Origin of the sequence: Trinickia sp. (assembly GCF_036503415.1) — a bacterium.
GTDB lineage: Bacteria > Pseudomonadota > Gammaproteobacteria > Burkholderiales > Burkholderiaceae > Trinickia.
Window position 1 is genome coordinate 1 of record NZ_DASXWY010000026.1, and the last position, 56,911, is coordinate 56,911.

Here is a 56,911-nt window from a genome sequence, read left to right on the forward strand (position 1 = left end):
GCTGCTCTCGCGCATCAGCGCGGATGGCCTGAGCGCGGTTCAGCGCTCGATTTTGCAATGCGTGACAGAAGGAATGAGCGATCGCGAGATCGCTGCGAGCATCGGGCTGCAGCCCCATCGCGTCGCGCAGCATGTGCGTCAACTGCTGACGTTTTTCCGGGCGCACAACCGCGTGCAGCTCGCGTATATCGCGGGAACGGTCAGCGAACTCGCGGGTATGGAATAAGCGGTGCAGCAGTTACGACTGCGCTGCACCGCTAATATTCACTGGGATGTGAGGGAAGGCTGAGCGTCGACGCGGCCTAGCAACTGCCGCATTGCCTCGCGCACGAAGGGATCCGGATCGTCCACCCTTTCCTCGGCATAGCGATGCCACATTGGATCGCCGAGTGCGTAAAGGCAAAGCGCCTTGAGTTCATCGCAGCGCCCGTCGGGCAGACTATTGATGTGTTGCAGCGCTTCCAGCGCGCGCCCGCGCCGGATCGCAATCACCGTTGGAAAAGCCAACGCCTCGCGGGCATCCGGATTGACGTCGTACAACTGCGCCAGCAGCGCATCGGCATCGTCGAGACGATTGGACTCAATCGCTTCGACGAGCGCCTTCACGAGTGGTGCGGTTGCGGACTGGCGGGTCGTATCCGTCGACATGGGACCGGTCGCGTCCGTCAGAATTGCCCGCTGGAATCGGAGCCGGACAGTGCGTTCAAGGAGCTCGGGTTCAGCCCCATGCCGCCACCACCAGTGAGCGAATTGGAATCACGGCTCATCAGCGCCGACTGCGCCATATCGAAAGGGGTCTTGACGACGTCCGCAACACCCTCTCCCACCTTGCCTGGGTTCAGTGTCAAAACACCGCCCACGATGTTCCCCAAACCGTCTAGTAAGCCCATGTGACTCTCCTCTTGCGAAATGAAAGAAGGCGCTCGATTCAAAAGGCCGGCAGGTTCCATAGCCTTCGGCACGCGTACCGCCCAATGTAATTCGCGGATCGGTACTCACGCCGCCGAGTGCGAAGCCATGTACGAAGATGCGAATCGCGCCCTGCCCAGCGATGCAACACAACATCTACTTCTAGAGGTACTCTGCCCCGACTTTCCGAGCGATATGCTCCGCGAGCGGCTCCTCGGTAACTTCAAGAAACTTGCTCGCGATCGTGAGACCGGTGATATCGCTGCTCTTCACGACATCCGCCACGCAGCGGCGCCAAGCCTCGTCGCCCAGCACGTGCAAACACCATCCTTCCAGTGCCGAAACCACGGGCGAGCCGTGCCCCTGCGCTTCGATCTGCCTCAGCAGGCGCAAGGCATCGACCCAGCGTTGCGCATTGACGAGCAGCCGGACCTCGCACAGGTCGACAACGAGCTGCTTCGGATGGACGACGCGCAACGCGAGCAGCAGTTCCTCCGCCTCCGCATGAGCCTGCGTGCGCAACGCGCCTGCGAAAATCGTCAGCAGGAAATTCAACACCGCAGGAGTGCATTGAGTGTTCGACATGGCTCAGCCCCGATGGGTACCCGGCCGACAGGTTCGCAGCCGGCAGCAGCCTCTCCTATCCGGCCCCTGTTGCGCTGCATTCTCTCGCTGACATCAACGCGCGCCGTTGGGTGACGCGAAGCCGTCGCCGCTCACGCGAAGTTCGAAGGCTTTGCAAGCCTACCTGTTCGAGTAGATAGGACGAACTCGGTGCCCCAACTCGTATCGGCTCTCTCATGCACGATGCGAAAAACTTCGGATGCCGGCACTTCGCTTCGCATCGGTTCGCGTACGCGAATCCGTCTCCCCTACCCTATCGCCTGAAGTCATCCAATTTGCGGTTCTGGACGTTCCTCGAACAGATGGATCAATTCGATCAATTGTGAGACAGCCATGACAACTTCAGCCCCATCCATTACGGCCCCGAACTCCACAACGGCCCACTTCCTGAACAACACGAGCCCTTATGGTACGAGCGCCAGGATGGATACCGGGGCGACCAACGGTGGCGACATCGAAAGCTATCTTGCTTCGCTCGATGTGTTTGGCGGAGGTATGCCACAAGGAGGTTATCCGAGCGTTTCCGATGAAGCCGAACGCTATCTTGCCTCGTTGGAGGGCGGCCAGTCAGGGGGCTATCCGAGCGTTGCCGACGGAGCCGAACGCTACCTTGCCTCGTTGGAGGGCGGCCAGTCAGGAGGCTATTCGAGCGTTGCCGACGGAGCCGAACGCTATCTTGCCTCGCTGGAGGGCGGCCAGTCGGGCGTGCCTCAGGCCGGCCAGCCCGACGCCGCGGGCTTGCGCAACGTGAAGCTCACGACCGCAAAGGGCAAGGAGCTGAATTTACAGGAGGACGGCCAAGGCGACCTCTACGATCATGGCAAAGAAGTCGGCACGCTCGATCAGCAAAGCGGCAAGATCACGATGAATTCATCGGAGCAGGGGCGAAAGGACGCCGACTTGTTGAGAAAGGGCACCAGCCACGGATTCTTGGATTTTTTCCACCATCTGCCCGACAGCAATGGCAACACCACGTTCGGTTCCGAGGTCACCGTCAACGCGGGCGATCTCACGCCGGCCCAGCAAGCCTACGAGAACGCATCGAATGCCGGCCAACCGTTGCCGGGGGGCACACCGGCTGGATATCCCGTTCCTCAAGTCGGCCAGCCCGATGCCTTGGGCTTGCGCAACGTGAAGCTCACGACGGCAAACGGTAAGGAGCTGGATTTGCAGGAGGACGGCCAAGGCAACCTCTACGATCACGGCACAGAAGTCGGCACGCTCGATCAGCAAAGCGGCAAGATCACGATGAATTCGTCGCAGCAAGGGCGAAAGGACGCCGGTGTCTTGATAGCGGGCACCAGCCACGGATTGTTGGACTATATGCACCATCTGCCCGACGGCAATGGCAATGTCACGTTCGGTTCCGAGGTTACCGTCAACGCAGGCGATCTCACGCCGGCCCAGCAAGCCTACGAGCAATCCGCCAGCGCTATCCCCGCACCCCGTAGCCCGAGCTTCTTCCCACTGCAGATGCAGCCGAACATCCAGCCGATTCCGCTGGCCGACGCCTCACAGTCGGACGTCGAGTCCGCCTGACTGCCTGACCAGTAATAGCTACGACGGGATGATTCCGGCTGCAGCCGGGCCATTCCGTCGAGCGATCGTCGGTTCTGCTTCCCCTTCCCCTACTTCCTCGCCCGGCTGAATTGGCTCGTTCGCGCCAAGGGACGCCCTACGTGTCCGCGTGCGTTGCCCGTCCTTAGGTCAAGCCGAGTCTATTTCAGTTTCAGCGGCTGTTACTCTCGTATCTATTCCCGAGCCCACCCGAAAAGACGAGCAAAGGCCCGGACCTCAGCGAAGTCCAGGCCTTCGTCGCAGACCTGCGGCGGGACCGTCTTAATAGGTGCTCAAGGCGGACTCAGGAACACGACATTACCCCTGTTACCGGTATAGGTGTCGTTGGAAACCACCTGCGGTCCGCTACCGCCTTGCGTGTTGTTCGAGCCAATCAGCGTAATGGAGCCGTTGTTGTTTTTCGCGACGAGTTCGACGTGCTCCGGCGTACCGCTGCTATCGAGAACGAAACATACATCGCCCGGCTTGGCCTGTGAGCGACTGACGGTGTGCCAGCCCTTGCCCTGGAGCGTACTCTTCAAGCGCGGCGCGCTGTCGGTGTGCTCCGACGACGAAAGGAGTCCAGCCTTTTGAAGGCATGCCGAAACGAAATTCGCGCAGCATACGTCTGTCGGGACGCCTTGATGCATCGGCAAGCGCTGGCTCGACATCAGTTGGGCCGCGGATTGCCCCTTCACGCTTTCCGCGATGCCCGCGGGATTGCTCCCGCTGATAGGACCCACATTGGCATCGCCGGTCCCACCCGTGCCTCCGGCTTGAGCGTTAGCCAGCGCCGCCTGGATGAAAAGCGGCATCAATATGCCGGTTGCGCTCATCGGCACAGGTACATCGTCGCCACCCTCGTCATCGTCGCCACCGACCGAGGTAAGCTTCGACATCGCCGGTTCCATGATCATGTCCATCATCAAAGCGATGAACATCGCGAGCTCCGAGTTGGGCTCGGTAGCCGCACCGGCATCGCCGCCACTCAATTGAGGGTTGCCATAGGCAGCCGGCGAATTGGCGTTCGCATTTCTGGGGCGAGGTACAACCGGGTGGTAGGTCGGCCATACAGCGGGCACGGGGCTCGTCAACGTAGCTGCGCTCATACGGATACTCCGTCCGTGAAGCCATTACATCCAAAAAATGCACACCGATGCGCCATCCGCGCGCGGCGTCTCCTCACATGACTCTACGGAAGGCGGAAGCAGCCGCACATCGCTACGCGCAGCGATGTGCGGCAAAACGAAGCGGCACGCAATCGGGTACGAATTTACGCACCGTGTGCGCTTCGCTCATGTTTCGCATCGATATCGCTACGCGTTGCCGTACATGTTTTCGCGTCGGAGGTACACCGTGCCGAGGTTGTTGCAGGTATGCTCGGCCATACCTTCCGCATACGGTTCGTCGATGATTCGCAAACCCCGTAGCAATGGCGCCTTGTTCATTGACCGCTCGACGCGCATGAGCCACATGACGCCGCCGTTGCGGCTGGCCGCGTTGGCAGCCATGCTGGCCGGCGCGCTCGCCGGATGCGCCACGCGCGACATCCCACCTGCGAACACCGCACTCCCCGAATCGCTACGCACCCCGCCACAGGAAGTGCTCGAGGATGTCCTAACGGCCGTCGGCGAGACGTTCTATAACTGCCGCCGTGACGGCGCTCAGCTGTCGTGGGTTCGCAAGGGCTCCGAGGCTACGCTGGTCGACCAGGCGCGGCGCAACGTCGGCACCATCGTCCCCGGCCCGCGGTTCCTTGCTTATGACGGCAGTTATGTGTCCGGTCGCGTCGCGGCGCAGGAAATCGTCGCGACCGACGCGCTTCCGTGGGAACTGATCGTTGCACGGCGCACGAGCGGCACCGAGAAAGACACCGGCCGCTTCGCCAAAGTCACATCGCTTCAGCAGGTGCGCACCCGCGGCGGACTGCCGCCGCAGACGCATTGCACCCAGCAAGGCATCTCCCTTCTGGTGCCATTCTCCGCAACGTATCTGGTCTATCGGCCCGCCACGGGTCAACCTCCTACGACGCCGGCTCCCGAGAGCGCGACGGCGCCGGTGCCGACAACGACACCGGTGGCAACGCCACTTTCGTCGGCCGCCGGCGCACGAACGGCAGCACCTGCGTCGACGCCTTCGGCGCCTGCGGCATCGTCTCCCAACGCGGCCGCTTCCAGCCCCATCGCCGCAGCGCCGATAGCAGCGCCCGCAGCCGTTTCGGCATCTTCGCCCGCCCCGATTTTGACCATTGCTTCAGTGTCGGAACCATCGGTAGCCGGCATGCCAACGTTCTTCGACTCCCTCTACATCAGGCCGTAACCGATAGGACGCCGTGTGCGTCCCGAACGCGATGCTTCGTCAAGTCACGAGCCTGCCGGCGTCCTCGCCGAGCGCGCCGGCAACGCGCTCTTTACGACTGGCCGGCTCGATGCGCGCCGCATCGGCGATTTGCGTTTGCGCTTCAGCGGCGATCAGCCTTTCGAGGATGCGCCGCGCGCGGACCGCGCCGGCGTCGATGGGCAGCATAACGGGCCGCAGCGACCAGAAATCTCGATCGCCGATCACTTGCTGTTGCGCTTCAAGCATCGGCAGATCTTCGTCGCGAAACGGCGTCATCAATGCCTCGACGCCATCGCGCAGCTCCGCCGCGCCCTCCAGGCCGGCCTGATGAGGCACCCCGAAAACATAGAAGTAATGTGTGCTCCGCTCCGTCTCGGGTGACAGCCAGTGCGCCGAATGGCTCACACGTGCGAACTCGTCGGAAAGCGTCGTTTCGCAAATACGCATGCTGACCGTGTGCAACGCGGGCGGCTGCCACCGAACGTCGAGCTGCCGATTGACCAGGGCCCCATCGGCCACTTTAAACGCTCGTGCGACGAAAGGCGCGAGCGCCTCTTCAGCAATCCTGCGCGTCACCGAGACGGAGTCCCCATCGACGAGACACTCGACTTGCGCCGCGGCGATGTGCTCGCTGCCGAGCGTATTCGGATGCAGAAATTGAAGATGACTGAGATCGAGCACATTGTCGGAACTCAATTGATAGTTCGCGCGCGTGAGCAGATAACCGGTGCTCGTGAAATTCCGGCGGGGATCGACGAACTCGAAATCGGGCAACGGGGTGCTTTCGGCCCGTGATGCTTCACCCGGCCAGAACCAGATCGCGCCATATCGCTCCCGCGTGGGATAGCAACGCACGGTCGCACCTTCCGGCAGTCGGCCATTCCCGTGCGGATTCATGACGCAAGCACCCGAGGAGCCGAAGCGCAAGCCGTGGTAGGGGCACTCGATCGCGCCGTCGACAACCCGTCCGCGCGATAACGGAGCGAACCGATGAGGGCACCGATCGTCCAACGCAACGATCTTGCGGGCGTCATCGCGGTACAACACAACGGGCAAGCCGACGAGCGTACGCGCAAGCACCTTGCCGACCTTGATTTCATCGCTGAACGCCGCGACGTACCATGCGTTCATCAAAAAAGCCACACTCGCCTCCCGACGACATCCCTTTTTGTGAAAATGCGGCGGACAACCGGTTTCATCGACATGCCCCCCTTATTCCACGCATTAACGGTACGCGAAAAACAGGCAAACGCTTTTTACGGACCCGTAAGCGACAAATCGGCAATTAGCTCAATACTACGAACTCGCGGATTGACTTCCTCGGCTCCTTCCCTTTTATCGCCGCCTCCTCCCCCCCTTGCCTTCCTTTCGACCTTGAAAGACTTGCCCTTGAAGAACAGGGGCTCGGCCGCTCGGGTCGCTTCCCCGCGCATGCTTTTCAGTTCATCTCCCATGGCACATGCGATCTCGGAGTCTGGCGACCGGGTACGCACCGAATCTACGGATTTTCGAACTCATTTCTTTCAAGGTTCGTGAATTATCATTGAGCCAGCTTATGCGTCAATTCGAATGAAACAAAACGTTACATCCTAAGGACGTCTAAACGTTTACTGTCCGGCTATTCGGAGTCTTTTCTAGCCGGAATGCAGTTTCCCTTCGTGCGAGCACATCGTGCGACCGGAACCACTGGAGGGAAGATGAAACTTGCAGTCATGACCAGAAGCACAGCGCTCTTCCAGTTGATCTGTCAGTGCTTCGAGCCGGACGGCGCGCAATGCACCCGGTTCTCGGACGAGGTGGTGTTCGCGCGCGCCATCTACCGCGATGACTACACTGCCATCCTGATCGACGCCGAGACCGGCATGAATCCTATGCGCCCGGTGCTGGCGAGACGCTCGTGTTACGCGGATCGGCGCGCGCCGCTCATCGTCGTGGGCGCCCATCAAAATCGCGAGAACATCGTCGAGCTGTTCGACGCCGGCGCCGACGATATCGTGCTGTGCCCGATCAACTCGGCCGAGCTCGTATTGCGCGTGCATCTCGCGGTACGCCGTTTTCAACCGCTTCAAACGGCCGAAACGGCCGATCGCCTGGAATGCGGCTCCTATCTGCTGGACCGCCGCACCTGTACGGTCTGGGTCGACGACGAGCCGGTCCGGCTGACGTCCCGCGAGTTCGCCATCGCATGGCTCGTATTCGCGTGTCCCGGCGAATACGTGAGCCGCCGCCAGATCGCCGGCGCGGTATGGAGCAGCTCCGAGGATATCGTCGGACGCACGCTGGAACAGCATATCTACAAGCTGCGCAAGAAGCTCAGCTTGAACGGGTCGCACGGCGTGCGCCTGCGCACGATGTACGCACACGGCTACCGCGTCGAGATCGAGCTTCCCAAGGAAGTGGGCGATACGCGCGTTGCCTCGGAGGAATCGGCACCGGGGATCGCTCAAACGCCCGACGTTCTCTCGGCAATTGCATCGATGCTGCAGGTCGAGGCGCTGGCCCCGACTCCGGCGGACAGCTTTGCCTTGCTCGGCTCGTCCCGCGCCGAGTTGCATCCGGCCGACAGCGAAATGGCACGCAGCGCCCGCGCGTGGTCCGCAGAAGACTGCAGCGATGTGCTGAGTGCATGCGCCTCGAGTAACCCGTCGCGCGCCATTACCTTCGGCACGAGTGAACCGGTGCGTGGCCGCGACGGCCACTGACGGCAGACCCTTCTTCCGCGCGCCGCCAACGAGACGGCGCGCTTCGGTGCGCGCCGCATCGGCGTGTCTCGCGTCAGAAATCCAGGATGCGAGGCGAGAGCAGGAAGAGCCGCTCCATATGGCTATTTTCATGCGAACGATACCGGAACAAGGCACCCAGGAACGGAATCTTCGACAGCAATGGAATGCCCGTCTCGCCGTTGGTCGAGCTGTCGACGCGATATCCGGCGATCAACAGGCTCTCGCCCTGGTTGACGAACGATTCGGTGTTGATCGTGCTCGTGGTGATGATCGGGATGTTGTCGACCTGCTGTGAGGTAACCGTCCCATCTTCAATGTTGACCTTGAGCTTGATTTGCTGCTGGCCGTTTTCCTCGACAACCATCGGCAGAACCCGCAACGACACCCCGGTCGAAATGCTATAGAGATCCGCTGCCGTGTAGCCCGACACGCGCACGAAAAAGCGCGTCTTGTGATCCATGACAGCCTCGACGTTATCGAGCGTCGCGACCTTCGGACTCGCATCGATCTTCGCGAGGTTGCTTTCCTGCAATGCGTTGACGCGTGCGAGCAGATAGCGACCCGCGTTACCCAGCACCGCTGTGAGCGATGCGCCGACCGGCGACGTGTTGATGACTGTAGTGCCGTCTTGCAGTGTCTGCGTGCCGAAGACTGGATTGATGTTGCCGTTGTATCCGTTTTGCTGCGTCGTGCCATTGCCGGTCTGAAAATCGATGTGGCTGTTATGGGCACGCCAGTCGACTCCGATCTGCTTGAGCGCCGTATCGTCGATCTCGATGATGTGCGCTTCGATTTCGATGAGCTTCGGCTTGACGTCGAGCCGATCGATGAGATCCTGATATTGTGAAAGCCGCTGCGGGACATCGCGAATCAGCACCGAGTTCGTGCGCGGATCGGGTTCGATGACGGGAAGCGACTTGCTGCCGACGATCCCGTTCGAACTATCGGCATCGCCCATCGGTCCGTTATTCGACGCGAGCGTGTAGTTCTGCAGCGAAGGCATCGTCGATGGCGCGCCGCCCGCCGCCATACCGTTGAGCAGGCCGGCCAAGCCTGGCTGCGGTGCATTCACACCGTTCATCGACTGCGGCAGAGGCGGATTGATGCCGCCTTCGAATCCACCGCCCGTGGTTGAACCCGTCACGTCCTGCATCGGTTGCATGCGTTGCATCGTCGGGGCTTTTGCCGGACGGCCGCCGTCGAGACCGGTCGAGCCGTTGAGCGTGTCGCTGCTGCCTTGTGGGTGATACATGCGCGAAAGCACGGTTGCCACACCGGGCACCGTGATGGCCTTGCCGTCGATCTGCACCTGGTGATCGTCGGCCCATGCGTGATGAAGCGAATAAACGCGAACCGAGGAACCGAGACGTTCGCCCGCGCGATCGTCGAGGCGGTGTGCAATTTCGGCAACGAGCTGAACATACGGCTGGGGACCGCTTACGAGCGCGGTGCCCTGGGTCGCGTCATAGGTGATCGGAAAGCGCGGATTGCTGATCCGCAACTGCTCCAGCGCACCTTTCAAGTCTTCGGTACTCGCATGGTCGAGTTTGACGACCTGCCGGGTCACACTGTTCGCGTCGCTGATCGACAGTACGTTGCCGTCGTAGAACCAGACGAAACCAAACGTCGAGGCGAGTGTGTCGAGAAACCGCTGCGGCGACATATCGAAGCGACCCGTCACCGTGCCGTGCACATCGTTCGAAATCGTTGCGGGCACACCTTGTCCGGCGGTGAAGTCGCGCAATACGTCCTTCAGTTCCTTGCCTTCGACAGATAAATGCACCATCGAGCCGTGCCAGCGGATGGGCGCCGCGTACGCATGCGAAGCAGCGAGAGAACATGAGAGATATGCCGCCACGCAGGCAGCGCGAACGAGCCGTTTTATTTTCATGGCATCCGATCATCGAAGGTTGACATCCCCGTACCGTGCGCGCGGGCAGATGACCGTCTCGTGAAAGACGGGCGGCCCGCCTCATGAGAGGATGGCCGCTGCTCGCGTGAGATCAATGTAGCGGAGGTGAACTGCGCACATCTTCAACAAATCTGAGTTCGCGCCCCGATTTGAGAAGGATTGAGATTCATGCGTTCAAGTGCGGCAGCGCACGGCATCATTTGCCCGCGGCCATTGACGTAGCGATAGCGCGCAACTGTTCCGCCAGCCCTTTGAGAACGAGTTGATCCTTCACTTCGTTCACGAAAATGCCGACGAAAAGCGCGAGGATGAAGACCGTCACCGCTCCCTTGACTGGCTGACTCAAATTGGCGAGGTCGAGCTTTTGCGCACTTTTGGCGGCAAAGCCGATCGCGACGTCGATGAGCACGAGTACGAACATGATCGGCGTGGCGAGCTTTGCGACGGTCTGCATCAGCGTATCGGTCTGGTGCAGCACGAAGCTTTCGATGACGTTCGTCGCCACCGGCGCTCGGGAGATGATCGGCCACCAGTTGAACGACTCGTAGACGACCGCAAGCAGGAACGTCATGCCGCCGAGCACCCAGAACGCGACGCCGGCCACTTGCGAAAGAAGAATCGAAGTCGGCGTGGCCGACTCCTCTCTCAACGGGTTCGTCATCTGTGCGTTGTTGTAGCCCGTGAGATCGTCGATATACGTTCCGGCCGATTCGGCTACCCAGAACACCGTCGAAGCGGCGAAGCCGAGCACGAGGCCGATAATGGCCTCTTTCAGTGCCATCACGATCATGAACGTGCTGCTCAGGGACTCCATGACCATGACGGGCTGCCCATAGGCAACGAACGAACTGAAGAGAAGCACGATACCGTTGCGCACCACGCCCTGAAGGACGCCGTCCGCGGTCGGCGGAAAGATGGAGAACACCACATAGAGCCGCACCGACGACAAGCCCAGCAAGGTCAGAATGCGAACCGGGTTCGTCTCGGGCGACGAGAGTAGATAAAGTAGGTCGTTCATCTCGTGGGGCGCGCGTTTGCGGCAATCGCCTCGTTCATGTGTTCGTTATCCGTTGTTCGACCTGCCGTGCCGCATCATCGTGACTGCGCGGCAAGGCGTGCCCTGGCGAGCGCAGCCTCTTCCGCTTCCTCGTCGTCGGCGTCGGTGGTCTGCATGGTTTCGCCGCGTCGCAATTCGTCGATCCTGTCGTTGCACAAATCGATCCGTCCTCGGTTATTGGCTACGGCACGTACGGCATGCGCGACTTGCTGCACCTTGTCGGCGAGATCCGCCTCGTATTGCTGCAGCTCGCCTTCGAGCGCGCGCAGGCCCTCCGCGACTACATCCGCGTAGCGCATCGTCGCCGTCATTTCGGTCACCGAAACAACCGAGCCGCCGCTCATCATCCGGGCGATCCGGTCGTAGTATTGCTGCAACTGCCCGGCTTTCTCGCTGACCTCGGACGCCTTCTCGTCGCGCGCCTGCTGTGCCTGGCTTTGCTCGGCACGGCGAGCCGACAGTTCGGCCGTCAGAGTCTCGTCCAGCCTGCGCCGGCGCGATACCGTTCGTTCGAGCGCCGCAATACGCCGGGCGATGGCGGCCAGCTCCATTGCGTCAGCGATCGGCCAGCATGAACAGGTGCGCCTCGGTATCGTCCGGCGACGCATACTCCTGAGTCGATTGAGAGAAGAACGCACGAATGGCGTCGTTCTTTTCGATCGCCTCGTCCGCCAGCGGATTGCCGCCGGGTTGATATTCGCCGATCTGAAGCAGCATTTCGACCTCGCGGAATTTCGCGAGCATCTCGCGCACGCGCGCCGCGGCGCGCACGTGTTCACTGGACACGACTTGAGGCATCACGCGCGACAGACTTGCCAGAACGTCGATGGCGGGATATTGGTTCTTCGCGGCAATATCGCGCGACAGGATCATGTGCCCATCCAATATGCCCCGCACTTCTTCGGCGATCGGGTCGTTGCCCGATTCGTCTTCGGCAAGCACCGTATAAAGCCCCGTGATCGAGCCCGTGGCACCCATTCCCGCGCGCTCGAGCAAGCGCGGCAGTTCCGCGAAGATCGACGGCGGAAAACCGCGGCGAGCAGGCGGCTCGCCGGCTGCGAGTCCGATCTCGCGCTGGGCGCGCGCAAAGCGCGTCAACGAATCCATCATCAGCAGCACGCGCCGTCCCTGATCGCGAAAATACTCCGCAATCGCGGTCGCAACATAGGCCGCCTTCGCGCGCTCGATCGACGAACGATCGGAGGTCGCACACACCACGATCGAACGCGCCATGCCCTCGGGCCCGAGGATCTGCTCCACGAACTCACGCACTTCACGGCCGCGCTCGCCGATCAGTGCGATCACGGTCACGTCGCATTGCGCGCCGCGCGCGAACATGCCGAGCAGCGTGCTCTTGCCGACACCGGCAGGGGCGAAGATACCCATGCGCTGCCCTTCCGCTATCGTCATCATCGCGTCGACCACGCGTACTCCGGTGGCAAGCGGCGCCTCGATCAACTGGCGGCTCATCGGCTGGGGGGGATCGCCGAAAATCGGCCGCTCGTCGTCGACCTCGATGGGGCCGAGCCCGTCGATGGGCTCCCCGAGACTGTCGATGACTCGGCCCAGCAGCGCGTCTCCCACCTTGACCGAGAGCGGTCGCCCCAGGCCGACGACGCGAGTCGAACGGGACACGTTCGCCAGGCGGGAGAATGGCGAAAGCAACGCAACGTCGCGCGTGAAGCCGATGACCTCGGCATGCTGGAGCAACGTTCCGTTGGCTGCGCGCAGCTCGCAAAGCTCACCTAGCGTCACATCGAGCCCGGCCACTTTCACGAGCGTGCCGATCACCTCGAGTACTTTGCCGGTGCGTTCGACCGGCGAACTCGAAAGGATCTCGTGCTCGATCGCCTCGGTCAGCCGCTCGACGTCGAGGCCTGAGACGTCCGGGCTCATACGCTCAGCGGCCGCGCTCGTGGTCGGCATGGCCTGCATCGTGTCTCGCCACTGTTTCGTCGTCGTCATCGAGTTCATCGCCGGTTTCGCATCGCTCGAACTCGCCCAATTCGTCGAGCGCCTCTTCGCGCTCGCGCGGGGCACCGGGCGCGCTCCATGAACCCTCGCGTTGCATCTCGTTGACCGATTGCTTCAGCGCACGCGAGACCGCCGAGCGCATCGCACGGAGCTGGGTCGCGAGACTCGCATCGACGGCGCCGAAATCGGACTCGCACAGACAGGAGCCGGGCGGCAACCGCTTGTCGGCAACGACAGACAACGGAAAGGGCCGCCCCAGCTCGCGCCAGCGCGCAGCCAGGCGCTCGAATGCGCTATTGGCAACCTCGTAATCCGTCGGGCTCACGCTGACGCGCAGATACGTGGCCCCTTCGACGATACGATCGACGGCGCTCAACGCCTTTTCAAAAAGGCTGCGGGATTCCTGAACGCTGACGATCTGCTCGACGGCAACAGTCACGATCTGCGCGAGGCGCTCGCGCATCTTGGCCTGCAGGCGGCGCTCATCGGCATGCGATAGCGCGAGCCGCTCCATCCACTCGCTGACGGCGCGCCGTTCGCCGTCGCGATAACCATGTTCGGCGGCAGTTTCGAATTCGCGCCGCGCTTCAGCCACGAGCGCCTGCGCTTCCTCGCGGGCCGCCGCAAGAATACCCTCGGCTTCGAGCCCCGCTTCGGCCAGTATTGCCTCGCGATCCGCGGCAAGCTGCGCGTATGCCTCGTCGATTTGCATGAGGGCGCCGAACGCATCGCGCGGGACGACGTCGCCGTGCACCCCCACGCGCGAAGCGTCCGGCTCCAACCCCCTCCGATCCGATCTCAGCCAAATAACCATGCCCACTCCGGAAGCAATTTGGGAAGCATCGCGAAGAGTTCGGCAGTACCGTTCGGATCGACCTGCGCCGCCCCCTCTCGCATCCAGCCCGTATCTGGCAGGGTCTTGGGTAACGCGAGTCGCAGCAGCGGAAATGGCGGCGCAACGCTGCGCAAGTCGCGAATCACGAGCGCGTAGCCCTCGAAACTCAACGCTTGCGCATCGAGCCTGTCGAGCGCCGGCATCTGGCCGCGCTCGATGAGCCGGGCGATGTCGGGCGCATTGCCGCTCGTCGAGCCCCCTTGATTCATGACCTGGTCGAGCGGTATTCCCAGCCACTCGGACAATTGCATCCGGCTGCGCTTCTCGATGAGCCGCCGAGCCTCGGCACGTCGCAGCCGTACCGCACGCATACGAAGCACTTGCAGACCCAGCCGCGCCGGCAAGCAGTCGAGCAACGCCGGTCCGCTTGCGCGCAAGACCCCGAATCCCGGTTGCGTCACGCCCGCGGCGCGCAACAGCGCCCGCGAGCACAAGTCGACCTCTTTACGCCCCGCGGATTCGATCGCCTGGCGCAGCAGATCGAGCGCACGCGCCTCGATACGCAGCGCCGAGCCGAACCAGCTCGCGTGGGCCCAGCGCGCGGCGTCCCGCGCATTGCGCTCGTATGCGGCAAGCGCCGCCGCAGCGCGGGCGAAGGGGAACGCCGTTGCGGTTTCCATCAAGCTGCCGAAGACGGTTTTGACCGGCGCAAGCGCGCCATCAGCGCTTTGGTCTTCGCCTGCATGCGCGCCGCAAACGCTTGCACGTCGAACGACGCCGGCATGCCGCGCTTGAGCCAGACGTAAAGTCCGGCCGCGCAAACCAGGAAAACGATCGCAGCGGTCAGGACCACCGTCGGCGCGCTACCCGTCTTCGGGCGCTTCGCCAGCTCGACGGGGTCGGCCGCCACGGCCGTCACGCTGACGGCGTCGTACGTCAAGCCTTCCACGCTGTGCATGACGAGCGTCTTGATCTGCGGCACGAGGGAGCTCACGTCGGAATCGGGGCGGTATTTGATGAACACCGCGGCGGAGGACGGCTTCATCTGCTGCGCGAGCGGATCGTTGTTCGGCAGCACGATCTGCACGCGAGCGACGATCACCCCGTCGATCTTCGTCAGCGTCGACGACAATTCCTGCGACAGCCCGTAAATGAAGCGCACGCGCTCTTCGGTCGGCGTCGATACCAGACCATCCTTCTTGAACAATGCACCGAGGTCGTCGTACTTCGCGTGCGGCAGGCCTCGGGCCCGCAACACCTGCATGGCACGCACGATCTGATCTTCGTCCACGTCGAGCGCCCAGGTCTTGCCATCGTCGGCAGTCGTCTTCGCCGCGTCGACGTTCTGCTCGAGCAACGCCTCCACCATTTCGTTGACGTCTTGCTCGCTCAGATTGCCATAGAGCTCCTTCTTGCAACCTGCGAGCGCGAGACACGCCACGAGGACGGCGAACACCGCGAACGCGCGCGACCGTGACACGAGAGCGCCCATCATTGCTTCATGCATGGCTCATTGATTCTTCATCAGCGTTTCGACAGCCGACTTGGACGAATTCACGATCCCCATCTTTGCCTCCATGTCGAGCTGCGTGCTCGCGATTTCCATCGTCACACGCATCGTCGCGGCGGTCATTTCCTGCATCGACATATTCGGTGCCTGATTCATCATCGTCACTGTGTCGTTGACCGACTGCTGCAACTGCGCATCCTGCTGCGCGGCCATGGCCGCAATCATGCTCGTGCCACCGTTATTCCCGTCCGATGGCGGCGCCATGTGCGGCTTATCCATCATCGACTTGAATTTATCGCCGAGCTGTTGCGTCGCGGCATCGGACGCACCGGGCTGCACGGCTGCTTGCAGCGCCTCTTGGATCTGCTTCGCGGTAACAGGTACGCTCATGACATGTCTCCTTCGCCAATAGGCTTTCAGATCCGCAGGTAGCCTGGCTGAGGCACAGCCTCCTCCTGTGCGTGTCCGGCCGGTACGGGCGCCGGGTCGGCCGCCTCCCGCGAAGCGGGCGCGCTCAGAGTCGAATCGGCATCGATGTCGTCGGCCAGCGTCGCGATCGATGGGGGCACCTCGAAGGGCGCACCGTTCTTGTGGGCACGCAATGCATCCTGCAGGTCGTCGCGTGCCGCCAACGCGCGAACGAGCTGGCGCGTTTCGCGATCCGGATTCTCCCGTATCGCTTCGGCCGCGCTCTGACGCCAGTTCGGGTCGCCCTTGAACGACAGGCAAAATGCCAGCAGCGCCTTGGCGTAAGCGAATTGCGGTACGTTCGCCACCAGGCGCGAGAAAATGTGGATCGCCTCGTCCCAGTGGCCTCGCTGCATCTGCAACAACGCGGCAAACGTCTCCAGCTCGACCACCTTCGGCCGCAGCACCTTGAGCGCGTCCAGCGTCATTTCGATATCTTCCGGATCCGCGTCGATCACCGGAAAGCTGTTCAGCAGGGCCGCCGTCACGGTTTCTATCAAACCGCCGACTACTTCCTGACTGCAGTTCAGATACGTCGGCAAGGGAGTGCTCATGGCGCGAAACTCCTGCAATGTGAATTCGACAGAGAAACGACGCCCGGCCGCCATCATTGCGTCGCTCAGGCACGTCCGCTCCGAGAAAGATATCCAAGCGCGACAGCGGGTTGCATGCCCGACACGAAGCAAGAACATCGTGCGCGAAGTCTCTCAGACTTTCGTAGGAAATGAGCGGGTCGCTTCGCGCGTGCGTCGCTTGCTTCGCATCGCGCGTACGGTCTGGCGGGCGCTCCGATATCGTCGGAAGTTCAGGGATTCCCGGATTCCGGCGCTCCCGCCGGAATGGGCGGGACGAGGCCTCTTGCCGGATTGCAGCGATGAGCGAAGAAAAAACCGAGCAGCCAACTGACAAAAAGCTGCGCGACGCCCGAAAGGACGGCGACACGTCGAAGAGTACCGATCTGGTCGAGGCCGTCACGATGGTCGCCGTGCTCGGCGTACTGGTGTTCGGCGCGGGCGCGTTCGCGGGCGCCTGTCGTGCCATCGTCGATGCGGCCCTGAACTTCATGCGAGGCGATCGCGCGCTGACCGAGCTGTATGCCAGCCTCCTGTCGATCGGAACACGGTTCGTGACGATCGTCGGGCCATGCGTCGTCTTTGCCGGTATCGGGGCCGTCGCAGGACTCGCGCCGCAAGTCGGCTTCGAGATCGCGACGAAGCCGGTCGTGCCGGACCCGAACCGCCTCAATGTGGTCGAGGGGCTCAAGCGCATCTTCACCTGGCGCTCGCTGATCGAGCTCGCCAAGATGATTCTCAAGGCGGTCGTGATCGGATGCGTGATGTGGTTCACGATCACGCGGATGCTACCGCTTATCGTAGGATCGCTCTATCAGCCGCTGCCGCAGCTCTCGGTCATGTTCTGGGGCCTGCTGGTCAAGCTTTTCGGCGTCGCCGCACTGGTGTTCATCATCATCGGCGCCGCCGACGTCAAGCTGCAAAACATCATGTTCATGCGCAAGATGCGCATGTCGAAGGACGAGGTCAAACGCGAGCACAAGGACCAGGAGGGCGATCCGCGGATAAAGAGCGAGCGCAAGCGGCTCGCGCGCGAGCTCGTCATGAATGCCGCCCCGCAACAGCGCGTCGGTCTCGCCAACGCGTTGATCGTCAATCCGACCCATTACGCCGTCGCTATCCGTTACGCGCCCGACGAACACCCGCTGCCCCTGGTGACCGCCAAGGGCATGGACGAATCCGCGGCGCAACTGCGCCTTTTTGCCCAGGAAGCAAATGTGCCGATCATCGGCAACCCGCCGGTTGCGCGAGCCCTCTATAAAGTCGGGCTCGACGAGCCGATTCCCGAAGAACTCTTCGAGACCGTCGCCACCATCCTGCGTTGGGTCGATTCGATCGGCGCGAAGGGCGGGCGGCCTTCCGGCGCCAATCCCGCATCGGCCCTTCATTGACCGGCATGGCGCCGGGCTCGATGAGCATCGCAACGGAATTCAACGCTTCATGTCACTGATTCGCGTTACCAGGGGATGGTCGAAATGCTGAAAGCGTTCAAGACTCCGGCGAGCGGCGAAATCGGCATCGCGCTGTTGGTGGTCGCGATCATCTCACTGATGATCTTGCCGCTGCCTCCGGCAGTGATCGACGTCCTGCTCGCGCTCAACATCACCATCAGCGTTACGCTACTGATGGTCACGATGTACGTGCCGAACGTCGTGTCGCTGTCGGTTTTCCCTTCCCTCCTGCTTTTCACCACGCTTTACCGGCTGTCGCTCAATATCGCGTCGACGAAGTCGATCTTGCTGCATGCCAACGCCGGGCACATCATCGATAGTTTCGGGGAGCTCGTCGTCGGCGGCAATCTCGTGGTTGGGCTCGTCGTCTTTCTGATCATCACGACCGTGCAGTTCATCGTGATTGCCAAAGGCTCCGAACGTGTCGCGGAAGTGGGTGCCCGGTTCACGCTCGATGCACTGCCCGGCAAGCAGATGAGTATCGATGCCGACCTGCGCGCCAATCTGCTCACGCCTGAGGAAGCGCGCCGCAAACGCGCGACGCTCGCCGTGGAAAGTCAGTTGCATGGCGGCATGGACGGCGCCATGAAATTCGTGAAGGGCGACGCGATCGCCGGCCTCATCATCACGATGGTCAATATCGTGGCTGGCATTGCGATCGGCGTCGCCTATCATGGCATGACGGCCGGTGAAGCCGCTAACCGCTTCTCGATTCTGTCCATTGGCGATGCGATGGTTTCGCAGATTCCGTCGCTGCTGCTCTCCGTCGCCGCGGGCGTCATGATCACGCGCGTGTCCGACGACCGCGATGCCAAGCCGCAGTCGCTCGGCAACGAAATCGGCAAACAATTGTCGGCAAGCTCGCGCGCGCTTTACTTCGCGGCGCTTCTTCTCGTCGGTTTCGCCGCCGTGCCGGGCTTTCCGACCGCGCTTTTTCTCTTGCTTTCCGCAACGCTCGCCTTTTGCGGCTATCGCCTCAGCAAGAATGAGCCGTCGGCGGCATCGCACAGCAGCGAACCGGTCACCGCGATGCAGCGTGCCGGCGCAAAAGTCGACGTGCCGGCGATTCTGACGCGTCCGCCGCAGTTCGCCTGCCCGCTCGGCGTCAGAATTTCACCCGATCTCGTGCCGAGACTCTCGACTTCAGCGCTCGAAAAGTCGTTCGACACGGAACGGGAGGAGCTACAGGAGTTTCTCGGCTTGCCGTTTCCTGGTATCACGATGTGGACGAGCAGTGCGCTACCAGGCTCGACCTGCGAGCTGCTGATGCATGACGTGCCCTACTGCAAGATCGAACTGCCGGCCGGCAAAGTCATGATCGCCGAATCGGTCACGCGTGACGCGGCGCTTCTTGCCACACCGGATATCGCTCAGTTGCTCGATCGCTGCGAAAAACGCGGCGGACTGGACGGCGGCCCCGGTCCCAGCTACTGGGCCGACGAGAAATCGGTGCCGCAAAAAATCGCGTCATGGCGCGCGGAGCATGTCATTGCGCATGCGTCGATCATCATGCTGCGCCGGCACGCCTCGCTCTTTCTCGGCATTCAGGAAGTGCAATGGATTCTCGAGCAGCAAAACGCCGAATATCCGGGGCTCGTTGCCGAAGTTCAGAAGGTCCTGCCCCCGCAGCGTATCGCCGACGTGTTGCGGCGTCTGCTTGAAGAGCAGATTTCGATTCGGAGCATGCGAAGCATTCTGGAAAGCCTGATCGTATGGGGCGCCAAGGAAAAGGATATGTTGATGCTCACCGAATACGTGCGCGGCGACCTGGCCCGCATGCTCGCGCATCGGGCCGCGGGGGGCGGCAAGCAGCTTCCTGCCGTGTTGCTCGATCTGCCGGTCGAGCAGCATATCCGCCAAGCCATCAAGCAAACGCCGACCGGTAACTTCCTTGCGCTGCCCCCGGACGAGGTCAACTATCTGATCGACAAGATCCAGTCGTTCGTCGGCGAAATACCGCGCGAAGGCGTCGCCCTCGTCACTTCGATGGATATTCGCCGTTACGTGCGCAGGATGATCGAGGCGCGGCTCGGCTGGCTTGCGGTTTATTCGTTTCAGGAACTGGGCGATCACGTGGAGTTGAAACCGCTTGGCCGCGTGACCGTCTGAACCAGAGCATGTCCTGCGCGATGCCTATCATCGAACCCCGCCCCCTGCGCATCATCGCTGCCGAACTCGACGCACGCGAGCGTACGGCGCGCAGCGGCGGCTCGCATCGCTTCGATTACGCGGCGCTCGCACGCCGCGTGCGCGCGAAACCGGGCCACGTCGAGGCGCGCGCCGACGAAGATGCGTCCGGCTCGCACTCGGACGCCGCGGCCGAGGATCGTCTGTCGGGATTTCGCGAGGCTTTGGGGGACGACGCGAACGAGTCCGAGACACAAGCGCCCGTGTCCGGCCAAAGCAGGTCAGGCAGCACACCGGATCTGTCCGAACGGATTGCGCGGACCACGCTACCCGTCGTCGATGCGATGTATCGGACACAGGGCCAGTTTATTCAGTTGGCGGCGACGTTGGCTAACGAGGTCGCCGCATTTTGTGCGGATCCTTCGATCACCTCGAACGGGAATTGGAACGTACAGTTGCCGCTCGATTCAAAAATCGTTCCGGATACTGTTTTGTACCTCTCACTTTCGCCTTTCCATCTTTCGCTTCGTTTCGATACCCAAAGTGCACGATCCCGGCAGTTACTCTTGGACCACAGTTCGCTCCTCCAGCGTGAGCTGGACGCACTGCTGCGGGCATGGGGCGCCGCGCGCGACATCGAGTTGACGGTCTGGTAGGCCGCGTGTTGCACAACCGAACATCCATCCGACCGGTGAAACCAACGTATGGGCTTTCCGATCGCTGAAATGCCAGGCGTCGGTCCTGCGCAAAGCCGTGGGATCGACGCTCCCGCCGACGATGAGCGCGCTCGTTCGCCGGTCGACGTTGTATCGGACGTACCGGTTGGGGCGCTCGCATTGCCCGCCGTCGCGCCGCTCGTGGCCCGCACCGCCAGGGTCGTTTGCGATTTGCGCACCATGTCTGTCCTGCGACGCCTTCCGGAAATCGAAGCATGGGAAGCGGGGCTCGCCGACGACATGGGAGCCGGGCGCCCTGCATTCGAGGACCCGGGGGTGATCGAGCTCGCTCATTCGCGCGGTACCGCGCGTGTCACGGTCGATCTCGCCGCCTACCCGTCCCTTCAGATCGCCGCCTGGTCGCGAGACGATGCGGCATCGCCGCTCGACGCCGAGCGCGCGTTGCGTGTCGCCGTCGCTGGCGTGCTGCTCGAGCCGTTGCTCAAGCGCCTGGCGGCGGTCGGGCTCGGTGAAGTACGCGTCGTTCGCGTGCTGCATGCCGCGTCCACCCCCACCCGCCCGAACGATGCCGCGCCGGTCGTTCTGTCGTTCACGATCGAGGGGCGAACGCATACCGCTGAAATATGCGTCGATACGCCACTGCTCGACGTGCTGGAGACGCTGCGTTCGGCGCAGCGAATGGCATCGACGTGGCCCGGCATTTCACCGGCCGGCTCACCGAGCGACAGGCCCGCGCCGTACGCGGACCATCGCGTACCCGGACGGCTCGTACTGGGTGCCCGGCGCCTGCCCGTTCAAACACTGCATGCTCTTGCGCCCGGCGACGTGTTGTTGCGCTCGCTGGCCAGTTCCCTTTCTTCGCTCGTCAGCGGTGCGGCTCACGAGGCCAAGGCAACGGCCATTGCCGCCTGGGGCACGCCCGGACTTGTCCGGCTGCACGTCCCGGTGATGATCGACGGGCTAAAACTTTTCGTCATGAAGGAGCCGACCATGACCGATGAGCTGGATCCGACCCGTTTGGGCGAGACGCTCTCGAGCGATCCACCGGACGATCCGATCGACATCGGCGACCTGGATCTGCCAGTGCAATTCGAAGTCGATACGATCGCGCTGCCGCTCTCGCAGCTATGCGCACTTCGTCCAGGCTACGTGCTCGAGTTGCAAACGCCGGTGGCGGACGCGCAGCTCAAACTCGTCGCGCACGGTCAGACAATCGGCTTCGGCGAGCTCGTCACGGTCGGCGATCATCTTGGCGTACGGATTCTGAGAATGGCACACGGCGATGGTTCAATTCAGTGACCTGACGGGGCTGCTGCTCGTCATCGTCGCGATCAGCCTGGTGCCGTTCGTTGCGATGGTCGTGACTTCCTATGCCAAGATCGTCGTCGTCTTCGGCTTGTTGCGCAATGCATTCGGTGTGCAGCAGGTGCCGCCGAACATGGTGCTGAACGGCATAGCGATCCTGGTGTCGCTCTACGTCATGGCTCCGGTGGGAATGAACGCGCTGCAGACGCTGCAAAGCCAGTCGATTTCGCCGCAACCGACGCAAGCGGTCATCCAGCTGTTCGGCGCCGCGCGCGAGCCGTTTCGGACCTTTCTCAACAAGCACGCGAACGAGCGCGAAAAGCGCTTTTTCATGCGCTCCGCGAGCGTGGTATGGCCGAAGCAAATGGCAAGCGAGCTGAAGGAAACGGACCTCATCGTGCTCGCGCCGGCTTTCACGCTGACCGAACTCACGGATGCTTTCAAGATCGGTTTCCTGCTCTATATTGCATTTATCGTCATCGATCTCATCATCGCGAACGTGTTGCTTGCGATGGGGCTCAATCAAGTGACGCCGACCAATATCGCCATTCCGTTCAAGCTGCTGCTTTTTGTCGTCATGGACGGATGGTCCACGCTCGTGCACGGCCTCGTGATGACCTACCGATAGCTTGCGCTCGGCCATTCCTCCGGAATCCCAAGTATGGAAATCGATACGCTGGTTCGAATGACAACGCAGGGCATGCTGTTATGCCTCTACGTCTCGTTGCCGATCGTGATCGTCGCCGCGGTCGTCGGCCTCGGCGTGTCCTTCATCCAGGCCATCACGTCGATGCAGGACCAGACGCTTTCGCACGCGGTCAAACTGATCGCCGTGACGATTGCGCTCGTCATCATGGCGCCTTTTTCCTCCGCGGCGCTGCTGCATTTCGCCAATGAAGTGATGCGAACGGCTGTCCCGCAATGACGCGTGTCCCCGGTTCTCCTGTCGATTCGACATCGTTCAGACCCACCGCGGCCGAAGACAGTACGCCCACCGGCCATTCGCCGGGCGGCTTGGGCAGCGTCGTGGAGTATCACGGCACCCGCTTTTATTACGGCCACCCGACTCCGCTCCAGACCGATCGCGGCTCGCTCATGGCCCGCCAGCTCGCGAAGATCGCGGCGAGGCTCGCGGCGCTCAAGCGGCGTATCGCGGCACGCCGTCAACGCCGCGGCATGCCGGGCGGCGGCGACGACGACTTCGACGGCGAATTCCTCGACGGCGGGCACGGCGAGCACCGACGCGCGGAGGCCGGCGGCGGTGCCGGCGAAGGCGGCGGCGGCTCGGGCGGACAATCGCATCACGACGAGCATGGCGGTAGCTCGCGCTCGGGCGATCCGGCACCGAAGGTCGAGATCAAGCCGCAGAACATCCGGCCCGTGCGCGATCCGACACCCGGCGCGTTGATGGCCCGTCTCACGGCGCAATCGGGCCTCGGCAACGTCAAACCGGAGCAGGTCCCCGACGCGTGGATCGCCGCTCTCCTCTCGCAGCGCGACAAGCTGGCCGCCGATCCCAACTACCGGCTCGACGTCGAATATTTCGACATGTTGCTCGACCTCCTTTATACGAAGGAGCAAATCGGCCCGCTCCAACCGCAGGGCATGTCGACCTGGCGCGAAAAGCTGAAGGCCCTGGTTGGCGAACTTGCGGCAAAACGCGCCCCCGCTGATTCCACACGCGCTGCTTCGGATGCGGCCACCGTGCCGGCCAGCCGCCGCGAGTTGACCAAGCTCGAAAACTTTCATGCGCTGCTGCCGCTCATTGCGATGCAGCACGATGTCGTAGACATTCCCTCGAGAAGGAGCCAATCGAAGAATAGGGTCACGACGCTGCGTAACGCAGCGCTCGCTCGGCAATCGAAGCGCTGAGAAGCGTCGGATCCGCATGCGCACAAATTCGCATAGTCGCAGTCCGCTTCGCATGCCCCCTCGCGTACCCACCCAATCCGGATAGAGTACGGCAGACGGTCTGCGCAACATTGGTGCGCGTCGACCAGCGACATCACGGTCCGCCAAATGACGAAACTGCTGCGTATTCTGACTGGCATGCACGCGGGCGCCGAACTGCGCCTGAGCGAGGGCTCGTACCGCGTGGGAGCGGACGACGATGCCGATATCCGAATTTCGGATTGGCGCGGCATGGATGTGCAGCTCACGATCGACAGCACGGGTCTGGTCACCGCGCGGCGCATGGTTTTGGAGCCGGTGCTGCACGAAGGCGTGACGGACGACGTCGACTCGTCCATGGACGGCCAGGCGGCAGCACCTGTTGGCGAGGCCGTGCACGCGGGCGATCCGCCAATCGACCCGGGGACGGTTTTGCTCGTCGAGTTCGTTCCGATGCAGTTCGACGATACGGTACTTTGCATCGGTCCGGACGATGTCGTTTGGCCAAGCGATCTCGAGCTCCTGTCGACACTGTTGAGCAAGCCCGAAGAAGGCGCGCGCCGCACCGGCGAGTCGTCGGGGCGGCGCAAGCTGGTGGGTATCGTGCTCGGCTGCTCCATGCTTGGCGCGATCATCGTAATCGGGTCGGTGCTGATTACGATGGCCGTCAGCCGCGCGGCTTCGCACGATCCGGCCGACCTCGCGCAGCGAGTGAATGAAGAGCTGGTGGCGGCGCATATGCGAGAGCTGCATGCGCGCGTACAAGGTTCACGCGTCATCGTGACCGGCATCGTGCCGACGTCCGATGACGACATCGCTGCACGCAACCTGCTCGCCCGCCTGTCGCCCAATGCCATCGTGCGGCAGTACGACGTGGCGCAGATCGATGTGCGCAATCTCGAGGAGTCGCTCAATACGCCGGGCTTGCAAGTGAAGTACTCGGGACACGGTGTTTTCGATATCGAAGGCGCGGTGCCCAATCCACGCGATGTCGATGCGCGCCTCACGAGGATGCGTCATGACTTGAGTCCGAACATCAAGCAATTGCGTGTGCAGGTCACGCAGTCCGAAGACAGCATGCCGGCGCCCGAGGTTTTTTCGGAGCTCATGAACTCGGACAGCGTTCGTTACGCGCAAACGCCCGACGGCGTGAAACACATATTCGTCGTGCCGGGCGAAGACGATGCATCGGCCGTCCAGGCCGAAGGCGCCGAGGGCGCCTCGGCGGCGATAGCCGGCGCATCGGACGCGACAGGGGCATCCGCACCGGTTGCGGCCGCGGGCGGCGCGTCCGGTGCAACGGTTGCGGCATCGAGTGCCAGCAGTGCGCCGAGTGCCGTAGCAGCGCCGCCGGCGGCAGCGTCGGGTTCCGTTGCCGCGGCCAGGCCGGGCGCTTCGGGCGTCGGCGCATCGGTGCCGCCTGCCGCGCCGGCTGCGAACACCGCGGCGCTGCATCCGCCGGGCGGCGGCATGCCCGCAGGACGGCCCGCGCAGATGCCCGCACCGAAGCCCACCTATCTGCCGTTGCCGAGATGACTTTTTTGGGGAGTGACGAAATGTACGAGCCAATCGAAGCCTGTGCGACCGACTTCAATGAATTTCAGCGAATCCTCGCGGATCCGTCGCCGGAAAGCTCGGCGCGCATCGAAGGCTTCCGTGTCGCGCTGGAAGCGACCGCTGCGAATATCGGCAAGGCGACGGGAGCGAACGAAATGGAGCGCAACCAACTGGCGCAGCTGTATCGCGGCATGCTGGCGGCGAGCAGGATCGTGGCGCACTTGCAGGAAAAACGTGGCGCGGCTTGAGGCTGTCGCGGCCACTCCCGGGTGCGCCTTGCCAGCGCACACGGATAGAGGCTTGCTCGCGGTGGCGGCGATCCCGATCGCGCGCAGCCGGGGCGGCAATTCATATCACTTGTTAAAGGAGGTAAGACTATGGTAGCCGGAGCAGCTATGGGTCAGTCTGCCGACGCCGTTGCGTCGATGGCAGGCATCACCGCGGCGTCGAACATGGCCACCAAGGCCACGGCGCTCATGAACCTGAGCCAGTCGCTGACGTCTGCGGTGGCGAGCATGGCCAAGGGTATGGGCAGCAACGTGAAGGACGCCGCCCGCCCTACCTGATCGCTTTGCTCAGGGCATGTAATTCACCGGTGCGCGGCTTGTCCGCGTACCGGGTTTCCGTCTTGCCGTTCCTTCTCGCCGCCGTCCCTTCCAGTCGCGAGCGCCCGCCGGCGCGCTGCGGACGCGCTCAACGCACTCTATGTCCAGCTCCGAACGATACGCGCAACTGGTTCGAGACCTTTGCTACACCGTCGGCTTGCCCGACGCGGAGCATGTGCTTCGCACGCGCTCGATCGAAGTCGAAGGTTTCGATGTACGGCTCGAATATTTCGAGAACGATCTGGAGGCGATCTACGCGAATTTCCATTACGGCACGGTGACGGCCGGCCGGACGCTCGTCGTGTTCCGGCTGATGCTCGAGGCCAATCTGCTCATTTACGCGCAGGATCAGGCACAGCTGGGGCTCGATACGGACACGGGGGGCATCGTGTTGATTTTGCGGCTGCCGATGACACCCGATGTAAACGGCGGTGTGTTGGCCGACCTGCTCGCACACTATGCGGAGCACGGCCGCTATTGGCGGCAGAACATCATCGAATCGACGGATGAGATGTTCGAAGGAATCGTGGCGGGGGAGTACGTCTGGTTGCGGGCTTAGTGTTTTCCATGGGCCGGTTGCTCATGCAATTCGTCGGCCCGGCAGATCGGCCTGGAAGGCGATTTCGCCGCCTTCAAGGCCGCACCCTGCTTGTCGCAGGTTAGCCCTTCGCCGCTTCCCGGATCATTTCACCCATCCGGGTGATGAAGGCGGCTTTCGCGCCAGTGAGTTCCATGTCACGCCGCATGCCGGCTACTTTCAATTGGTCGTCCATGTTTTGCTCGCCCGCTCGGACGAATTCGTCCATGTCCTTGGCGAGGTCTGGGCGCGGCCGCTCGGTCGAAGGGCGATCTGCGTGATGCTCGTAATCGCCGCCGCTACCTTCGATGATCCGATAGGGCGCAAGCACCCTTGGCTCAACCGCGCGATTCAGCCTGTCCAGCCCGAGCGCGTGAGTGGGAATCCGGAGAACCGGAAGCATGGGAGGCTCGGCGAAAGCAGTGCGCGATGCGCTGAAACGGGCGGGCGGTACGACTTCGCCTGTCAACACGGTATGCGTGGCCTCGCTGCCAAGCTTGCCCGTCCTTCGTGCGGGAAGCAGCTCGAGCGCCCCGCCACCGCTCATCCGGGACGGCGCCGGGTTGGTCGACTGATTTGCGTCGGAACTACGGCTCGCACCGGAATCAGGGGTGACGTGCGATACCTGCCCGCCACTGGTGACGCTGAATGTGCTCTGGTTTGCCATGATCTGCATCTCCCATGAAGTGAGGCGTGGCCACGCGCCACCGCTTAGTGATGCACTTTATAACCGCGAGCCGGCCGCCAGAAGGCCCACCGCGAAGCATTGACCCGCGACCCGAACTCTCGACGCGTACGGCCCGATTGCCGGACACGCGCATTCGTTTCGCCCCACTGCGCTTTGCTTCGCACTCGCCCCGTCCGAGAAGGCTCGACACCGCAGAATTGACCGGAATGCCGTAGGAGTCGCCATATGATGCCGTTCCGCCCCCCGCAGTTGATCGAATCGGATGAAATTTTGTTGCGGCCGCCTGCTCCCGAGGACGCCCAGGCCTTGTTCGATGAAATGCTCAGCGACGCGGAAACGATGCGCTATCTCCCGTTTCCCCGGCACACGACGCTCGACGATACGCTCGCGTACATCGAAGAATCGCGCCTTGGCTGGGAAAGCGGCTCATTGCTCCGCTGGTTGCTCGTCGACAAGGCCACCGGCAATCTGACCGCACTGATTCAACTCGAACCGCGCCCGCCGCGCGCCGAAATCGGTGTCATCATCAGCCGCCAGGGCGGCAGCCGAAAGCGCCGCGCCGGCCTCCAGGTTCTGCGCAAATTGATCAAGTGGCTGCTTGCGCAGCCCGCGATCTATCGACTCTACGCATGCTGCGCGACAGACGGTCCCGCGCAAAGCGCCATGGAACGCCTCGGTTTCGTGCTGGAGGCCAAGCTCACGAACTATGAATCCCGGCCGAACATCGGTGTAGTCGTGGGCGACAGCTATCTGTACGTGATGACGCGCTCCGCCGCTGTACCACCTGCGACGCCAGCCACGCGGTGGCTCGCCTCCGAAGAGGAAACTACGGCATAACGCGGGGTGTTGCGCAACGGCACGCTCGACCACCTGCGTTAAGGGCGCTTCGTGTTCCAGCGCAATACTTCGCGTGGCGCGCATCCGCATGACAGGTGCTGTCACATCGGAACGACATAGTGCAATGCGGATCAACTCTCGCGCATTGCCATGGCGAATCACCGCCGAGTTCACTGCTTCTCGCCGTCCCAATCGAATGCGAATGAACAAACGGAACCGCGCGGGGTTGCCGGCAGCGCGTCTCCGTCCGCCGCCGCGCAACCGAACGGGCCGCTCGCGCGGCTGAAGCACGCGTTCGACAGCTTCCGACAGGTCGAGCGCGCGCGCACAACCGATGTGAGCAGCGCGCTCTTTCATCGCAGCCGCTCCGGCCGCACGTGGAGCCCGTGGCACTTTACCCGCCACGACCGGGAGCAGGATCATGCGGATCGCCTGCCGCCGCTGCCCTCGCGTTCGCATAGAAAAGAGCCGGACGGGGCGAAGACGCTTGCGAAATCCGCGATCGCCCGAACTATCTCGGCCGAGTCTTCGGACAGCCTCGGCTTCGCGACCCCACCGGAGGCGCAAACACCGGACGGATCCGATGCGCTCCGCTTTGCCCGCGGTGTGCGCGACTCCCTCGCCGCCGAACTCACGGTTTCGCCCTCGCATGAGGACGAGCTTGATCGCTTTGCCGCGCGGCTCTCCGGCATTGCATCGCTCGATGGCGCTTCGCCGGTCGCGCAGGCTCGGACGCACCTGTTTGCCTGCGCCGTACGAGCGGCCGGCGCGCGGGACGTATGGTTTGCCGAACGGATGCTGCAGCACATCGCCGCGCTCGATTTCGATGCCCCGCACCGGCGCACAGCCGCTAATGACGAAGAGCGGCGCGCGTGGCATGTCGTGCGACAGCTCTCACGCTCGAGCCTCGGATTCTCGATGATCGAGCACATTCGCACGGCCGCCGGCACGCCATTCAGAGATCGAACGCATCGCTTCGCGGTCAGAACCCTCCTCGAAAGCGCGCAGGCCCTCGACCATGCCCCTGGCGATATACGCGGCGTATCGTGGCGGGACTACTCCCCGGGCGCGGTCAGCGCCCGCAATACGGCGGCGCCGCTCGACACCGAAGAACCGGGCCCCACCGCGCTCGCCAAGCGAGCCTTCGATGCCGCACGCGCGGTGCTGGAACACGGGCCCGATTCCCTTACCCCGGACCAATGTGGCGCGTTGCTGGCCTGGCGGCAAGGTTTTTGCGAAGACGGACGGCACAGCGAGTTTTCGCAAGCGCGCGAGCGACTGCACAAGTTCGTGACCAAGACGATTCCGCGCGTGGAAGAAAACCGCTGGAAGACACTGCTTCCGCGCATGCTGTTCGGCACGCATACCTCACCGCTGTCGGCACTCGAATTCGGCACGCGGGGCGTGCCGCGCCAGACGATCGAACGCGAACAGGCAGCGCTCAAGCGGAAAACGAGCGAAACGCTCGCACAGATGAAGGATAGCGCGGCCGTCGAACCCTCCGCGGTCCTGACGCATTCGCGCGCATCGCGCAACGCCGGCGCGCGGGCTGCGCGGCAACTCTATGTCGAACACCGCGACGCGTCGATCCGGGAGAAAACGCGTGCGGCACTCTCGCGGTTGATCGCCAGGATCCAACCATCACGGAGCCTGCTCGCGCACGCCCGCACTCGAAGCTCGGTGGTCGAGCTCGCCGCACTGCAGGTATGGCTCGATCGCGGTGCCTTTCCGGGCGGACACCCCGATCCGGCCGCGCTGGTCGACATCGCGAAGCGCGCGCACGATATTGGCCAATCGCTCGCTACTTCACGCGGCATGCTCACGAAAGAAGGAACCGCGCATCGCAAGCTCGAACGTCTTTTCGAAGCGACGGCATCGTGGCAAAAAATGTCCGGCGATCAGTTGGCAAAAACGAAACCGTTCAGCCGTCTGGCGAAACAGCCTTTCGACGTCATACGGCTCGCGGCGTGGGGAAAGGTAGCGCACGTGCCCGACGACGACCCGTTCTGGCTCGAAGTGCAGGATCTGCTCGCGCTCGAGAATCCATCTCCGGCCGCCGGAGCACGCGATATCGCCTCCGTCCGCTCGACGTTGACCGAGGTCATCATGGGTTTGCAGTCCGGACAGCGGTTGCGTCTGAGTGATGGCGGCCATCAGGGTGTCAGTACGCGCGGCCTGAACGGGACCACGAAGTTGTTTTTCGGCGGAGTCGGGATACCCGTGTCGCCACGCCTCGACCTGCGGGCGTCGCGCACGCGTGAAGCGATCGTCGAGGTGAGCCGCTCGACGCACGGCGTCGAGTTGTTCATCGGCAGGGCCGACGGCACCGACCGTCATGTCGGCGCGGGTCTGCTGGTCGGATACGACATCGACGTCGGCCTGACATCCCTGCGCGCCGGGCTCGTGACGAACGCGACGCTGCATGCCCATGAAATCAGCCGGCCACGCGGCGTGTCGATCCGCGTCGCGAGACGAATCAAACCGGACGGCTCGGGCTATGACGACCAAGCCATGCGCGCCAAGCTCGCCGAGATCAACGACTTTCTTTTCAGCGAGGCCGGAGCTGCGCCTGGCGGCGGGCCGAATGGCCTCTGGAACCGTCTCGCCGAACGCTATTGGAACGATCCCGATATATCGATCAGTTGGACCGATGGCGTGAGCGACACGAAACGGCGCGGCGTGACCGTCGACGTCACAGCTACCGTCGAGTTCTACGAAGTGGGCGTCGACGGCCCAAACGACCCCGGCGACCTCACGCTGCGAGGTGGACCGTCGGCCGGAATCGGCCGGCAAACCTCGCGGCAAACGAGCGATTCGGTAGAGCGAAGCGGCTCGCTGCGAGTGGAGCACCATCGTGTCAGCACCGGCTCGTTCTGGCAGGAACGCCAGGGCGTCGCGCCCGGCTTCGCCCATCCGTTGTCGGCAACAGGGCACGAAAGCATCGGCCTTTTCTCGATCGATACGCTGGTCAGGACAAGGAAGCTCGACCAGCGCAATACGTCGGCGAAGCTGCAACTCGTTCGCGAAGAAGAACGACTCGTTCACCGCGCATGCCTTGTCGACATCGAGTACTCGAACGTCCAGGCGTATGTCGGCGCGCTTCAGGACTCGCGCAAGGAATTGCTGCAACTCTTGCTCGCCTCCGAGAACATGAATCCCCGCGCAGGCGGCGCAAATTCCGCCGAACCGCCCGCGCAGGCAATCGCTCGCGCCAATCAGCGGATCAACGCCCATCTTGCCGATGTCCTCGTCAATCGCAGCCCGCACCTGACCTATGTGCTGCGGCACCGGCTGCGCAAGCACGCCGCCGAGGCGCTGGATGCGAACGACGCACGGCTCTCTCAAGCGGGCGAGGACCTTGCGCTCAGGAAGCGGATCGAGGCAGACAACGAACGCATTCTGAGCGATCGCAGCTCGTGGATGCTCGTGGAGCTGAAGGTCAGAGAGCGCACCACGCGTTCCCGCAGCATCGGCCCGAACGCGATCGCGCGGCTGAATACGCGCACCAGCGCGACCGGCGACCGCGAAATCATCGTCGAGAATGTGCCGTTCCAGGTGCTGGAAGCGCTCGATCCGGCCTGATCCGGCGGCCGCAATCGTCGAAGGTTCGTTTGATCGACGTGAGGTTCGCCTGAGGTGCACCCCGCACCCCCATCGAGCCCGACAATCGCCTACGTGAAATGTCAGGCGATAGACGGGAGGTTCCTCATGCGCACCGGCAACTTTCAGGGTGGCAACGGATGGCCAGGCGGCGTCGGCTCACAACAGCCGGGATGGGGTTCGCCTCATGCTCCCGGGCCGGGCGCCGGCCAGCGTTTCGGCCCGCAGCCCAGCGCCCAACCTGTATCCGGTTCGTTACTCGGGGGCTTGCGTGATTTGCTGCATCCGCCAGGACGCTCACACGCGCACGATCCCTTCGCAAATGCGACGCATATGGCCGACGGCGGCACAAACGCTCGCGGAGGCTGGCAGTACGCAGGCGGAGGCCGCGCGGTTTGGACCGGCCCATATCAAGGCGATACGCTCACGGCACAACAATACAAAACGCTGGAGAGGGCATTCGCTATTCCGGCTACGTTGGCAGTTGGCTCTTTCGGCCCGCTTGCCGGGATTTTTACGTACTTCGGTATGCGCCGCGACCTCCGCCAATGGATGGACTACCTGTCGACGCTCGGGAACGAAACCAAGCGGGCGTCAAGCGGTTCGCCGCACGGCAGCGCGGCGCTTCCCTATATGCCGTATATGCCCTACCCCATGATGAACATGCCGGGCATCTGGGGCCCAGCCGCGATGGCGTCGACCATGGACCCGTGGTGCTCGGGAATGGGGGGGCCGTACGGATACGGCATGGCGGGTATGGGCTTTCCCTATCCCATGCCGTATCCCTATCCCTATCCTGTCCCGTCGGGCCCGAGCGCCGCAAGACAGCCCTCCAACTCGCAATTCGGCAACGCACGGTTCGCTGTCTCCCCCGATGGCAGGGCTACCGACAGCCAAGGCAAAGAACGCGTGCGGCTGCGCGATGTGGGCGATTCCTGGGATAAGGTGTTCCCCAATAGGTCGTCCAAGGTGGGTGTCGATTTTCAATACTTCATCTTGCAAGGGAAGATCCGCCAGTCGCCTGGCGCTGACCCGAGATCGGTTGCCGAGGACCTCCGGCAGTTGGACACGTTCTACCAGCAAGCACTGCAGCATCTCGACCGCCCCAATGCGGCGCACACCGATCACAACTCATTGCGGGTATAGCGCGCAGTGCGTTATCGGCAACAGCGGCGGCCGCGCGAATGCGCAAAGCGGCCGCTCCACCGAAGCGCGGACCGCTTATGCATCATTTTCGTCACGCTCCCTGGGTCTGTGCCGCCACGAACGCAAGATGGCTGCGATTGAGCGCTTTGTATTTGTCGCGCAGCTGGCGCAAATGGTAGTCGACGTTATGTGCCGTCGTATCGAGACGACTGGCGATCTCCTTATCGGAGAGGCCCAGCACGAGCAGGCTCAGAATCCGTTGCTGAAGCTGCGACAATAGACCTGCCGCTTCCCGTCTTCCCATCGCTTTGATGTACGCGGAGCAACGCTGATGCACTGACAAGCCGAGTGCGAGCGACTGCGCGAGCACGTTGTCCGTCATCCATGCCATGTTGTGGCGCGGCGACGCGAAGCTGATGATCGAGCGGATCGTCGTGTTGGAAATCGACACGCCGAAAGTCAGTCCGCTGCAAACGCCCTTTTCCCGCATCTGGTCGACAATGGGTTGGAAACGCACGTAGTCGCCGTTTTTGCGCCACGTCGTGACGAGACTCTTGAGATCCCAGACGTGGGGCACGTCGCTCACGAGTGCGGCCCGCAAGTGGCTGTCCCGCTCGAGAAAACCGGCCTCGAGTAATTGAGTCGCGATATTCGTTGTCAGATAGTTACGCAACAGATAGACGCGCTGCACGCGGCCACGCTTGTCCGTTTTGACAGCGAGATAAGCGAGCCCCCCATAGCCCAGCATGCGTAAAAGCGTACGCACGAGCCGCACGCGTTCCTCGGCGTTGCGTGCGGCACCGAGCTCCACGGCAATATCCGTTTCCCGGCCGAGTTCGTCGCCTCGGATCATCGACGCGATTTCCGCTTCGTCGACATAGCAAAGTTCCGGACCTGCGGACCCGGCATCGGGTTCAAGTTCGTCTCGCTCCAGTAATGCCGTGTCAACTCGATCTTGTACCAGAAAGCCCTCGGGCTCTCTCACCACGTCTTGGTACGACATTCGTGCTCCTCATCGTTGCAGCGGACAGACACATCCCCCCGCGCATCGAACGATGCGGCAGCATTCCCGTAGTCAGTGGTAGATATCCGCGGGCTCGCTGCCCGGTATTTGATTATGGCAATTGTGCGACGTGTTCAATCGTCGAGAATCCGCCCGGCAATGTAGGCCAATTGGACGCGGTTGAGCGCATCGAAGCGCTTCTCGAGCTGGCGTAAATGATAAGCGACGGTATGGACCGACATCGACATTTGCTCGGCGATCTCGCGATTGCTCAGCCCCTGCGAGACGCAGCGAAGCATGCTGCGCTGAACGTCGGTCGGAACGGAGATTTGCCAATCAGGCAAGAGTTGGTCGATGCGCGGCTCGATGAACGAATGCAGCGACACGCCGATCGCATACGCCTCGCCGATCGTCGCATCCGTGATCCAGCGGCGATCGGGCTGTGCACTGGAAAGTGTCACGATGGCATGCTCGAACGGACGTTCGGTCTGAAGACCGAACGTGACGCCGCTCTGTGCGCCGACCTGAACCGCACCTGCGACGAAGCGTTTCGCCGCGGCCGCACCCACGCGGCTGGTGTGTTGACCGAAAAGCGTCTGGAGATCCCATGCCAGCGGCCAATCGAAGCGGCATGCGAAATCGATGCGTGGGTCGGTATCGAAAAAAGCATCGCGATTGAAGCGCTCGGCCCAACCCGGCGGCGAATAGGTATCGAACCACGCCAACGCGCCTACGCGTTCTCCAACCCGCTGAATCAACCAATAGCAGAGCCAGTCGAACCCCGCTTTGTGAATGGCACTGCTCGTGAGATGGCGGCGAACGGTCAGGTCCTCGTAACAGCCAAGGTCCGTCAGAAGCGCTGACTCCCGCGTGGTTCCAGGCTGCCACGCTTGAATTCCCTCCTCTACAGGCTGGCCGTCGAGCTGCCTGTCGCCGAACGTGACTACGACGGCGCGGCGCTTCTTTATCCCGCTCATCATTGGTTTCCACCCATCCGAAAAATTGCCGCGACGGATCTTGTCATCGATCCTCCACACTGTTCGTCAGTCGCGCCCGCGATCGGGCGCGCACCGCGCCTGTGCAGCCATCGCTCTTTAAAGTTGACTACTCATTCTCGATGCTGGGCGCTTTGCCACACTGACATTCTAGGAAACGTGCATGGGCTGCAATACATAAGCTCTCGTCAGGTCGCCGCGGACAGACCGCTCGATCCTACGTTTTTTTGGGATGGCCACACGCGTTTGGCAATCGAGGCCGGTCCGAATCTACACTTCCTCGAAAATCGATGCAAACGCAACCATCTGTGCGGAGATCGAAAACCACTGACTGGTGGCCTGAAAATTCGTGTTCCTCGCCGATGCTTCGCAAAGTCGCTTCGACGCTTTACGCGCTGCTCTAGTATCGCGAGTGACTAACGGAGCACGAAATGGACAACCTTCGAGGTGTGGGAAACGGAAATTGGCAGCCGGGGCTTCCGGAGGATCCCCGCGGCCTTCCGGGGCCGGCAACGCCGCCGGCAGGAGACGTTCCTCCTGGCACCGGTGCCACCTCGCAGCCCACCCATCCGGCGTTCACCGATGCTCCCCACCAGAAAGCACGGGGCGGTGAAGGAGGCCCACGAACAGGGTTCTCGGTACCTGGCGGGACGTCCTCCGAAGCCGCCAGCGCCAATCTGACGAATCGAGCCCGCGCAGTCCGGACACTCGCGGATTTCCACGAAATACTCGGCTCGGTCGTAGCGCTGCCACCCGAGCATCAGGTGAGCCCGCTTTCCGAACTGACTGCCCGCATCCCGGCTATCGATCCCTCGAAGGATCGTCACACCGCGCTGCAGATGGTTTGCGATACGACATCCGGTCTTCATCGGCGTACCGACTGCGGTGCGATAGTCGTGCAACTGCCGCACGCCGCTGCTTCCCTCAATGACGACGATCTCGTGTCGGGCTACATGCTGACACGCAACGCGATTTCGGCCGAACTGCGCACCGGTCGCATGAGCGCGGAGAACGCGACCGCATCGTTGATTGGCCTCGCTCACATTCTGCCGAACGTGCCAGACTCGGCCCGCCACATTCAGCATGCACGCGAAGTCCAGGGCATCATCGGCCGGCTGGAAAAGCTGCCGCTGCAAGCCCGTACGGCAACGCTCGGCTGGCTCGCCCAGATCCGGTTTTTCCTGTCGCCAGATGCAGCCGCAATCGTTAGCGATCATGCGCTGCGCGCGTTTCAGCACGGCGGTCTGAATGACGATCAGCGCCTCGCGCTTGCGGGCGATATGATCCAGGGACTGACGGAAATGTATAACGCTGGAGCGCATGCGACCGGCCCGCGTTTCGAACAGGAATTCGTGCGACTGTACGAGGCGTCCACGCGAGAGGAAGACCCCCGCGTCCGGAGGGCAATGCTCACGAAGCTGTCCGGGTTGATCAATGGTCTCTCCCCCGGCGCGGCGCGAGCAATGCGCGAAGCCATTCACGCCGATTTCGTCGCACTCGGCAATGCCGAACCACCGCAGATGGACGCGCAGCTCATGCAGGTGGTGGAACCGATCTTCGCGGTGATCGGGGAACGCGCGGACGCCAACTTGGCGATGCACCCCGATCCCCTGGAACGTGCCAACCTGATGAGCCAACTCGCTCAGAATATCCAGGAGTTGCCAAACGTCGACCAGGCAGGACCGATGACGAATCCGCGAGTCATGGTCTATATGCGCCTGGGCGCAACGATGCTCAAGGAGATGGAGCATGCGCAAGGCGACGAGCACAGAGGTGCGCTCGAGGATGTCAACCGACTGATGGTCGCCGCCCGGAGGCATCTCCAGCCCCACGAGGTCGAGGCAATCAATCAGATGTTGGTGAATGCCGGGCATACTCCCGCTTGAGCTCAAGGCTCTCGCGGGAGATTTAGCGGAGGGACTGCGTGGCAGAATCGCCGGCTACGCCGGACGATCACCCGTTACGGCTTTCATCCACACTAGTTGTGCACACAACTTGTCGTGCACGATCAATCGACGGAATGCGGTGCGCCGCGATCCACGGCCAACTCCGTTTCACGCTTTTCAGACAATACGCCCCAGCGGCGCAAGATGCCCGATATTTGCCGCGCATATTGGTCACGCAGTGCCGGCGTGGCGGAGTGATACGCCCCGACAGCCGCCCATGTGTTGCCGTATTTCAAAATCTGCCGCCGTAATTGCCAAGCTGCGATATAGATATTCTTGCATGGCGACATCAGCGCCTCGCGCCCGATGCCGTAACGGGCGAGCGTCGGCAGATGAATCGTGTTGATCTGCATGACGCCGTAATCGACCGAACCGTTGGCATTGACATGCGTGGCATCGGCACGGTTGTGCGACTCCTGCCAGGCGATGGCGCGCAGCACCATGGGATTGACGTGCTGATAAGCGGCCGCGGCATCGAAACAGTCGGTCGCACGCGCGCGTGGCGAAAAGCTCATCGCGCAGGCAAAGGCGGCGCATTGCATGGCGCCCCAGGCGGCCAGCGAGATCCGCCGCGTGCCGCGCGGCGAGCGGTCGGCACGCGCGGACCGTGCTTGATGGCGAATCCTTGAAATATTCGAGCGAATGATCATGGATGGAGCGATCGAGGTTGCGTAGTACGGCAACGAGCCGATGCTGGATCATCCCCGAATCTAGCGCGCCGCTCCTTGCGGCGCGCGAAAGATATCGCCAAAACGCGAAACAATTGGAAACGACTCGAGGTCTGCTTATGCGAATGACATGCGCTAGCGTTCGAGCGTTTCCGACGGCGCCTCGTTGAATTGCTTTCGGTAACTCGAAACGAGCGTCGAGCGGTTCTGCACACCCCATTTATTGGCGGCACCGAGAATATTGCGCTCGCTCGTGAACGGATCCTCGAGCTCGGCGCGAATGCGCTCCATGCGCTGTCGGCGGATCAGCTCCGTCGGCGACAAACCGAGGAAGTTCTTGAATGCCGTTTGCAACGCGCGTTCGGTCACGCCGATTTCGATGGCGAGCTCGCGCACCGAGAGATCGGCACGGTCGAGGTTTTCCTGCATATATCGATAGGCGCGACGATACTTGGCCGGCAACCGGGCCCCGACGTCGTCGAGCTGCGGCGCGCGACGCGTCGTGCGGCTGACGAACGGCGCGATCGCATGCGCATCGGTGCGCAGACATTGCATCGACAACAATGCGTACCGGCTGTAGAACTGCATCGCTTCCGGTGCGCGACCCTGAACCTGCCGCAGCTTCGAGACGCAGTAGAGATATTCGAGCTGCCGGTGACCAGTCGACGTTGCATGATCGAGACGATGCAGCGGCTCGATCAGCGTTTCCGCGAGCTGGGGCGCCCCGCATGCGAGCGCGGCCAGCACGGTCTCGAGGCGTGTGGTGCGCACATACTCGTGCAACCCCGCCTGCTGGGCCCACTGGAGGTGCCGCGTGATCCCCTCCATCGCCGCACGTTCGCCGCGCACGAGCGCGCGGACATCGCGCAGATAATCGATGCGCTGCCGCAAGAGCGGCGCGCTCACGCGCAATGCGGCGCTCTCGCGCACCGAAATCGCCTCGCTCGGATCGGCTGCGCCCGCCATGCCCTCGGCAGCTTCCGAATGCCAGTACACGTGATCCCCAAGCGGATCGGCACCGCGCAGCTCTCGCTGCACGGCCAGGTCATAGCGCAGCGTCGTCACGATATCCTGCAGCCGTTGCCCGTCGCTTTCGGGCAGCGACTCGACGAAGGCACCGAGTTCTTCGAGCAGATTCAGCGCATCGCGCGCGTGGCCAAGCTGATGCAGTGCGCAGATGATGCCGAAGCGGGCGTCGAACACCTGCAGCGGATCGATTCCTGTCTCCTCCATGACGCGCGCAAAACATGACAGCGCCGTCGTGAGACGGTGCCGAAAGAGCGCCTGCCAGCCTGCGTTTCGGCAAGAGGTCGCGCGCATGGCCTGACGTGGTGCGCGAAGCAGCTTTTGCGAACGTCGATATTGCTCCTCGGCTTCGTCCCCAATGCCGAGCGTGCTGAGCATGTCCGCGTGCAATTGCAAAAGCCAGGGCAGATCCGCATCCTGAGGATCGTCGTCCGCCCAGCGGTTCGCGTACGCGCTCGCCGCATTCAAGCTGCCTTCGCGCACTTTGTCGAGAAACGCCGCAGGCGTGCAGCGCATTCCCTGCGCTGCGACCAGCGGAAAATAGAGAGCCGGAAACATCGTGCAACTCCTCGTTGATGCACAGGTGTCGGTGCGACGCCGCGCGACCGCGTGCAGATGCGATGAATCGATCTCGCGCCGCGTGGGGAGCGGCAACACGGACCTGACACCGAGTGCATTTGCACCACTATAGAGAAGCACCTACACCACATATTCAACAAATCTGACTATCGGCGGCCATTTGAGAACTGTTGAGGATCGTCGGCGACGCTTTCCGACCGTGTCCAAATAGAGGAACTCGCCGCCGCGAAGTACGGAGTTCCGTAGGCTCGAACCGTTGCCTGTTCGCGTTCGATATCCACGGCCCCGCCGGCCCCGCTTCGCTCGAATCAAGAATATGTGCTGACATAGCAAGAGCGGCGACCCAATTCCGTAGGCGTTCGTTTAACAACCGACGCAATTCCCGGGAGGGCGGCGGGAATAAATTTCGCAGATAAGTGTTAGGTCAACGGACGAAAGCGTGCGAGGAAATGCCGCAGCGTAGGCGGCTCCTCTTCGAACGCATAACCGCGCAGCTCGTCCGCGCGACCCTTGGCCTCCATGAGCACATCCGCCACGTAGTCCATGTGATCGTTGGTATAGGTGCGCCGCGGGATGGCAAGGCGCAGCAGTTCGAAGGGCGACGGTTTCTGCCGGCCGGTCTTCGGATCGCGGCCGAGCAACAGTGAGCCAATCTCGACACCACGTACACCGCCCGAAACATAAATCTCGTTTGCGAGTGCGAGTGCGGGAAACGCTTCGGCCGGAACATGCGGCAGCATGCGCGCCGCATCGACGAATACGGCATGTCCACCGCATGGACGCTGCACCGGTACCTCCGCTTCGTCGAGACGAGAATACAAGCGTTCGACCTGCGCCACGCGATAGGCGAGCAACGTTTCATCGACCGCTTCGACAAGTCCTTGCGCAATGGCCTCGAGGTCGCGCCCGGCCAGGCCGCCATAAGTGACGAATCCTTCCATCAGCACGCACCGCGAGCGCACCGCTTCGAACAGCTCGCGATCTTCGCGGATGCAGACGAGCCCGCCGATGTTGACCATGGCATCTTTCTTGGCCGACATCGTCAGCATGTCGCCGTAGCGATACATCTGCGCGACGATCTCCGTAATGGACGCATTGGCGTAGCCCGCTTCGCGCGACTTGATGAAAAACGCGTTCTCGCTGAACCTCGCCGAATCGATCACGACGGGAATGCCATGGCGCTGAGCAAGCTCGTAGACCGCCTTCATATTGGCGAGCGACACGGGCTGGCCGCCGCTGCTGTTGCAAGTAACCGTCGTGACGATGGCCACGACATTGCGGGGGCCATGCATCTCGATCAAGGTCTCGACTCGATCGAGATCGAAATTGCCCTTCCAGGGGTCGTAGGACGCCGTATCGAAAGCACGGCGTGTGAGCGCATTCAACGCTTGTGCACCGGTCAGCTCCACATGCGCAGCCGTCGTGTCGAAGTGATAGTTCGAAATGAACACGGGATCGGTCGCACCGCGCGTCGCACGCGCGCGCTCGACCAGACACGGGAAAAGCACGTGCTCGGCCCCGCGGCCTTGATGGGCCGGCACCATGTACGCATAGCCGAACAAACGCGCAACGGTTTCCTGCAGGCGGAAATAGCTGCGCGAGCCCGCGTACGATTCATCGGCCTGCATCATGGCTGCCCATTGGCGGTCGCTCATGGCGCCCGTACCCGAGTCGGTCAGCAAATCGATATAGACGTCCTCACCGCGCAACTGGAACGGGTTGTAGCCTGCCACCCTCAACGCCTGCTCGCGCTCGGCCTGTGTCGTCTCGCGAACCGCTTCGACCATCTTGATGCGAAAAGGCGCTGGGAGTCTCTTCATGGATGACGCTCCTTGACGATGAGTCTCGACACAAAGCCCATGCCGCACATGACGACATGCGATGGACTGTCAAGGCCATTCTATGAGCCATCCGAAATGCATCGCCCTCGCCAAATCAGTAGCCATTATCGAGGTCATCGTCAGGCGCTACGAAAACGTCCGATCGACGCCGTTCTCGCCCAAGCCGCATGCCGCGCCGCAAAATCGAGCCGGCTCAAGGGGTTGCGCTGCGTTTCCCGCCGATATCCACAAAGACATCCACCGAAACTGTGGATAACTCGGACGTTGGCGATGCGGCACTACAAACGCTTACAAATGTCACCGATCTACGGTCCACCGGAGAGCGCGATGCGGCGTTTTTTCAGGCAATCCCTTTGGAGACTCACATGAATACGAATCTGCCCACCGACCTCCCGCAACGCAGCCGCATCCACCCGCTCATCGCGGCAGCCGCCGTTGCCGTGGTGCTCGTCAGCGGCACCGGCATCGCCGCGATGACGGGACTCTTGCCCACCTCGCGTGCGGTGACGGCGCCGCCGCCCGAGCAGGTCGCCTCCTCCGCGCTGACGGGCGCCAGCATGCCCGTGGCGGCAGTGAACCCCGCGATCGCGCAAGGGTCGACACAGCGCGCGGAGCCCAGCGTGCCGCGTGTACCCCACCACCACATCGCGCGGCCGGCGCCTTCATCCGTGAACGAGAATGCGTACGGCAACGGCTCGCCAACGCGGCAGGCGGCAATCGATCCGAGCGCGGGTGAGATCGTCGCAATCAATACAGTGCAGACGCCGGAGCAGACCACCGGTGTCGGCGCCGTGGGTGGCGCCATTGCGGGCGGCTTGCTCGGCAACCAGGTGGGCGGCGGCCGCGGCCGCGTGCTGACGACGATAGCCGGTGCTGTCGGCGGCGGCCTCGCAGGCAACGGCATCGAGCACGCCGTGCGCAAGAACACGACTTATCAGGTGCAGGTGCGGATGCAAGACGGCAGCTACCGCAACTTCAGCTATCCGGCACAGCCCGGTTTCCAGATCGGCGAGCATGTGCGTGTGGTCGGGGATTCGCTGAGCGCGGCGTGACGAAGGGTCGGGCCGACGCGGTCAAAATTACGCAACCATCGAGAATGTGACAGTTGCGTTATCATGGCCTCTGTATTTTTGACCGGATATCCGAGGCCAGGAGACCATCGTGATCGACGCGAGTGCGTGGTTGACATCCCAGGAATATGCGCATCGTTTGTTGCGCGATGTGATGGGTGCGCACGGTCTGGTGGTTATCGGCATGGGGCGCGCCGGCGAGCGGGGCTTTCAGATGCTGTACCGGTTTTCGGACGCATGCGACGAGTTGGAAGCGAGCGGCGTCAATGTGATTTTCGTTTATCCCAAGGAATCGGCGCGCCACGTTTTCGATGCCACCTCGATCCGGGGCGCTCGCTATCGCGGCAAGGCGTGCCTTTTTCTGGATGCGGAAGGCCGGTTCTTCAGAAAGCCTGTCGACGCGCAGAGCTTGCGCGCGATTCATCTCGATCGGGATATGCGGCAGACGGTAGCCGCGGATATGCCCTTGCGCGATGCCGCGTGGGATACGAGACTGCGCGCCTTTTTAACTGCGTGCCGCAGTTAGCGCTTCACCGCGCGCCAATTTTCCGATAGCCGGACAGCATTCAACGGCGCTACACTTTCAGCACCATCGCTGGAGAGCCGCCATGACTGATCTCGACCCGAACCGGACGTTTCGCGGGCTCCCCCTGACTCCGGAACAGGATGCTGAAATCCGCCACTACATCAAAATGCGGAAGCAGCAAGGCAAACCCTGGGAGACGCCGGAACTCGAAGCGATGCTGCGCGACATGCTCGAGCCGCCGCTGGAAGATGACGTCGACGACGATTCCGATCCCGATTTCGGTACCACACGTCTCGCCGCGGAGCGCGCGCAGTTTTCCATCGACGACGAAATGGATCCGACGGAAGCGTCGGAGGAATTGCATGCGGCGATGGAATCCGAGGCCATGAAGCGGTTGAACCGCTAACATCGAACCGCCAGGGCCGCATCAGCCGGACGCGCGCGGGGCCGGCCGGCGGCATGTGGACCTGACGACGTCCGCATGCCGCAAACCAAGCGAAGGCCGTTTATTTCGGCTGAGCCACCGTCCGCAGGTACGGCTTCAGCGTCTTGAACCCTTGCGGGTACTTCTTCTTCGCGTCCTCATTCGATACCGAAGTCGGAATGATGACGTCGTCTCCCGGTTTCCAGTTCACAGGCGTGGCCACCGAATGCGCCGCGTTGAGTTGCAGCGCGTCGAGCAGGCGCAGGACTTCGTCGAAATTGCGCCCCGCGCTCATCGGGTAGATGAGCATCGCCTTCACTTTCTTGTCGGGGCCGATGATGAACACCGAGCGTACCGTGGCGTTATCGGCCGCCGTGCGCGTGCCGCCGCTCGCATTCGGATGAATCATGTCGTAGAGCTTCGCGACCTCGAGGTCCTCGCCGCCGATGAGCGGGTAGTTGACCGGATAGCCCTGGGTCTCCGCGATGTCGCCCACCCAATTCTTGTGGTCGCTGACCGGATCGACACTGAGGCCGATGATCTTCGTGTTGCGCTTGTCGAACTCCGGCTTCAGGCGCGCCATATAGCCGAGCTCCGTCGTACAAACCGGCGTGAAGTCCTTCGGGTGAGAAAACAGGATGGCCCAGCTGTTGCCGATCCACTCGTGAAACTTGATCGGCCCTTCTGTCGTTTCAGCGGTGAAATCCGGTGCATCGTCACCGATCCTGATAGTCATATCAAACCTCCTTTCGTCTGGACGTCCCTACATTGACAGGTCCTGATCCGCACAATAGCGATGCGCCGGTTCGAGCGCGAACCGGCGAGCGCAAGGCGCGGGATGAGGCTCCGAATTATAGACGCCGGAGACCCCCCGTTGGGTGGGCGAGCGCACCGAACCCGAATGTGCCGCGCCGAAGGAGTGCGACGCATGGCCGCGGCTGCACTGCTGCGGTGCAATACCCCGGGCTTTCCGCGCCCCGAGATAGTGCGCGCGGTGTGCCACAGCGCGCAAACCCCAATATGCGCCGTGCATTTCACATCGCTGGCATAGCCCTTGCATTACTCCGCCCGCGCCCTGGCAACGGTGTCGGGCGCGGGCAGGACATGATGCGATGCGGCACCCTTGCCGCGATCGCCAACGGATTAGGACAACGGCGTCCCCTCGTGCATCGGCACGGGCGGGCGCCGTTTGTTTTCGGGTTCGGATTTTTGGTCGGGCAACGACGCTGCGACGCCACACGCTTGAGAAGGAGTCCAATCGATGAACAAGCCACGACTCGTCGTAATCGGCAACGGCATGGCCGGCATTCGCACGATCGAAGAACTGCTCGCCCTCGCCCCCGACCAGTACGAGATCACGGTCTTTGGCGCCGAGCCGCATCCGAACTACAACCGGATCCTGCTTTCGCCGGTGCTCGCCGGCGAGCAATCGTTCGACGACATCGTGCTGAACCCGCTCGATTGGTATGCGAAGAACGACATTCAGTTGCACCTCGGCAAAGCCATTTCGCGCATCGATCGCAAGCGCCGCCTCGTCGTGGCGGAAGACGGTACCGAAGCACCCTACGATCGGCTGCTCATCGCCACCGGCTCGCAACCGTTCATCCTGCCCGTGCCCGGCGCGAATCTGAAAGGCGTCATCACCTATCGCGATATCCAGGACACGCAGGCGATGATCGACGCCGCCAGCGTGAAACGCCATGCCGTCGTGATCGGCGGCGGGCTGCTCGGCCTCGAAGCGGCCAATGGACTCAAGCTGCGCGGCATGGAAGTGACCGTCGTGCATCTGGCTTCCACGTTGCTCGAACGCCAGCTCGACACCCAAGCGGGCAAACTGCTGCAGCGCTCGCTCGAAGCACGCGGCCTCACGTTCCTGCTCGAGAAGTCCACGAGCGAGATCGTCAGCAACGAAGCCGGCGAAGTCGCTGCCGTGCGCTTCAAGGATGGCGAGGAAATCGCAGCCGATCTAGTCGTCATGGCCGCGGGCATCCGCCCGAACACGACGCTCGCCGAACAGGCAGGCCTTTATTGCAATCGCGGTATCGTCGTCAACGACACCCTGCAGACTTACGACCCGCGCATCTATGCCGTCGGCGAATGCGTGAGCCACCGCGGCATTGCCTACGGGCTCGTGGCCCCGCTTTTCGAGCAGGCCAAGGTCTGCGCGAACCATCTCGCGCTGATGGGCATCGGCACGTACAAAGGCTCGGTGCTCTCGACGAAACTGAAGGTCACCGGGATCGATCTCTTTTCCGCGGGCGACTTCATCGGCGGCGAGGACACCGAGCAGATCGTGCTGTCCGACCCTTCGAGCGGCGTCTACAAGAAGCTCGTGATCCAGGACGACCGCCTCGTCGGCGCCTGCCTGTATGGCGATACGGCCGACGGAGCATGGTATTTCAAGTTGCTGCGTGAAGGACGCAAGCTCGGCGAGCTGCGCGATCGCCTGATGTTCGGCGAATCGAGCATTGGCGACGGGGGCGTGCAGGGTCATAACCGCGCGGCCGCGATGGCCGACAGCGATGAAGTCTGCGGCTGCAACGGCGTTTGCAAAGGCACCATCGTCAAGTCCATCACCGAGAAGGGCCTCTTCACGCTCGACGACGTCAAAAAGCACACGAAGGCGGCCAGTTCCTGCGGATCGTGCTCGGGTCTCGTCGAGCAGATTCTGATGAGTACGGTGGGGACGAGTTTTCAGGAAACGCCCAAGACGAAGGCGATGTGTGGCTGCACGGAGCGCACGCACGACGAGGTCCGCAAGGCGATTCGCGAGAACAAGCTGCTCACGCACCAGAACGTCTACGACTTCCTCGAGTGGCGCACGCCGAACGGCTGTTCGACGTGCCGCCCGGCCATCAACTACTACCTGATTTCGACGTGGCCGCACGAAGCCGTCGACGATCCGCAAAGCCGCTTCATCAACGAACGCGCGCACGCAAATATTCAAAAGGACAACACCTTCTCGGTGGTGCCGCAAATGAAGGGCGGCGTGACGACGCCCGATGAGCTGCGCCGCATCGCGAATGTCGCCGATAAGTACCAGATTCCGATGGTGAAGGTGACGGGCGGTCAGCGCATCGATTTGCTCGGCGTCAAAAAGGAAGATTTGGTCGGCGTCTGGCGCGATCTCGGCATGCCGTCGGGCCATGCGTACGGCAAATCGATCCGCACCGTGAAAACCTGCGTCGGCAGCGAGTTCTGCCGCTTCGGCACGCAAAACAGCACGCAGATGGGTATCGATCTCGAAACCATGCTGGCCAACATGTGGTCGCCGCACAAGGTGAAGCTCGCCGTTTCGGGCTGCCCGCGCAATTGTGCCGAAGCCGGCATCAAGGACGTCGGGGTCATTGCGGTGGACAGCGGATGGGAAATCTATGTCGGCGGCAACGGCGGCATCAAGACGGAAGTCGCGCAGTTCCTCGTCAAGGTGAAGACGCCCGAGGAGGTCAAGGAGTACACGGCCGCGTTCCTCCAGCTCTATCGCGAGGAAGCGCACTACCTCGATCGGACCGTGCACTACCTCGATCGCGTCGGGCTCGACTATGTGAAGCGCAAGATCGTCGACGATGCGGCGAGCCGCCAGGCGCTCTACGAACGCCTGCTCTTCTCGCTCGAGGGCCTGCCCGATCCGTGGCAGGAGCGTATCGAAGGCGCGCAAGAGCGCGAATACATTCCGCTTACGGTTGTCAATTGAGGATTTGATGATGGATCGCTTGTCCCTTCCCAACTGGACTCACGTCTGCCAGGTCTCCGACATTCCGCGGCTCGGCAGCCGTGTGCTCAAGCGTGCCGACGGCGATATCGCGATCTTTCGCACGGCCGATGACGAGGTCTTCGCCCTGCTCGATCACTGCCCGCACAAGGGCGGCGCGCTTTCGCAAGGCATCGTGCACGGCAAGGCCGTCACCTGCCCGCTGCACAGCTGGAACATCGAACTCGCAACCGGCGAGGCGCGCGCGCCCGACGAAGGATGCGCGCGGCGCTTTCCCGTCAAGGTCGACGGCGAGGCGGTATACGTCTCGATCGCATGACGGGGAGCCCTACCGCGATGAAAACCGTCACGCGCTCGACTTGTTGCTACTGCGGCGTCGGCTGCGGTGTGCTGATCGAAGCCGAGCACGGCCGCATCACGGGTATCGCGGGAGATCCGGATCACCCGGCGAACTTCGGGCGCCTGTGCACGAAAGGCCGGACGTTGCCGCTGACGGCGGCCGGCACCGGCGGCCGCGCGCTGCGCCCTGAAATGCGCCTGGCGCGCAATGCCCCGCGCGAAGCGACCGATTGGGATAGCGCGCTCGATCACGTGGCCTCGCGTTTCGCGCAAATCATCGAGCGCGACGGGCCAGACGCCGTCGCGTTCTATATCTCCGGGCAGTTGCTGACCGAGGACTACTACGTCTTCAACAAGCTCGCGAAGGGCCTCGTTCGCACCAACAACATCGACACGAATTCGCGGCTTTGCATGTCGAGCGCCGTGACCGGCTACAAAAAAGCACTGGGCGCCGATGGGCCACCCACCTGCTACGAAGATCTCGAGCTCGCCGAAACCGTGCTGTTCGCGGGCAGCAATATGCCCTACGCGCATCCCGTCCTGTTTCGCCGGCTCGAGGACGCCAAGGCGAAGAACCCGGCGGTGCGCTGGATCGTCGTCGATCCGCGCCGCACGGACGTGGCCGCGCTCGCCGACATGCATCTGGCCATCCAGCCCGGCACCGACGTGGCGCTCTTCAACGGGATGCTGCACCACTTGATCTGGGAAGGCTTGATCGACCGCGACTTCATCGAAGCTCATACGAACGGCTTTCTCGATGCCAAGGCGCTCGTACGCGAATATTCGCCGCGCACGGCCGCCAGTGTGTGCGGTATCGCCGAGGAAGATCTGATCCGTGCAGCCGAATGGTTTGCGACGAGCCCCGCGGCGCTTTCGCTTTACTGCATGGGGCTCAACCAGTCGAGTCACGGCACCGACAAGAATCTGGCGCTGATCAACCTGCATCTCGCCACGCGACAGATCGGCAAGCCGGGCGCGGGTCCGTTCTCGCTCACGGGGCAGCCGAACGCCATGGGCGGGCGCGAGGTGGGCGGTATGGCGACCATGCTCGCCGCGCATCGCGACATCGGCAATGCCGGGCATCGGGCCGAAGTCGAAGCGCTTTGGGGCGTCGAAGGATTGTCTGCGCGCCCCGGTCTGCCGGCCGTCGACATGTTCGACGCCATCGCGGACGGCCGTATCAAGGCGGTCTGGATTGCCTGCACCAACCCCGTTCATTCGATGCCCGACATCGCCCGCGTGCGAAAAGCGCTCGAGAAGGCTGAGCTCGTCGTCGTTCAGGAAGCGTTCGTCCAGACCGACACGGTGCCGTACGCCGACGTATTGTTGCCTGCGGCGACATGGGGAGAAAAGTCGGGCACGGTAACCAACTCGGAACGGCGCATTTCGCGCGTGCAAGCGGCCGTGCAAGCGCCCGGCGATGCAAGAGCCGATTGGTGGATCGCCGCCGAAGTGGCGCGGCGCCTCGAAGGCCGCCTTGCCAGCCGTACCCGGCGCCCGGAGGGCGAGCCCGAAGGCATCGCTTCGGACTCCACACTATTTCCTTATGCGTCGCCGGAAGCCGTTTTCGACGAGCATCGGGCACTGACGATCGGCCGCGATCTGGATATCGGCGGGCTCAGCTACGCGCTGCTCGAAGACGAGGGGCCGAAGCAATGGCCGTTCGTTGCGGGCGCCGGTGAGGGCTTGGCACGCCGTTACACCGACGGTGTGTTCGCGACGGCCGACGGCCGCGCGCAGTTTCATCCGACACCTTACCTGGGCGTTGCCGAACCCACCGACGCACGGTATCCGTTTCGCCTCGTCACGGGCCGCTTGCGCGATCAATGGCACGGCATGAGCCGCACCGGTCGCGCCGATGCCCTCTTCGCGCATGCGCCCGAGGCCACCGTCGTCATGCAACGGGGAGATGCCACTCGGCGGGGGCTCAAGGACGGCGATCTCGTCGCCGTGGCGAGCCGGCGCGGCAAGGTGGTGCTGCCCGTCGAAACGTCGGACGATCTGCGCTCGGGCACGCTGTTCACCGCGATGCACTGGAGCGGCCAGTACCTCAATAGCGGCGGTGCGAACGAAGCGACGATCGCCGCGGTCGATCCGCATTCGGCTCAGCCGGAACTGAAGCATGCCGCCGTTCGGATCGAAGTCCCGGACCTGCCGTGGCGCGTCGTTGCCGCCAAGCGAGGCGACACGCTCGCACTGCGCGCCGCCGTCCAGCCGCTATTGGCCGAGCGCCGCTACGCGTCCGTGCGCATCGAAGACGAAAATCTGCTCGTCGTCTCGGCGGCCGACTCGGTCGCGCATTCGGAGTGGGTCGAAAAGCTCCACGATGCGCTGGGACTACCGCGCGGCGACGACCTGCTCGAATATCGCGATCCACGGCGTGGGCGCGAACAACGCGTCGCCTGGAGCGGTAACATGCTCGACGGATTCCTGCTGACGGGCGACACGAGCGGCGCGCGCGCCTTCATCGAGCAGATCCGCTCGCTGGCACCGTGGCCGGGGCCCCGGCACACGATTTTCCTGCCGGGCGGCGAAGATGCATTGCGCTCGCTTGCCCCGCGCGCGCGTATCGTCTGTAATTGCAAACAGGTGACGCAAACGCAAATCGAACAGGCCGTCGGTGCGCATGCCAGCTTCGACGATTTGAAATCGACGCTCGGCTGCGGTACCGTCTGCGGCTCCTGCGTACCGGAAATCAAGCGACTGATGAAAGCACCTGCTGCTGCATGACCTCGACGATGCTGCGCATCCTGCTCGTGACCGACACCGAAAAGCCCATCGGCGAGATGCGCGAGGCGCTCGCGCGCCTCGGCTACGAGATGCTCGCCGAAGCGGCCACGCCGCAGGCGCTGCCGAAGGTCGTCGAGCGCGAGCGGCCCGACGTCATCATCGTCGATACGGAATCGCCGTCGCGCGACACGCTCGAACATCTCGCCGTCATGAACGAGGCCGCGCCGCGACCGGTGCTGATGTTCAGCCATGACGCGAACCAGCAGCTGATTCGCGAGGCCGTCGACGCGGGCGTGACCGCCTATGTCGCCGAAGGTCTCGCACCCGAGCGGCTTGCACCGATTCTCGAAGTGGCGCTCGCGCGATTCGCCCACGAGGAGAAGCTGCGCCAGCGCCTCGCCAAGGTCGAAGGCGAACTCGCCGAGCGCAAGACCATCGATCGGGCCAAACGGCTTCTCATGGAGCGCGGCCAGATGTCCGAGCACGACGCCTATGCCACGCTGCGAAAGCGCGCGATGGATGCTGGCGTGCGGCTCGCCGAAATCGCTCGTCGGCTCGTCGACGCGGCCGACTCTTCGAGGTAGACATGGATACCGATACGCTGGCCGCCAGCGCCCCCGACTCGCCCGGCGCGCTCGAAAAAACCCACTTGCGGCTGGGGTTCGTCGCGCTTTCCGACGCCGCGCCGCTCGTTGCCGCGAAGGTGCTCGAATTCGGCCACCGTCATGGGCTCACGCTCGAGCTGTGCCGCCAGCCGTCGTGGGCCGCCGTGCGCGACAAGCTGCTCTCGGGCGAGCTCGATGCAGCGCATGCGCTGTATGGGCTCGTCTATGGCGTGCAGCTCGGCATCGGCGGCCCGCAAGCCGACATGGCGGTACTGATGGTGCTGAACCGCAACGGGCAGGCGATCACGCTGTCCACGCAACTCGCGCAGGCACTCGATACAACCGGCAGTTTGAAGGCCGCGCTTGCCACGCTGGGTCGCGCGCCCGTGTTTGCGCAAACCTTCCCGACCGGCACGCATGCCATGTGGCTTTATTACTGGCTCGCGGCACAAGGCGTGCATCCGCTGGAGGACATCGAGAGCGTCGTCATTCCGCCACCGCGCATGGTCGATGCGCTGGCGCGGCAGACGCTCGATGGGTTTTGCGCCGGCGAGCCCTGGCATGCCCTTGCCGAGGCGCGCGGGGCCGGTCAGACCGTTGCCGCAACGAGCGAAATCTGGCCGAACCATCCCGAGAAAGTGCTCGCATGCCGGCGTGACTTCGTCGCGCACCACCCCAATACGGCGCGTGCGTTGATTCGCACGATGCTCGAAGCGTGCCGATGGGTCGACGCCCCCTCGCACCGCGACGAAATCGCGCCTTGGCTCGCCAAGGCCGATGCGCTCGACGTGCCGGGCGAGCTCATCGCGCCACGCCTTGCCGGCCGCGACGGCGGCGTGCGCTTCGCCAAACCTCCGCTGCCCGTTGCGTTCTTCGACAGCGGCGCGGTCAACTACCCGCGCGTGTCCGACGGCCGGTGGTTCCTCGCTCAATATCGCCGCTGGCGTTTGCTGCGCGGTGGGCCAACCGCTGGCGCCGACGACGCAGCCATCGCCTCGGAGATCAATCAAACCGTGCTCTACCGCGAAGCCGCCGCGCTCGCCGATGTGCCGATTCCTGCCGAAAACCGCACCGAACTCTTTTGCGACGGTGCGACCTGGCCCTGAGCGCCGATAAACGTTTTGCCGATCCTGCGCCAGCCGGCCGTTGTATTCGCGCATCGCTGCCGATGGCCGACACGTGACGATATGTCACGGCGCGATATAATCGCTGCCCGCTCGCGACGAGCCGGCACGTACTGCCGCACGTCGCTTCGCTTTCGATCAGACAAAACGAAACGTCACGTGCTTCATCCCGCCCTCGCCCGCTGGCTGCTCACCTTCGTCCCGCATCCCGTCTCCGTTCCCTGGCGCGAACGCATTCGCTCGTGCATCGGCGCGCTGGTCGGCATCGCCGTGACCGGAGCAAGCATGCACTGGCTGCTTGGCGACGAGGGACGCATTGCGCTGCTCGTGGCGCCGATGGGTGCCTCCGCTGTGCTCCTTTTTGCCGTACCCGCGAGCCCGCTTGCGCAGCCGTGGTCGTTCATCGGCGGCAATCTCGTGGCTGCCACGCTAGGCGTGCTGGCGAGCCGCTTGTTCGGCGATCCGATCGTCGCCGCCGCATTCGCCGTGGCAGCGGCCACCTGCGCCATGTTTGCGCTGCGCTGCGTCCATCCGCCGTCAGGCGCTGTCGCGCTGACGGCCGTACTCGGCGGGCCCGCCGTGCATGCGCTCGGTTTTCGCTTCGTGCTCGAGCCGATCGCGCTGCAATCGTTCGTACTCCTTACCGCTGCCATCGCCTATCACACGTTGACGCGGCATCGCTATCCGCATGTGCGCCGGGCGAGCGCTCAAGCTCAGACGGCAAGCGATACGGGCGGCACCGGTGTGACACGCGCCGACATCGAAGCGATCGTGCGCCAGCAAGGCGAGCTCATCGACGTGGCCACGGACGACTTACAGTCTCTCTTACGCGAAGCGCAGCTGCTGGCGTACGCGCGCAGCTTCAGCGATATGACCTGCGCGCGGATCATGTCGCCCGACGTCGTGACGGTGACGGTCGATAGCACCGCAGCGGCAGCCTGGCGGTTGCTCGAACGGCACCGCATCAAGGCGCTGCCCGTCATCGACGACGAACGACGTGTCGTCGGCATCGTCACGCGCACGGATTTCGTCGGTCGCACCTCGTTCGGGCTGCGGCGCGTGCGCAACGCACGCTTCGCATGGTGGCGTCGGGACGAGGCGGCGGGCCGCCGCGTAGCCGAATTGATGACATCGGCAGTCTGCACGGTTAATGTGTCGGTCGCGGTCGCCCAATTGATCCCGCTTTTTGCGCATTACGGCCATCATCACATTCCGGTCATCGACGATAATCAGCGCCTGGTCGGCATGATCACCCAGTCCGATCTGATCGGCGGGCTGCACCGCCAGACGCAGACACGGCGCTTGCAATCGGCGTAAGGCGGAGCAACATGCGCGTCACCCCCTTGCCACACGGGCGACCCAGAACCGAAATATCACAATGTGATATAGTTTCGCGTTCACATTTTCGCTCTGCCGACCATGAAAACCATAGCTTCCCGCGCGCTCGCCAAAACCGACTTCGAGCAGCTTTCGGAGTTTCGTTTCCAGATGCGCCGTTTCGAGCGATTTTCGGAGCGCGCTGCGCAAGACGAAGGCATTACGCCGCTGCAGTATTTGCTGCTGCTTCATATCAAGGGATATCCAGGCCGCGAATGGGCGACCATCGGCGAATTGGCGGAGCGGCTGCAAGCGCAGCATCACGGCGTGGTAGCGCTCGTTACGCGCTGCGAAGCGATCGGGCTCGTCAAGCGTAAGCCGAGCGAGGTCGACCGCCGGCAAGTGGAAGTCCATTTGCTCAAAGCGGGCGAAACCATTCTCGTGCGGCTGGCCGCGCTGCATCAGGCCGAATTGAAGTCATTACAAGGCACGTTCAGCGTGCCGCAAATCGACCTTTGAAGTCACATTTCAGATGAGCATCGACACACACAAGCGGGATTTCTCTTCCAATGCGCGACTGCCCGGCATTTGCGCACTCGCGGCCGCCATCGGTGTGCTCGGTACCATCGCAGCGTATGTCCTGCTCAACCTGATTCGCCTTTTCACGAATCTCTTCTTCTTCGGCGCCTTCTCGTTCGCCGATCGGCCGCCTGCCGACAATGCGCTGGGGCTTTGGGTCATTCTCGTTCCGGCTGCGGGTGGGCTCGCCGTCGGAATGATCGCGCGCTTCGGCTCCGAGAAAATCCGCGGGCACGGCATTCCTGAAGCGATCGAGGCCATTCTCTTCGGCAAGAGCCGGATGTCGCCGAAAGTGGCGATCCTGAAGCCGCTTTCGTCGGGCATCGTGATCGGCAGCGGTGGGCCGTTCGGTGCCGAAGGCCCGATCATCATGACCGGTGGCGCGCTGGGTTCCCTGCTCGCGCAGTGCTTCAAGGTGACAGCCGGCGAACGCAAAACGCTGCTCGTCGCGGGCGCCGCGGCCGGCATGACCGCCGTGTTCGGCACACCGGTTGCAGCCGTGCTGCTCGCGGTCGAACTCTTGTTGTTCGAGTGGCGCCCCCGCAGCTTCCTGCCTGTCGCGCTCGCCTGCGCGGTCGCGGGTTTCATGCGCGCAGCGTGGCTCGGTTCTGGTCCGCTCTTCCCGCTCGAAACGGCGCAGCCGAATGCGATTTCGCTTCTATCGTGTGCGATTCTCGGCATTGCCTGCGGTGCGCTGGCCTGCGGGCTCTCGATGGCGCTCTACAAGACCGAGGATCTCTTCGGCAAGCTGCCGCTGCACTGGATGTGGTGGCCCGCACTCGGCGGGCTCGTCGTCGGCATCGGCGGCTTCATCGAGCCTCGCGTGCTTGGCGTCGGTTACGACGTGATCGGAGACCTTCTGCATCAGCAGTTGGCAGTGAAGGTCGCGCTTGCCATTCTCGTCGTCAAAGCGATCGCCTGGGTCGTTGCGCTGGGCTCGGGCACGTCGGGCGGGGTGCTTGCGCCGCTGCTCATGCTGGGTGCCGGCCTGGGCATCGTGTTCGGTCAGGTGCTGCCGGGCAACGAACCGGCGTTATGGCCGCTCGTGGCAATGGCAGCGACGCTCGGGGCAACCCTCGGCGCGCCGCTGACCGCCGTCGTTTTCGCATTCGGCCTCACGCACGACAGCAACGCGTTTTTGCCGCTCCTCACGGCGACCCTGTTTGCGCATGGATTCACGACGGTCGTCATGCGACGTTCGATCATGACCGAGAAGATCGCAAGGCGCGGCTATCACATTTATCGCGAGTACGGTGTCGATCCGCTCGAGCGTCATTTCGTCGATGAGGTGATGACGCGGACCGTCAAGACGATCGATGCCGCGATGCCCGTGCACGATGCATTGGAGACATTTTTCGGCGCGAGCCAGACGCATCGTGCCTATCCGGTCGTGCGCGGCGAACGTCTCGTGAGTGTCGTCGATCGCATGGCGCTGATGGCGCTCGTCGAAGGCGAGGCGGCCGTCAAGAGGGGCACTTCGGTCGGCGATGCGATCGCGCGCACTACCCCACCTGTCGCGCTTGCCAACGAGACCTGCCGCCTCGTCGCAACCCGCCTCGCCGTTCACGGTCTCGAGCGCTTACCGGTCGTGGCCGATCGCGAGTCGCTGCGCCTCATCGGGATCGTGGCGCGTAGCGATCTCGTCAAACCGGCGCAACTGCATTTCGACGAAGAACACAAGAAAGAACGGTTCCGCCGCTTCGCACCGCTGCGAGTGGGGAAGCGGCGCACGGGGATGTGACGTAAAGCGTCTCATGCGCTGCGCCGTGGGAGGGTGCGGCGCTCGCGCGGTCTTTGCGGATCGCGGCGGATACTTTCGGCTCGCGGGTAGATGCAATGCGGCAAGTGATTGCTATGGCGCGATCAGCTCGGGCGATCTGAGCTAGCAATGACGGCGTCTGTTGCACTGCTTTCTTCTGTCAGTATCACTGACGGACCTTAGTGTAAGCCTGGTTGGCTTAACTAAACAAAAAGGATTGATACCGTTGAGTGGATCGCTACACAGCCATAAAGGAGAGTGGGCGATATTATTGAGAAATAAACCCACCAATCTTTTAAGTCATATTCATTTTTTACAGTAAATATTATGACGCCCCGCATCAATATATTCATCTATTCCCTCTTCCGAATAACCCAACAAACCTCCAATTATTCTATCGACGCTCTCATCAGCTCGCCCAACTCTATTCATCGTCTGCAGCGTCAACTTCATCGCAGGAATTCGCCAAACCTCATCTTTAAGAGCATACATCACATATCTCGTAACTACCACCGGACTACCCGACGATTGAAACTCAAGAACATCCTTGACTAGCAGTCCATTTTCAACATATACGTCAAATTTATCTTCCTGAATATATTCATACGTCAATCCGTTCATTACCGAGCAGCAAAACATAGATAATGGCTTTTCTTCAGAGATCATCATCTCCAGTTCTTTACCCATATGCGGCGCAGCATTCATTTATCTGGCTCCTTCGGCACAGGAGCTCCTCCATATAGCCAAGCTCCGATCCTCCATTAAACACTGGCTACACACATTCGGATAGAGAGGATTGACACCACCATACTGAACGGGAGCGCTACAAGATTGACCACCGACTCCGGGGCAAGGGACTACAGGGGGTTTCGGAGGTGGACATAGCCCTAACGGATCAGTCAGATCAATCGGATCGCCATTAACATAGGCGTAAAGATTGGCCCCGCGCGCCAACTCGATGGGGTCTTGGCCGACGAAGCGGCCGAATCCCGGGCGATAGTAGTGTGCTCGATAGTATACAGACCTATACCATCGTTCTCCCGTCCGACGTACTGCACCGCACTGGCATTCGCCTCGCCGTTCGCCGTCGTGTCGCCATACGGCTCGTAGGCGTAGCGCTGGTCGTGACCGCCCCGCCGCCATCAGTAAGCGCCACGTGCTGCCCACCGCGTCCGTCACAACCTGTCTCGTGCCGAGGCCGTCCGTACGGCTGAATACTTCGTCGATGCCAAGCCCCGTCAGCAAGTTCGCCGTAGGCGTGCCGCGCGCCATCGCCCGTCAGGTTGACGTTAGCATCATAGGTCAACGACGCACCCGCCCAGTTCGTCAGCCGATTGCCGGCATCGTACGTCGCGCTCGTCATCGCCGCGGGCAAGGTCAACGTCGCCTACCCCGGAAGCGCCACGTTGGATCAATATTATTGAGTCAAGCTTCAACCCACACTATGCAGCCCGCATAGTGATCTTCTATTGTCCCAACAGCGGCTTCGAATTCGTCTTTTTTTAATAAATCAAATAACACATTAAACTGAGTAATTTCATACCTGTGCAAATCAACACCAACCAAATCAACCCCACCACTCACCCAAAGCTTGCAATCAGGAAGGCTGGCCTTCATATTTACGAACTCATCGACACCACCCCTCGTCTTTGCAAAAAAAACATTCACAATTTCCTCCGCAGCGAGTGGAGCCCCACCCGTGACTCAATAACAGCGATGCAAGCCGC

The 56,911-nt window shown here is 62.6% G+C and carries 55 protein-coding genes; 30 read left to right on the plus strand and 25 right to left on the minus strand.

All coding sequences use genetic code 11. The features are described 5' to 3' along the window. Positions 1-226 (plus strand): helix-turn-helix transcriptional regulator (locus VGL01_RS03505; protein WP_331567119.1); only part of this gene is annotated, 226 nt, incomplete at its 5' end. Between the two features lie 38 nt (positions 227-264). Here VGL01_RS03505 and VGL01_RS03510 read toward each other — a convergent pair. The 3 genes from VGL01_RS03510 to VGL01_RS03520 all read right to left on the minus strand — a co-directional run bounded on the left by VGL01_RS03510 (position 265) and on the right by VGL01_RS03520 (position 1,494). Then, complete coding sequence (locus tag VGL01_RS03510; protein ID WP_331567121.1) at positions 265-648, minus strand: HrpB1 family type III secretion system apparatus protein; 384 nt, start codon at positions 646-648, stop codon at positions 265-267. A 17-nt stretch (positions 649-665) separates the two neighbouring features. Continuing rightward, a complete protein-coding gene (locus VGL01_RS03515) occupies positions 666-890 on the minus strand; it encodes a hypothetical protein (RefSeq protein WP_331567123.1) in 225 nt (74 codons plus the stop codon). 181 nt (positions 891-1,071) lie between these two features. Beyond that, on the minus strand, positions 1,072-1,494 hold the full coding sequence (locus VGL01_RS03520) for an HrpB1 family type III secretion system apparatus protein (RefSeq protein ID WP_331567125.1): 423 nt from the start codon (positions 1,492-1,494) through the stop codon (positions 1,072-1,074). Positions 1,495-1,866: 372 nt separating this feature from the next. Between VGL01_RS03520 and VGL01_RS03525 the strand changes: the two genes are divergently transcribed. Next, positions 1,867-3,072, plus strand: a complete 1,206-nt coding sequence (locus VGL01_RS03525) for a hypothetical protein (RefSeq protein WP_331567127.1) — start codon at positions 1,867-1,869, stop codon at positions 3,070-3,072. Between the two features lie 311 nt (positions 3,073-3,383). On the opposite strand, the gene VGL01_RS03530 is transcribed toward VGL01_RS03525, so the two are convergent. Both VGL01_RS03530 and VGL01_RS03535 read right to left on the minus strand, forming a co-directional pair. Next, a complete protein-coding gene (locus VGL01_RS03530) occupies positions 3,384-4,199 on the minus strand; it encodes a CHAP domain-containing protein (RefSeq protein WP_331567129.1) in 816 nt (271 codons plus the stop codon). Positions 4,200-4,406: 207 nt separating this feature from the next. Further along, complete coding sequence (locus VGL01_RS03535) at positions 4,407-4,538, minus strand: hypothetical protein (RefSeq protein ID WP_331567131.1); 132 nt, start codon at positions 4,536-4,538, stop codon at positions 4,407-4,409. A 16-nt stretch (positions 4,539-4,554) separates the two neighbouring features. On the opposite strand from VGL01_RS03535, the gene VGL01_RS03540 reads away from it, so the two are divergent. Further along, positions 4,555-5,409, plus strand: coding sequence for a DUF3455 domain-containing protein (locus VGL01_RS03540; RefSeq protein ID WP_331567133.1), 855 nt, complete (start codon positions 4,555-4,557; stop codon positions 5,407-5,409). 39 nt (positions 5,410-5,448) lie between these two features. Here VGL01_RS03540 and VGL01_RS03545 read toward each other — a convergent pair whose 3' ends face one another. Then, entirely contained in the window at positions 5,449-6,561 is a 1,113-nt protein-coding gene (locus VGL01_RS03545; RefSeq protein WP_331567135.1) for an aromatic ring-hydroxylating dioxygenase subunit alpha, read from the minus strand. Between the two features lie 581 nt (positions 6,562-7,142). Between VGL01_RS03545 and VGL01_RS03550 the strand changes: the two genes are divergently transcribed. After that, positions 7,143-8,132 carry a response regulator transcription factor gene (locus tag VGL01_RS03550; protein WP_331567137.1) on the plus strand — a complete coding sequence of 330 codons (990 nt, stop codon included), beginning with the start codon at positions 7,143-7,145 and terminating at the stop codon, positions 8,130-8,132. Between the two features lie 73 nt (positions 8,133-8,205). On the opposite strand, the gene sctC is transcribed toward VGL01_RS03550, so the two are convergent. The 9 genes from sctC to VGL01_RS03595 all read right to left on the minus strand — a co-directional run bounded on the left by sctC (position 8,206) and on the right by VGL01_RS03595 (position 16,463). After that, positions 8,206-10,044: a type III secretion system outer membrane ring subunit SctC gene (gene sctC, locus VGL01_RS03555; RefSeq protein WP_331567139.1), complete on the minus strand. Its 1,839-nt coding sequence runs from the start codon at positions 10,042-10,044 to the stop codon at positions 8,206-8,208. Positions 10,045-10,261: 217 nt separating this feature from the next. Then, a complete protein-coding gene (gene sctT / locus VGL01_RS03560) occupies positions 10,262-11,083 on the minus strand; it encodes a type III secretion system export apparatus subunit SctT (RefSeq protein WP_331567141.1) in 822 nt (273 codons plus the stop codon). Between the two features lie 74 nt (positions 11,084-11,157). Continuing rightward, the gene (locus tag VGL01_RS03565) at positions 11,158-11,673 is read right to left on the minus strand and encodes a type III secretion protein (protein WP_331567143.1); all 516 of its coding nucleotides are present in this window, start codon (positions 11,671-11,673) and stop codon (positions 11,158-11,160) included. A gap of 4 nt (positions 11,674-11,677) precedes the next feature. Then, a complete protein-coding gene (gene sctN / locus VGL01_RS03570; RefSeq protein WP_331567251.1) occupies positions 11,678-13,018 on the minus strand; it encodes a type III secretion system ATPase SctN in 1,341 nt (446 codons plus the stop codon). 4 nt (positions 13,019-13,022) lie between these two features. After that, positions 13,023-13,910, minus strand: coding sequence for a type III secretion system stator protein SctL (gene sctL, locus VGL01_RS03575; protein ID WP_331567145.1), 888 nt, complete (start codon positions 13,908-13,910; stop codon positions 13,023-13,025). Next, positions 13,895-14,611: a type III secretion protein HrpB4 gene (locus VGL01_RS03580; protein WP_331567147.1), complete on the minus strand. Its 717-nt coding sequence runs from the start codon at positions 14,609-14,611 to the stop codon at positions 13,895-13,897. The genes sctL and VGL01_RS03580 overlap by 16 nt, the downstream gene beginning before the upstream one ends. After that, complete coding sequence (sctJ, locus tag VGL01_RS03585) at positions 14,611-15,438, minus strand: type III secretion system inner membrane ring lipoprotein SctJ (RefSeq protein ID WP_414720163.1); 828 nt, start codon at positions 15,436-15,438, stop codon at positions 14,611-14,613. Before sctJ ends, VGL01_RS03580 begins: the two co-directional genes overlap by 1 nt. Before the next feature lie 3 nt (positions 15,439-15,441). Beyond that, a complete protein-coding gene (locus tag VGL01_RS03590) occupies positions 15,442-15,831 on the minus strand; it encodes a type III secretion protein HrpB2 (RefSeq protein WP_331567149.1) in 390 nt (129 codons plus the stop codon). 26 nt (positions 15,832-15,857) lie between these two features. Beyond that, the gene (locus VGL01_RS03595; RefSeq protein ID WP_331567151.1) at positions 15,858-16,463 is read right to left on the minus strand and encodes an HrpB1 family type III secretion system apparatus protein; all 606 of its coding nucleotides are present in this window, start codon (positions 16,461-16,463) and stop codon (positions 15,858-15,860) included. A 320-nt stretch (positions 16,464-16,783) separates the two neighbouring features. On the opposite strand from VGL01_RS03595, the gene sctU reads away from it, so the two are divergent. From sctU to VGL01_RS03650, 11 genes are all read left to right on the plus strand, one after another. Next, the gene (gene sctU, locus VGL01_RS03600) at positions 16,784-17,872 is read left to right on the plus strand and encodes a type III secretion system export apparatus subunit SctU (protein ID WP_331567153.1); all 1,089 of its coding nucleotides are present in this window, start codon (positions 16,784-16,786) and stop codon (positions 17,870-17,872) included. Between the two features lie 84 nt (positions 17,873-17,956). Then, positions 17,957-20,041 (plus strand): type III secretion system export apparatus subunit SctV, encoded by a 2,085-nt coding sequence (sctV, locus tag VGL01_RS03605; protein WP_331567155.1) that lies wholly within the window; start codon positions 17,957-17,959, stop codon positions 20,039-20,041. Positions 20,042-20,061: 20 nt separating this feature from the next. Next, positions 20,062-20,715, plus strand: a complete 654-nt coding sequence (gene sctP, locus VGL01_RS03610) for a type III secretion system protein SctP (protein WP_331567157.1) — start codon at positions 20,062-20,064, stop codon at positions 20,713-20,715. A 69-nt stretch (positions 20,716-20,784) separates the two neighbouring features. Next, positions 20,785-22,035 (plus strand): type III secretion system cytoplasmic ring protein SctQ, encoded by a 1,251-nt coding sequence (sctQ, locus tag VGL01_RS03615; RefSeq protein ID WP_331567159.1) that lies wholly within the window; start codon positions 20,785-20,787, stop codon positions 22,033-22,035. Continuing rightward, complete coding sequence (gene sctR / locus VGL01_RS03620) at positions 22,019-22,669, plus strand: type III secretion system export apparatus subunit SctR (RefSeq protein ID WP_331567161.1); 651 nt, start codon at positions 22,019-22,021, stop codon at positions 22,667-22,669. The genes sctQ and sctR overlap by 17 nt, the downstream gene beginning before the upstream one ends. Before the next feature lie 33 nt (positions 22,670-22,702). Continuing rightward, positions 22,703-22,966, plus strand: a complete 264-nt coding sequence (gene sctS, locus VGL01_RS03625; protein ID WP_331567163.1) for a type III secretion system export apparatus subunit SctS — start codon at positions 22,703-22,705, stop codon at positions 22,964-22,966. Further along, entirely contained in the window at positions 22,963-23,913 is a 951-nt protein-coding gene (locus VGL01_RS03630) for a hypothetical protein (RefSeq protein WP_331567165.1), read from the plus strand. The genes sctS and VGL01_RS03630 overlap by 4 nt, the downstream gene beginning before the upstream one ends. 147 nt (positions 23,914-24,060) lie before the next feature. Then, complete coding sequence (locus VGL01_RS03635) at positions 24,061-25,467, plus strand: secretion protein (RefSeq protein ID WP_331567167.1); 1,407 nt, start codon at positions 24,061-24,063, stop codon at positions 25,465-25,467. A 20-nt stretch (positions 25,468-25,487) separates the two neighbouring features. Beyond that, entirely contained in the window at positions 25,488-25,736 is a 249-nt protein-coding gene (locus VGL01_RS03640) for a type III secretion protein (RefSeq protein WP_331567169.1), read from the plus strand. Positions 25,737-25,883: 147 nt separating this feature from the next. After that, on the plus strand, positions 25,884-26,054 hold the full coding sequence (locus VGL01_RS03645) for a hypothetical protein (RefSeq protein WP_331567171.1): 171 nt from the start codon (positions 25,884-25,886) through the stop codon (positions 26,052-26,054). 139 nt (positions 26,055-26,193) lie between these two features. Continuing rightward, entirely contained in the window at positions 26,194-26,652 is a 459-nt protein-coding gene (locus tag VGL01_RS03650) for a CesT family type III secretion system chaperone (RefSeq protein WP_331567173.1), read from the plus strand. Positions 26,653-26,752: 100 nt separating this feature from the next. On the opposite strand, the gene VGL01_RS03655 is transcribed toward VGL01_RS03650, so the two are convergent. Continuing rightward, positions 26,753-27,337, minus strand: coding sequence for a hypothetical protein (locus VGL01_RS03655; RefSeq protein WP_331567175.1), 585 nt, complete (start codon positions 27,335-27,337; stop codon positions 26,753-26,755). 246 nt (positions 27,338-27,583) lie between these two features. Between VGL01_RS03655 and VGL01_RS03660 the strand changes: the two genes are divergently transcribed. The 3 genes from VGL01_RS03660 (at position 27,584) to VGL01_RS03670 (ending at position 32,941) form a co-directional block, all read left to right on the plus strand. Continuing rightward, entirely contained in the window at positions 27,584-28,195 is a 612-nt protein-coding gene (locus VGL01_RS03660) for a GNAT family N-acetyltransferase (RefSeq protein ID WP_331567177.1), read from the plus strand. Between the two features lie 150 nt (positions 28,196-28,345). After that, positions 28,346-31,777: an autotransporter gene (locus tag VGL01_RS03665; protein WP_331567179.1), complete on the plus strand. Its 3,432-nt coding sequence runs from the start codon at positions 28,346-28,348 to the stop codon at positions 31,775-31,777. A gap of 126 nt (positions 31,778-31,903) precedes the next feature. Beyond that, entirely contained in the window at positions 31,904-32,941 is a 1,038-nt protein-coding gene (locus tag VGL01_RS03670) for a hypothetical protein (protein WP_331567181.1), read from the plus strand. Between the two features lie 91 nt (positions 32,942-33,032). Here VGL01_RS03670 and VGL01_RS03675 read toward each other — a convergent pair whose 3' ends face one another. Then, positions 33,033-33,944: a helix-turn-helix transcriptional regulator gene (locus VGL01_RS03675; protein ID WP_331567183.1), complete on the minus strand. Its 912-nt coding sequence runs from the start codon at positions 33,942-33,944 to the stop codon at positions 33,033-33,035. A 134-nt stretch (positions 33,945-34,078) separates the two neighbouring features. Next, on the minus strand, positions 34,079-34,924 hold the full coding sequence (locus VGL01_RS03680) for a helix-turn-helix transcriptional regulator (protein ID WP_331567185.1): 846 nt from the start codon (positions 34,922-34,924) through the stop codon (positions 34,079-34,081). A gap of 446 nt (positions 34,925-35,370) precedes the next feature. Between VGL01_RS03680 and VGL01_RS03685 the strand changes: the two genes are divergently transcribed. Beyond that, positions 35,371-36,825 carry a hypothetical protein gene (locus VGL01_RS03685; RefSeq protein WP_331567187.1) on the plus strand — a complete coding sequence of 485 codons (1,455 nt, stop codon included), beginning with the start codon at positions 35,371-35,373 and terminating at the stop codon, positions 36,823-36,825. A gap of 122 nt (positions 36,826-36,947) precedes the next feature. On the opposite strand, the gene VGL01_RS03690 is transcribed toward VGL01_RS03685, so the two are convergent. The 3 genes from VGL01_RS03690 to VGL01_RS03700 all read right to left on the minus strand — a co-directional run bounded on the left by VGL01_RS03690 (position 36,948) and on the right by VGL01_RS03700 (position 40,978). Continuing rightward, complete coding sequence (locus tag VGL01_RS03690) at positions 36,948-37,427, minus strand: lytic transglycosylase domain-containing protein (protein WP_331567255.1); 480 nt, start codon at positions 37,425-37,427, stop codon at positions 36,948-36,950. A gap of 261 nt (positions 37,428-37,688) precedes the next feature. Next, positions 37,689-39,137, minus strand: a complete 1,449-nt coding sequence (locus VGL01_RS03695; protein WP_331567189.1) for a helix-turn-helix transcriptional regulator — start codon at positions 39,135-39,137, stop codon at positions 37,689-37,691. Positions 39,138-39,577: 440 nt separating this feature from the next. After that, complete coding sequence (locus tag VGL01_RS03700) at positions 39,578-40,978, minus strand: tryptophanase (protein WP_331567191.1); 1,401 nt, start codon at positions 40,976-40,978, stop codon at positions 39,578-39,580. A 386-nt stretch (positions 40,979-41,364) separates the two neighbouring features. Here VGL01_RS03700 and VGL01_RS03705 point away from each other — a divergent pair, with 386 nt between their 5' ends. The 3 genes from VGL01_RS03705 (at position 41,365) to VGL01_RS03715 (ending at position 43,001) form a co-directional block, all read left to right on the plus strand. Beyond that, the gene (locus VGL01_RS03705) at positions 41,365-42,051 is read left to right on the plus strand and encodes a glycine zipper 2TM domain-containing protein (RefSeq protein ID WP_331567193.1); all 687 of its coding nucleotides are present in this window, start codon (positions 41,365-41,367) and stop codon (positions 42,049-42,051) included. A gap of 109 nt (positions 42,052-42,160) precedes the next feature. Then, positions 42,161-42,595 (plus strand): hypothetical protein, encoded by a 435-nt coding sequence (locus VGL01_RS03710; protein WP_414720164.1) that lies wholly within the window; start codon positions 42,161-42,163, stop codon positions 42,593-42,595. A gap of 82 nt (positions 42,596-42,677) precedes the next feature. Then, positions 42,678-43,001 carry a hypothetical protein gene (locus tag VGL01_RS03715; protein WP_331567195.1) on the plus strand — a complete coding sequence of 108 codons (324 nt, stop codon included), beginning with the start codon at positions 42,678-42,680 and terminating at the stop codon, positions 42,999-43,001. A gap of 100 nt (positions 43,002-43,101) precedes the next feature. Here the strand turns inward: VGL01_RS03715 and VGL01_RS03720 are convergent, their stop codons facing one another. Then, positions 43,102-43,755 carry a peroxiredoxin gene (locus tag VGL01_RS03720; protein ID WP_331567197.1) on the minus strand — a complete coding sequence of 218 codons (654 nt, stop codon included), beginning with the start codon at positions 43,753-43,755 and terminating at the stop codon, positions 43,102-43,104. 525 nt (positions 43,756-44,280) lie between these two features. Here VGL01_RS03720 and nirB point away from each other — a divergent pair. The 8 genes from nirB (at position 44,281) to VGL01_RS03760 (ending at position 55,166) form a co-directional block, all read left to right on the plus strand. After that, a complete protein-coding gene (nirB, locus tag VGL01_RS03725; RefSeq protein WP_331567199.1) occupies positions 44,281-46,713 on the plus strand; it encodes a nitrite reductase large subunit NirB in 2,433 nt (810 codons plus the stop codon). Positions 46,714-46,720: 7 nt separating this feature from the next. Next, positions 46,721-47,050 (plus strand): nitrite reductase small subunit NirD, encoded by a 330-nt coding sequence (gene nirD / locus VGL01_RS03730; protein WP_414720165.1) that lies wholly within the window; start codon positions 46,721-46,723, stop codon positions 47,048-47,050. Positions 47,051-47,067: 17 nt separating this feature from the next. Further along, positions 47,068-49,800, plus strand: coding sequence for a molybdopterin-dependent oxidoreductase (locus VGL01_RS03735; RefSeq protein WP_331567201.1), 2,733 nt, complete (start codon positions 47,068-47,070; stop codon positions 49,798-49,800). A gap of 8 nt (positions 49,801-49,808) precedes the next feature. Further along, on the plus strand, positions 49,809-50,384 hold the full coding sequence (locus tag VGL01_RS03740; protein ID WP_331567261.1) for an ANTAR domain-containing response regulator: 576 nt from the start codon (positions 49,809-49,811) through the stop codon (positions 50,382-50,384). Positions 50,385-50,386: 2 nt separating this feature from the next. After that, entirely contained in the window at positions 50,387-51,511 is a 1,125-nt protein-coding gene (locus tag VGL01_RS03745; RefSeq protein ID WP_331567203.1) for a CmpA/NrtA family ABC transporter substrate-binding protein, read from the plus strand. A 177-nt stretch (positions 51,512-51,688) separates the two neighbouring features. Beyond that, a complete protein-coding gene (locus VGL01_RS03750) occupies positions 51,689-52,846 on the plus strand; it encodes an HPP family protein (protein ID WP_331567205.1) in 1,158 nt (385 codons plus the stop codon). Positions 52,847-52,948: 102 nt separating this feature from the next. Continuing rightward, positions 52,949-53,365, plus strand: coding sequence for a MarR family winged helix-turn-helix transcriptional regulator (locus VGL01_RS03755; protein ID WP_331567207.1), 417 nt, complete (start codon positions 52,949-52,951; stop codon positions 53,363-53,365). Positions 53,366-53,378: 13 nt separating this feature from the next. Continuing rightward, positions 53,379-55,166 carry a chloride channel protein gene (locus VGL01_RS03760; protein WP_331567209.1) on the plus strand — a complete coding sequence of 596 codons (1,788 nt, stop codon included), beginning with the start codon at positions 53,379-53,381 and terminating at the stop codon, positions 55,164-55,166. Positions 55,167-55,490: 324 nt separating this feature from the next. Here VGL01_RS03760 and VGL01_RS03765 read toward each other — a convergent pair whose 3' ends face one another. The 3 genes from VGL01_RS03765 to VGL01_RS03770 form a co-directional block, all read right to left on the minus strand. Then, positions 55,491-55,889 (minus strand): hypothetical protein, encoded by a 399-nt coding sequence (locus VGL01_RS03765; RefSeq protein WP_331567211.1) that lies wholly within the window; start codon positions 55,887-55,889, stop codon positions 55,491-55,493. Then, a complete protein-coding gene (locus VGL01_RS26085) occupies positions 55,890-56,456 on the minus strand; it encodes an RHS repeat-associated core domain-containing protein (RefSeq protein ID WP_414720166.1) in 567 nt (188 codons plus the stop codon). 153 nt (positions 56,457-56,609) lie between these two features. Beyond that, the gene (locus tag VGL01_RS03770) at positions 56,610-56,852 is read right to left on the minus strand and encodes a hypothetical protein (RefSeq protein WP_331567213.1); all 243 of its coding nucleotides are present in this window, start codon (positions 56,850-56,852) and stop codon (positions 56,610-56,612) included. Positions 56,853-56,911 lie beyond the last annotated feature (59 nt).

Bases quoted from the DNA above. Each gene is read 5' to 3' on its own strand.
- VGL01_RS03510 (WP_331567121.1), bottom strand. From the start codon at position 648: ATGTCGACGGATACGACCCGCCAGTCCGCAACCGCACCACTCGTGAAG.
- VGL01_RS03515 (WP_331567123.1), bottom strand. From the start codon at position 890: ATGGGCTTACTAGACGGTTTGGGGAACATCGTGGGCGGTGTTTTGACA.
- VGL01_RS03520 (WP_331567125.1), bottom strand. From the start codon at position 1,494: ATGTCGAACACTCAATGCACTCCTGCGGTGTTGAATTTCCTGCTGACG.
- VGL01_RS03525 (WP_331567127.1), top strand. From the start codon at position 1,867: ATGACAACTTCAGCCCCATCCATTACGGCCCCGAACTCCACAACGGCC.
- VGL01_RS03530 (WP_331567129.1), bottom strand. From the start codon at position 4,199: ATGAGCGCAGCTACGTTGACGAGCCCCGTGCCCGCTGTATGGCCGACC.
- VGL01_RS03535 (WP_331567131.1), bottom strand. From the start codon at position 4,538: ATGAACAAGGCGCCATTGCTACGGGGTTTGCGAATCATCGACGAACCG.
- VGL01_RS03540 (WP_331567133.1), top strand. From the start codon at position 4,555: ATGAGCCACATGACGCCGCCGTTGCGGCTGGCCGCGTTGGCAGCCATG.
- VGL01_RS03545 (WP_331567135.1), bottom strand. From the start codon at position 6,561: ATGAACGCATGGTACGTCGCGGCGTTCAGCGATGAAATCAAGGTCGGC.
- VGL01_RS03550 (WP_331567137.1), top strand. From the start codon at position 7,143: ATGACCAGAAGCACAGCGCTCTTCCAGTTGATCTGTCAGTGCTTCGAG.
- sctC (WP_331567139.1), bottom strand. From the start codon at position 10,044: ATGAAAATAAAACGGCTCGTTCGCGCTGCCTGCGTGGCGGCATATCTC.
- sctT (WP_331567141.1), bottom strand. From the start codon at position 11,083: ATGAACGACCTACTTTATCTACTCTCGTCGCCCGAGACGAACCCGGTT.
- VGL01_RS03565 (WP_331567143.1), bottom strand. From the start codon at position 11,673: ATGGAGCTGGCCGCCATCGCCCGGCGTATTGCGGCGCTCGAACGAACG.
- sctN (WP_331567251.1), bottom strand. From the start codon at position 13,018: ATGAGCCCGGACGTCTCAGGCCTCGACGTCGAGCGGCTGACCGAGGCG.
- sctL (WP_331567145.1), bottom strand. From the start codon at position 13,910: ATGGTTATTTGGCTGAGATCGGATCGGAGGGGGTTGGAGCCGGACGCT.
- VGL01_RS03580 (WP_331567147.1), bottom strand. From the start codon at position 14,611: ATGGAAACCGCAACGGCGTTCCCCTTCGCCCGCGCTGCGGCGGCGCTT.
- sctJ (WP_414720163.1), bottom strand. From the start codon at position 15,438: ATGCATGAAGCAATGATGGGCGCTCTCGTGTCACGGTCGCGCGCGTTC.
- VGL01_RS03590 (WP_331567149.1), bottom strand. From the start codon at position 15,831: ATGAGCGTACCTGTTACCGCGAAGCAGATCCAAGAGGCGCTGCAAGCA.
- VGL01_RS03595 (WP_331567151.1), bottom strand. From the start codon at position 16,463: ATGAGCACTCCCTTGCCGACGTATCTGAACTGCAGTCAGGAAGTAGTC.
- sctU (WP_331567153.1), top strand. From the start codon at position 16,784: ATGAGCGAAGAAAAAACCGAGCAGCCAACTGACAAAAAGCTGCGCGAC.
- sctV (WP_331567155.1), top strand. From the start codon at position 17,957: ATGCTGAAAGCGTTCAAGACTCCGGCGAGCGGCGAAATCGGCATCGCG.
- sctP (WP_331567157.1), top strand. From the start codon at position 20,062: ATGCCTATCATCGAACCCCGCCCCCTGCGCATCATCGCTGCCGAACTC.
- sctQ (WP_331567159.1), top strand. From the start codon at position 20,785: ATGCCAGGCGTCGGTCCTGCGCAAAGCCGTGGGATCGACGCTCCCGCC.
- sctR (WP_331567161.1), top strand. From the start codon at position 22,019: ATGGTTCAATTCAGTGACCTGACGGGGCTGCTGCTCGTCATCGTCGCG.
- sctS (WP_331567163.1), top strand. From the start codon at position 22,703: ATGGAAATCGATACGCTGGTTCGAATGACAACGCAGGGCATGCTGTTA.
- VGL01_RS03630 (WP_331567165.1), top strand. From the start codon at position 22,963: ATGACGCGTGTCCCCGGTTCTCCTGTCGATTCGACATCGTTCAGACCC.
- VGL01_RS03635 (WP_331567167.1), top strand. From the start codon at position 24,061: ATGACGAAACTGCTGCGTATTCTGACTGGCATGCACGCGGGCGCCGAA.
- VGL01_RS03640 (WP_331567169.1), top strand. From the start codon at position 25,488: ATGTACGAGCCAATCGAAGCCTGTGCGACCGACTTCAATGAATTTCAG.
- VGL01_RS03645 (WP_331567171.1), top strand. From the start codon at position 25,884: ATGGGTCAGTCTGCCGACGCCGTTGCGTCGATGGCAGGCATCACCGCG.
- VGL01_RS03650 (WP_331567173.1), top strand. From the start codon at position 26,194: ATGTCCAGCTCCGAACGATACGCGCAACTGGTTCGAGACCTTTGCTAC.
- VGL01_RS03655 (WP_331567175.1), bottom strand. From the start codon at position 27,337: ATGGCAAACCAGAGCACATTCAGCGTCACCAGTGGCGGGCAGGTATCG.
- VGL01_RS03660 (WP_331567177.1), top strand. From the start codon at position 27,584: ATGATGCCGTTCCGCCCCCCGCAGTTGATCGAATCGGATGAAATTTTG.
- VGL01_RS03665 (WP_331567179.1), top strand. From the start codon at position 28,346: ATGGCGAATCACCGCCGAGTTCACTGCTTCTCGCCGTCCCAATCGAAT.
- VGL01_RS03670 (WP_331567181.1), top strand. From the start codon at position 31,904: ATGCGCACCGGCAACTTTCAGGGTGGCAACGGATGGCCAGGCGGCGTC.
- VGL01_RS03675 (WP_331567183.1), bottom strand. From the start codon at position 33,944: ATGTCGTACCAAGACGTGGTGAGAGAGCCCGAGGGCTTTCTGGTACAA.
- VGL01_RS03680 (WP_331567185.1), bottom strand. From the start codon at position 34,924: ATGATGAGCGGGATAAAGAAGCGCCGCGCCGTCGTAGTCACGTTCGGC.
- VGL01_RS03685 (WP_331567187.1), top strand. From the start codon at position 35,371: ATGGACAACCTTCGAGGTGTGGGAAACGGAAATTGGCAGCCGGGGCTT.
- VGL01_RS03690 (WP_331567255.1), bottom strand. From the start codon at position 37,427: ATGCAATGCGCCGCCTTTGCCTGCGCGATGAGCTTTTCGCCACGCGCG.
- VGL01_RS03695 (WP_331567189.1), bottom strand. From the start codon at position 39,137: ATGTTTCCGGCTCTCTATTTTCCGCTGGTCGCAGCGCAGGGAATGCGC.
- VGL01_RS03700 (WP_331567191.1), bottom strand. From the start codon at position 40,978: ATGAAGAGACTCCCAGCGCCTTTTCGCATCAAGATGGTCGAAGCGGTT.
- VGL01_RS03705 (WP_331567193.1), top strand. From the start codon at position 41,365: ATGAATACGAATCTGCCCACCGACCTCCCGCAACGCAGCCGCATCCAC.
- VGL01_RS03715 (WP_331567195.1), top strand. From the start codon at position 42,678: ATGACTGATCTCGACCCGAACCGGACGTTTCGCGGGCTCCCCCTGACT.
- VGL01_RS03720 (WP_331567197.1), bottom strand. From the start codon at position 43,755: ATGACTATCAGGATCGGTGACGATGCACCGGATTTCACCGCTGAAACG.
- nirB (WP_331567199.1), top strand. From the start codon at position 44,281: ATGAACAAGCCACGACTCGTCGTAATCGGCAACGGCATGGCCGGCATT.
- nirD (WP_414720165.1), top strand. From the start codon at position 46,721: ATGATGGATCGCTTGTCCCTTCCCAACTGGACTCACGTCTGCCAGGTC.
- VGL01_RS03735 (WP_331567201.1), top strand. From the start codon at position 47,068: ATGAAAACCGTCACGCGCTCGACTTGTTGCTACTGCGGCGTCGGCTGC.
- VGL01_RS03740 (WP_331567261.1), top strand. From the start codon at position 49,809: ATGCTGCGCATCCTGCTCGTGACCGACACCGAAAAGCCCATCGGCGAG.
- VGL01_RS03745 (WP_331567203.1), top strand. From the start codon at position 50,387: ATGGATACCGATACGCTGGCCGCCAGCGCCCCCGACTCGCCCGGCGCG.
- VGL01_RS03755 (WP_331567207.1), top strand. From the start codon at position 52,949: ATGAAAACCATAGCTTCCCGCGCGCTCGCCAAAACCGACTTCGAGCAG.
- VGL01_RS03760 (WP_331567209.1), top strand. From the start codon at position 53,379: ATGAGCATCGACACACACAAGCGGGATTTCTCTTCCAATGCGCGACTG.
- VGL01_RS03765 (WP_331567211.1), bottom strand. From the start codon at position 55,889: ATGAATGCTGCGCCGCATATGGGTAAAGAACTGGAGATGATGATCTCT.
- VGL01_RS26085 (WP_414720166.1), bottom strand. From the start codon at position 56,456: ATGGCGCGCGGCACGCCTACGGCGAACTTGCTGACGGGGCTTGGCATC.